Below are 57,017 nucleotides of genomic sequence, written 5' to 3' on the forward strand. Positions count from 1 at the left end.
TCTGCCGCCTCACGGCGGCCGAGGCGGCCGCCGTCCGGGTCGAGACCGACGAGGCCCGGTACGGCCACCACTGGTGGAGCATCGAGGAGTTGGCGGCCACCGAGCAGACCGTCCGCCCTCGCCGCCTGGCCGGGCACCTCACCGAGCTGCTCCGCTCCGGTCCTGGCCGAGTGCCGCTCCACCTGGGCGACTTCGACGAGGACGAGAACGACTGACCGCGCGCTCACAGCGCCGGGCGGACCTCGGCGAGCATCGGGCCGTCAGCCCGCCGACGCCACCGGCCGGGCGCCGGGCCGCCGGTCGGCGACCGCGCAGACCAGGACGGCCGTCGTCAGGAAGGCGACCATCGCGCGGAGCAGCCCGCTCTCGGGGTAGGTGTCGGCGACCGCGTGCAGGGCGAGGTACGCGGCGCCGAGACCGGCCGTCGCAGCGAGCGCGAGCGGTGCCCCCGCCTGCCGCACCTGCCGGTGGCAGAGGGCGGCGACGGCCACCAACAGGCCCCCGCCCGCAGCGACTTGCGGGTCGGCGAAGCCCAGGCCGTAGCGGATCGCCAGCGCCGGCACCAGGAACAGCACCAGGCCCCGGCGCAGCACGACGCCGAGCGCCGCCGTGGCCGGGCCGACCGTCGCCGGGCCGACCGTCGCCGGGTCGGCCGGCTGCCACCGCGCGGTGACCGCGAGGACGGCCGAACACAGCAGCAGCTCGGGCCAACGGGTGTGCAGGTGGGCCGAGTTGTAGAGCAGCGCGGTGTCGTACACCACCATCACCAGCCCGCCGAGCGCCCACAGCGCGACGGCGAAGTGCAGCAACCCGCCTGTCCCGGGCCGGAGTTCGGTCCCCCGGTCGCGGCGGGCGAGGGCCCGCAGCAGCGGCGCGGCGACGGCGGCGGAGGCGGCGCGGATCGCCAGGTCCTGGACGGTCCACGGGTTGCGCAGCGCCCACTCCACCACGCCGAACACCACCGTGTACGAGGCCGCGGCCGCCCACACCAGCGGCCGGGACCCGAGCGCCGCCCGGTACAGCGCCGGGCTGATCCTGCGCAGCGCCGTCCCGTACGCGAACAGCACGAACGGCAGTTCCAGGAACGCCTGTACGCGCAGCACGCTCGGCCCGAACGCCTCCGGCGCGGGCAGCCACTCCGCCAGCGCCCGCACCATCGGGCTCCCCACGGGCTGCGCGAACCACCCGGGCGGCAGGTACCGCGCGACGAACGACGCGTCCCCGCCGTGCACCCTCACCACGTAGGCGGCGCACAGCAGTTGGTTGACGTACACGGCCGCCACCACGACCGCCATCCCCACCTCGGGCCGCACCGTCCGCCCGCCCCGACCCGGCTCGGCCCCGCCGCCACCCAGTGCCCGGCCGCCGCACCACAGCCCGGCGGCGGCCGACAGGAGGACGGCGAGATCGATCAGCGGCGCGGTGGCGGTCATCCGCGAGATCCTACGTGCCGCCCCGGCCCGGCCCGCGGGACGGCGTCGACGCCCTCATCCCGCCTGCCGGTGGGCGGACTTGAGGACGTCCCAACGTGCGGCCCGGTCCGGGGTGAGCGTGCCGCGGAGTTCGGCGAGTTTCAGGAGCTGCGCCTCGGCCGCCGCGCCGAGGGCCTGTGCCTCGGCGCGGTAGTGGTCGGTGATCAGCGCGTCGAGTTCGGCGTCGTCCATGACGGGCGCGACCCGTTGGGCGATCTTGTTCATGTTCCGGTAGGAGCCCTGGAGGAGGAACGGCGGCTCGGTGCGGGTGTGGTCGGCCTGGGCGGCGGAGGCGATGTAGGCGCGGTTGACGTCCAGGACGGTGCGCCGGGCGCGCAGGAGTCTGCCGAGGACGGCGAGGATCCGGTCGAGTTCGTCCGCCGGGTACGGGTGCGCCAGGGGCGCGGCGTCGGGACCGTTCTCGGCGCGCCGCAGCAGGGCTTCCAGGTCGGTGCGGATCCGGGCGGCGAGCGGGGCGAGGTGGGGGTTGGCGGTGAGGGCGTTCTCCAGGAAGCTGAGCGCGAAGAGGTCGTCGCGGCCGGCCAGGACGTCGCCGAGGTTCCACACGTCGGCGCGGTTGGCGAGCATGTCGGGGATGCGGAACTGCCGGCCGGACTCGGTGTACGGGTTGGCGGCCATGACGACGGCGAAGCGTTTGCCGCGCAGGTCCCATTCGCGCGCCCGGCCGTCCCACACGCCGTCGATGCGGCGTTGGGCGTCGCACAGCGGGATGAACCGCTGGAGGAGTTCGGGCGAGGTGTGCTGGACGTCGTCGAGGTACAGCAGGACGTTGGAGCCGGCGTGCAGGGCGAAGTTGATCTTCTCGATCTCCTGGCGGGCGGTGGCGTTGGGGGCTTCGGCGGGATCGAGCGAGGTGACCCGGTGGCCGAGCGCGGGTCCGCTGACCTTGACGAGGAGCAGGCCGAGCCGGTCGGCCAGGTACTCGACGAGGGTGGTCTTGCCGTAGCCGGGCGGGGAGAGGAGCAGCAGCAGGCCGCTGCGGTCGGGGCCGGCGTCGGAGTCCGCGGTGCCGAGCTGCTTGGCCAGGTTGTCGCCGAGCAGGGGGAGGTAGACCTCGTCGATGAGCCGGTTGCGGACGAAGCCGTTGAGCGGGGCCGGACGGTACTGGTCCAGGCGCAGCCGGGTCCGCTCGGCGTCGAGGAGCTCGGTGCGCAGCTGCTGGTGGGCGCGGAAGGCGGGCACCTCGTGCGTGGCGAACTCGGTTGTGCGGGTGAGGAGTTCGGCGAGGCGGACGGTGAGGGCGCCGGAGTTCAGCAGGGGGTGGTCGCCGCGCAGGCCGGTGACGGTGGTCTCGACGGCGCCGGTCGCGGCGTAGCGGGGAAGGGCGGGGGCGCACAGCAGGGCGGCGGCCTCGGCGAGGTCGTCCGGTCCGGCGCCGTGGCCGCTCGCCGCGGTGAAGGCGGCCAGCCAGGCGGAGGCGAGCTGGTGCCGGGCGCGGAGCGCGGCGGGCTCGTCGGGGAGGGTGTGCAGGGCCTCGGTGAGGCCGTCGGCGTCGGGCCCGGCGTGGAACTTGTCGAGCAGGGCGACGGTGGCGGGGCGGGTGGCGAACCCGACCGGGCGGCGGGCGAGTTCGTCGACGAGGTAGCGGCCGGCCGCGCCCTCGGGCGGGCCGGGGAGCGCCGTCGTCCGGGTGAACTCGCCGATGGCCCGGTCGAGTTCGTGGGCGAGGTCGTCGAGTGCCGGCACCGGGCCGTAGGCGTCGCGGGCGAGCGCGAGTGAGCGGGCGCGGGCCGCCCAGACGGCTCGGGAGGTGTCGTCGGTCCCGTGTGCCCAGAAGAGCCGGGCGGCGCTGCGGGCGGCGGCGGGGTGGCGCAGTGCTCCGGCGTCGGCGTGCAGGCGCAGCAGTGCGGAGAGGACGGCGGTGGCGTCGTGGTCGTGGACGCCGCGCTGGTAGCCCTCGTCTGGCCGGGACTCGATGGCGCGGCGGACCAGGTCGAGCAGCCGGCCGGCGCCGTCCGCCTCGTGGAGGGCGTCGAGGCCGGCCGGTTCGGCGGCGAGCAGGACGCCGGCGGCGAGGTACTCGGCGCGGTAGATCCGGGGGGTCTCGGAGGCCAGCTGCCGGCCCCAGTGGTGGCGGGCGGCCCGGAAGGCGGGGTCGGTGACGGGGGACCGGTAGTCGGTGCCGGTGAGGACGAAGGCCGGGGCGTCCGACCCGGCGAGGAGGGTGAGTTCGGGGCGCCGGGTGGTGACGGTGAACAGGTGTCGGCCCAGCCGGAGGGCGCTGCCGTCGCCGGTGTACAGGTCGGCGCGGTCGCGCAGCGCGCGCTGGGCCTGTTCCCGGGCCGCGCCGAGTCGGCCGGCCAGTTCGCCGGCGCGCACCGGATCGCCGAGTCCGCGCAGTTGGTCGGCGAGTTGGCGGACCTTGGCGGCGGTCGGGCCGGCGGCGAGGGCCGCGTCGATGTCGCCCGCCGTGGTGAGCGCGGTCAGCTCGCGGTGCAGGGCGTCGAGGACGCGGTCGGCGGATCGGGCGAGGCGGTCGGCGCGGGCGGCGCGTTCGTCGAGGAGGGCCTGGCGGCGGGTGGTGAGGGTGTCGTGGATCTCGGTGCGGCGGGTGGTGAGCCGGTCGGTGAGGGCGGGGTCGGCGTCGGCGAAGCGGGTTTCGAGCTGTTCGACGCGCAGCAGCAGCCGGCCGAGTTGTTCGTCGCACGCCTCGGGGGTGTCGGCGGTGGCGAGGACGGCGGTGGTGGCCTGGGTGAGCAGGGAGGATTCGGCGGCGAACTCGGCGGCGGCTTCCCGGGTGCGCAGTTCGCGGCGGCGCCGGGTGAGGGCGGCGCGGGCCCGGTTGGTCTCGGCGAGGACGTCGGCGAGCCGGTCGAGGATGCCGGTGCGGACCGTGAGGTCGGCCAGGTCGAGTTCGGCGACCAGCTCGCCGACGACCTGGACGGTCTCGGCCTGGGCGGCGATCTGCTCGGCGAGCGGTTCGCCGTCGGCGCCGGCGGTGAGGGACTCGGCGGCCTCGGTGAGGGCGGCGGCCTGCTGGAGCTGGTCGGTGAAGGCGTCGGGCCGGGCGAGGAAGGCGACGGCGCGGCCGGCGGCTTCGGTCAGGCCCTCGGAGAGGTGGGCGGCGAGCCGGTCGATGTGCGCGGTGTCGGCGCGGCGCAGCTCGCGCAGCGCCTCCACCCGGCCCTGGGCGCGGCGGAGTTCGGTGAGCCGGCCGACCCAGCCGGTGGCGGTGTCCGGGCTCTCGCCGCGGGTGAGGCGCAGCAGGGTCTCCACCTGCTGCGCGGCCCGGTCGACGGCCGCTGCGGCCGCTTCGGTGAGGCGGGCGACTGTCTCGTACTCGGCGAGGGCCTGCCGGGCGGTGTCGCGGATCGCGTGGAGCGGCTCGTGCAGGTCGCCGAGGCCGGTCTCGCCGAGCCAGTGGTGGCGGTCGGCGGTGCGGGTGCAGGCGGCGAGGACGGCGGTGTGGCCGGCGGCGGTGTCGGTGCGGGCCGCGGCCAGCCGGGCCACGGCGAGGCAGTCGGCGAGGCCGCGGACGAGGTCCGGGTTGCCGATCCGTGCCAGCGGGCCCTGGCCGGGCGGCTGCGCCGCCCGGTACCGCTCGCTGGTGAACGGCGTCCGCCACACCTGGACCGGGTGGAACAGCGCCGGCCCGTCGTCGCCGCCCCGCAGGGCGATCAGGGTGCCGTCGTCGAGCAGTGCGTGACCCTGGCAGGCGAGCGGGGCGGCGGCTTCCTGCCGGACGGTGTTGTACGGCAGCAGCAGGGTGCGGCCGTCGACCGGGTCGCGGAAGACGAACAGGACGTCCTCGCCGTTGGGCGAGCGCACCGTCCGTTCGTGGCCGAGGCCCGCCGTGGGGTGGTCGAAGGCGCGGACGCTGCCGTCGGTGAGGTGGTAGCCGCCGGGGAAGGCCAGCCCCTGGTCGCCCGGGAGGAGCAGGCAGGCCTGGCCGAGCGCGTCGATCCTGCTGACCCGGCCGGTCGGCAGGTGGCACACCAGGTGACGGGCCGTCTGCTCCTGGTAGGGGCGGATGCGGACCAGCAGCAGGGTGTCCAGGCGGGCGTGGGCGATGTCGGCGTCGGCGAGGGTCTGCAGCGGCTCGGCCAGTGGCTCCTGGTGCAGGACGGCGCCTGCGGGGGTGCTCAGGGCGAGGGTGCCGCCGGCGGTGGCGAGCCGCAGTTCGCCGCCGAGGTCGGCCTGCGGCTGCGGGCCGGTGAGGTGGTCGTCCCGGGTGACGGTCCGCCACTCCACCTCCTGCCCGCCGCCGGGCGGGTTGCCGCGTTCGCCGCGTGCGTCCAGGTAGGAGACGCTGCCGTCGGCGCCCAGTTGCCAGCGCAGCACCCGGAGGTCGCCGGCGGCCGGGCCGGTGCGGAAGACGGCCAGCAGCCGGCTGTCGACCAGCCGCAGCTGTTCCAGGCGCGCGTCGCGGAAGTACCGGTACAGCTCGGCGAGGTCCTGGCGGAACCGGGGGTCGTCGAGCAGGCCCGGCAGTTCCTCCGGGGCGGCGTCGGTCAGGTCCGGGCGGTGGAGCGAGAGGACGTCGCCGCCGCCCCGGTCCGCGTCGGCGGCGGGGTTGCGGCCGACCAGCAGCAGGCCGCCGAGGCCCACCGCGTCCCGCAGTGTGCAGGCGCCGGCCGTGGCCAGCCGGCCGGTGCCGGTCAGCTGGAGCTCCCCGGCGCCGAACTCCGCCACCCGGCGGGCGTTCAGGGCGGTGGCCCGCCCGGTCAGCTCGGCCGCGGCGGCGGCCAGCCGCGCGCGCAGCACCTCGTACGTGCCCGTGTCGACGTCGACGTCCTCGGCCACCGTGGTTGCTCCTTCTCCTACTCGGCGCGGTTTTCTGCGCCGTCTGCTTCTTCGGGCCGGCTACTTCTTCGCGCCGTTGAGGGCCGCGAGCGGCGTCTCGGCGATGCCCATCTGCTGGGCGGAAGCGAGCAGTTGGGTGAGCGGGCCGGTCTGGTCGCCGCCTGCGCCGATGAGCTTCATCAGCAGGGCGGAGACGGTGAGGTTCTGCACGTCGGCGGTGGAGACGGAGGACAGCACCCGGGTGAGGTCCTCGGTGAAGTTCGCGCTGCCGTCGAGCCAGGGGCCGGCCAGGGTGCGGGCGGTGTCGGAGTGGGCGACGAAGGCGTCCACGGCCTTGCCCGCGGTCACGGACTGCACCAGGCGGTCGAAGAAGACTCCGTCACCGCCGACGATGTCGATGTTGGCCTTCTCCAACCCGGCCGCGACCAGGCTGGCCTGGGCCTCGGCGATCTGCCGCTGCGTGTCCAGGCCCGCCAGGCGGATGTCCTTCTCGGCGGCCAGGCGCAGCCGGTACTCCTCGTGACCGCGGCTCGCCTCGTCGAGGGCGGCCATCGCGGCGGCCTTCTCGGTCAGGCCCTCGGCCTCGGCCTTGAGCTTCGCGCCGATCTCCAGCGCGGCGGCCTGCGCCTTCTCGGTGAGGACGACGGCCTCCGCCCGGCCCACCTTCTCGATCGCCGCCGCTTCCTGCTCGCGTACCTGCACCTGTGCCAGGCCCTCGGCGGCGGCCGCCGCCTGGACGCCCTCGGCGAGGCGGATCTTCGCGGCCGAGTCCAGGTCTGCGGCCTGGCGGCGCGCCTCGGCGAGCACCAGGGACTCGCGGGCCTTGTGCTGGGAGGCCTGCTCGGCGGCCTCGGCGGCCTTGATGTCCTTCACCAGCTGTTCCTGCGCCTCGGCCTCGGCCTGGATGACCATCGACTTGCGCAGCCGCTCCGCCTCCTCGACGGCGCGCAGGGTCTTGATGGACTCCTCCTGCTCGGCGACGGTGCGGTCGACCGCGATCCGCTCGCGGATCACGTCGGCGATCTCCCGCTTCTGCGTCTCGACCTCCTTGTCCTTGGCGATCCGGGCGAGCTCCGTCTCCCGGTCGCGGCCGATCACCTCCAGCAGGCGGTCCTTCTCGATCCGCTCCGTCTCCACGGCGATGACCCGCTCGCGGTTCTTCTGTGCGACGGCCACCTCACGGGCCTGGTTCTCGCGCTGGATGCCGAGCTGCTCCTCGGTCTTCAGGAACGCGCCCTGGGCGCTGAGCCGCTCCTCCTCCTGGACGCGGGCGATCGCCGCCTCCTCCTTGGCGCGCAGCGTCTCGATCTCGCGGCGCTGGCGGATCTCCGCGTCCGCCTGACGGCGTTCCAGTTCGAGGACGGCCTCGCGGGCGTCCACGTTCTGCCGGGTGATCTCCTTCTCCTCGGTGCGCTGGTACTCGTTGGTGCGCACGTGCTCGATCGCCGTCAGTTCGGTGATCTTGCGGATGCCCTGGGCGTCGAGGATGTTGTCGGCGTCGAGCGAGGTGATCGGGGTCTGCTCCAGGTGGTCGATCGCCGCGTCCTCCAGGCTGTAGCCGTTGAGGTCGGTGCCGATGACCGCGATGATCTGGTCGCGGAACTCGTGCCGGTGCGTGTAGAGGTCGGTGAAGTCCAGCTGCTTGCCCACGGTCTTCAGCGCCTCGGAGAACTTCGCGGAGAAGAAGTCCTGCACCGCCGCCTGGTCGCTGGCCCGGGCGGTGCCGATCGCCTGGGCGACCTTGATGACGTCCTCGACGGTCTTGTTCACCCGCACGAAGAACGAGATCCGGATGTCGGCGCGGATGTTGTCCCGGCAGATCAGGCCGTCCCGACCGGTCCGGGAGATCTCGATGGTCTTCACCGAGATGTCCATCAGTTCGGCCTTGTGCAGCACCGGCAGGACGACCGCGCCGGTGAAGGTGACGTCGACCTTCTTCGTCTTGGAGATGATCAGCGCCTTGCCCTGCTCCACCTTCCGGTACAGGCGGCTGGTGAACAGCAGCAGCGCGAGCACGATGAGGAGAGCAACGGCGACGAGCACGCCGAAGCCCACAGCGATGGTGTTCATCACGGTCCTTCGGTTGAAGAGAAGTCGGAGCTGGGCGGGCGGCGCGGTCAGCTGCCGAGCGTCCCGGGATCGAACGGGGCGACCAGGAAGTGCTCGCCCACGGGGTCGTAGTCGAAGATCAGGGCGGTGCGGCCGGCGGCCAACCCCGCCTCGTCGGTGAGGGAGCGGACCTGCACGACGGCGGTCGACCCGTCCTCGGCGGCGACCTCGGCCTGACCGAAGTCGCCGGTCACCCGGCCGGTGCGCACCACGCAGACCCGGCCCACGAAGTCGTGGCGGCGGGCGGCGCGCTCCTGCGGCAGCAGCTTCGCCAGCGGGCGCAGCAGCGCCTTCGTCCCCACCCAGGCCGAGACCACCGCGGCGGCCAGGACGGCGGCGCGGGCCGGCAGGCCGGTGGTCAGCGCCGACCCCGCAAGGCTCACGAACCAGGCAATGGCGATCAGCAGCGAGACCGCCACCGTCACCGGCACCCCGCCCGGTCGGAGACCCGCGAGGACGCCCCCGTTGGCGTCGACGTCGGCGCCGTGCCCCCCGTCCACGGCGTCGACGTGGTGGTGTCCCCCGTGCAGGCCGTCGAACCCCAGACCGCCCAGCAGCACCAGCATCCAGTACCCGACGACCACCACCAGCGCGAAGCTGAACAGGGCCGTGGGGAAGCCCAGCGCGGCTTCGAAGAACCCGTCCATCCGCCGCGCCCCCTTGCCTCACCCCGATCGCGCCCGCAGTCGAACGCAGGTCGATCATGGCAGCCGGGGCACTGCTCCCACATTGCCAGGATCCGGCAATCTTTACGCTTCATTTACGCGTGAAAGTGCGGGACGGCGTCGACCCGGACGAGCAGGGTCACACGCTCCCTACATAGGTACGCAGGCCGGTGGGCCCGGTCGGCAGCTGCCACCGACGCAGCGCATCGCGTGCGCCGGCAAGGCGGGCAGCGTCATCCCGGTCGACCGCGAACCGCACAAGATGCCGCTGCACCTCACTCAAGTCCCCCAAGGACTGCGGGGTTCGGCGGGCTCGCCCGGGAAGTGCAGCGTGAACAGGTCGCGCGCCAGGTCGTGACCTCTCGGCTTCCGTGCGGTCGACCGGTGCGACGAGCACGGCGTCGACCGCCCGGAGCGTCGTGGCCTCGGGCGTCTCGGCCGGGGGCATGACGGCGAGCCTGCGGTGGGAAGCGCTCAGGAAGGACATCGTCGCGGCCTTCGCCGGTGGCCGGGCGCCGGCCTGGATCACCACGTTCACGACGGGCCGGGTCGGCGCGAACGCGGAGGCCCGGCGCAGCTCGGCGACCGGCTGTCCAGGCAGCTCTCGGCGAAGGGGACGGCCGCCGAGTCGCCCAGTAACCCGAGGGCGACCACACCCGTCGCCGCGACGCCGGGCAGTGCTTCGTCGACGACGAACGCCATCAGCAGCGGGATCGACGTCGCCGCGCACTCGGGAAACCACCCGAGCAGGTTCGCCGTCCCGGCGCGCAGCCCAGGACTGTTCGAGGTCCGCAGGGCGGCCGGCGCGCGAAGCGCCTCCCGAACGGCGTCGTAGCAAAACACGGCCGCCTCGGCGTCGATGAGCAGTTGCCCGCAGATCTCCGCGCGGCCTCGGCGATCCACTGGTCCCACTCGCCCGCTTGGCCTCGTACGGTTTCCAGGTGCTCGCGGTCCTCCCCCGGGTCGTAGCCGTTCGGCAGAGGGTTGTGGTCCAGCCCGATCGCGATGGCCGCCGGCAGGGCGACGAACCGGCGCCTGTGGGCCGCTCCCGGATCGAGCGCCATCCGGACGAGGAACGGGACGGTCTGCACGGCGGACTGGGATCGGGTGCCCCAGGGCCTTTCCGCGAGCAGCGCACTGGGCGGGTACCGGCCTTCGGAGTCTCCCGCCCCCATCGCGCGGAGGTACCCGGGGACGTCGTCGGCGGTGCCGTAGGAGTGGCCGAGTCGGGCCCAGGGCGCGTCGTCGAGGCCGGAGAGGGGATCGTCGAGGTCTTCTGTCACAGCGGCGGATGCTGGCGACCCCGGACTGTCAGCGACCCTACGCGCGGGTGCCAATTCCCGCACCGCGGCGGCGGATACGCCGTGGGCCTCCGCCCGGCTCCCGGCAGTGCCGACCATTTCCGCCCGCCCGAACCTTCGTACGATCACGCTCCGTTGTCGCCGGGCGGCCGGCGCGGGCGGGAGGACGCCGCCGAGCGGCGCGTGAATTGGCGGCCCCCGGGGCGGCGAAGGGTAATCGCTTTCCATTCCGGGCCCGATCCGGACGGCCCTCGGAGGGGTGGGGTTCGTTCGGAGGCAAAGAGGGCCGATTCGGTAACGGGGACTGCCGATTCGGACGCATTAATGGACACCCCTCCATGCCTCCGCCCGGCCGTCCACGGGCTCTCCGACAGTGGACTGGACCAGCATGCGAGGGCGCCCGACGGGGGGCGGGAGGGCGGCCGACTCCAGCTAGAGACCTTGATCACGGAACGTGATCAAGATCCGGGCGCGGGGGTTCACACTTCGATCACAGGCCGCCTGGGAAATCGACTCAACAACCATTGTGGGCCCGCATGGTGGGGGGTAGAGTCCCGGTTCGCCGAAGCACGGGCGAGCACCTCTGGGCATTTATCTTGGAGCGGGCATGTCAAAGAACGGTGGCGACAACAGACCGGGTTCGGTCCTGTTGGGCGCGTTCGAGGAAACCGTTCTCCGGTGGCCCGAGCGAGCCGCGATCCAGTCGCCCGAGAGCACTCTCAGCTACCATCAACTCGCGTTATCCGCACGGCGGTTGGCCGCCCGACTGGGCGACCGGCCGGGGCCGGTCGCCGTACCGGCCACGCACCACCCGGACACCGTGGTGGCGCTGCTGGGCATCCTGATGGCCGGCGGCGTCTACGTTCCGCTCGACCCGGGCTTCCCGGTGGAGCGGCAGCGACGCATGGTCGAGGCCGCCGACTGCCGACTGCTGGTCGGCCGTGGGGCCCTCCCCCAGGCCGAGCAACTCTCTTTGCCCTACCTGGAGTTGGACGAAGGGGCGACCGCGCCCGACCGGGCCTCCGCCGTCGCACCCGCCGCACCGACCGCACCCGACGACCCCGCCTACACGCTGTTCACCTCGGGCTCCACCGGTCTGCCGAAGCCGGTGCTGACCCCGCACCGGGCGATCTCGGCGGTGGTCGCGTCCCTGCGTGAGCTGTTCGAACTCCGGCCGGAGGACCGGGTGTTGCAGTTCGCCTCGCTGAACTGGGACACCTGTTTCGAGGAGATCCTGCCGACCCTGACAGCCGGCGGCCGGCTGGTCTTCGACCCGGAGGCGTACTCGGCGTCCTTCCCCCGGCTGCTGCGGATGGTCGAGCGGCGCGGCATCACCGTCCTCGACCTGCCCACCGCGTTCTGGCACGAGCTCGTCCTGCACCTCACCGAGGACGGCGCGTCGGCCGAACTGCCGGACTGCGTAAGGCTGGTGGTGATCGGCGGCGAGGCCGCGAACCCGGCCCGGCTCGCGGACTGGAGCCGGTTGCCGGGCAGCGCACGCATCCGCCTGCTCAACACCTACGGCTGCACCGAGACCACGCTGATCACCCACGCCGTGGACCTGCTCGGCCCCAGGACCCCGAAGCCGGGCCGCCACTGGGATCCCACCGAGCGCGCGCCGATCGGACGGGCCCTCCCCCATGTCGACGAACTGCTCGACGACAACGGCGAGTTGCTGATCGGCGGGCCGGCCCTCGCGACCGGCTACCCGGGGCTGCCCGAGGTCACCGCCGAACGGTTCGTGACGAGCGACGACGGGCAGCGCCGGTTCCGCACCGGCGACCGGGCGGCCCGGAGCGCGGACGGGGTGCTGACCCCGCTGGGGCGACTGGACCACGAGGTGAAGATCCGCGGCATCCGGGTCGACCCGGCCGAGGTGGAGGCCGGAATCGGCGCCCACCCCGGCGTGGGCGCGGCCGCCGTCACCGCCACCACGCTGGCCGGACGGGCCGCGCTGGTCGCCTACGTCGTCCCGCGCAGCGGCGGAGCCGATCCCGCGCTCGCCGGAGACCTCCTGCGCTACCTGCACGAACGGCTGCCCGGGCATCTCGTCCCGAGCCGGATCACCGTGGTGCCGGACCTGGTCCGCACCGCCAGCGGCAAGGTCGACCGCGCCGCCTCGCACCGCCTGCACAGCACCGCCCCGCGCTGATCCCCGGCGGCCCCCTCCGCCACCACCAGCCCGTCACCACCACCTCGCCATCACCACCCCGTCATCACACCGTCGTGCACCCGCACGGGCGGAGCACCGCCCGCACATCTGACGGTCCGTCAGTTCACGCAACCGACACCGCCACCTGCCGCGCCACCGCGCGACCGTCCGCCGCAGCACCGCACCACAGCACGTCACGCAGCACCGCACCACGCACCGCACCACGTCACGCAGCACCGCACACCGAGCACCGCTGACCCCGCTGGCACCCCGCCGGACCACGCGTACCCCGCACCGGTCGAAGGAGACCCCCCGATGAGCCTCGACATGCCTGTCACCACCACACCCGCCGCGCCCGCCACCGTGGCTGCGCTGGCGGCGGTGTTCTGCCGGATCCTGGAACTGGACGACGTCCCGGCCGACGGCAACTTCTTCCTGCTGGGCGGCGATTCGCTGATCGCCACCCGGGTGCTGAGCGCCGTCGCCCGGGACCACGGCGTGGAGCTGACCTTCGAGGACTTCCTCACCGACCCCACCCCGGCCGGCCTGGCCGCCCGCATCGCCGCGCACACCGCCACGCACACCGCCACGCACACCGCCGCGGCCGCCCGGTGAGCGCCGCAGCCGGAGCCGACACCGCCCGCCGGGCGCCGAGTTCGGTGATCGTCGTCGGCGCGGGCCTGGCCGGCCTGACGGCGGCCGTCGAACTGGCCCGCCAGGGCGTGCGGGTGACGGTGCTGGAGGCCCGCGACCGGGTCGGCGGCCGGACCCGGGGGATCGAGGTGGCGCCCGGCCGGTGGATCGACGCGGGCGCGGCCTACCTGGGCGACCGGCACACCGAGCTCCACGCCCTGCTCGCCGCCTGCGACTTGAAGACCGCCCCGACCGCCATGCAGGGCGCCAGCCGCTTCGCCCTCACCCCGGCCGGAACGGACGACCGCGCCGCCGGGAACGCCGACACCCGCGACGGCCGTTTCCCGCCGCTGAGCGCGGTCGCCCTGGGCGACCTGTTCGAGCAGTTGGAGGAGCTGACGGCCGCCGTCCGCCCGGACGCGCCGTGGCTCTCGCCGGACGCCGAGCGCCTGGACGCGCTGACGGTGGCCGACTGGGCGGAGCAGCAACTGTCGCACCCGGACGCCACGTTGTTCTTCCCGCTGTTCCTGGGCGAGATGATGGCGGCCGATCCGACAAAGATCTCGGTGCTGCACATGGCGTTCTACCTCCGCTCGGGCGGCGGGCTGCGCTATCTCAACGCCTTCGAGGGCGGCGCGCAGCAGGACCGGGTGGCGGGCGGCGCGCACCGCCTGTGCGAGCGGCTGACCCGGCAGCTGTTGGACCTCGGCGGTGTGCTGCACACCGACGAGCCGGCGCTGTCCGTCGAGCAGACCGGGCAGGAGGCCGTCGTCCGGACGCCCGAGGGGAGTTACCGGGCGGAGGCGGTGGTGGTGGCGGTGCCGCCGCTGCTCGCGGACGCCATCGAGTTCCGTCCGGCGCTGCCGGCCCCGCGGGCGGCGTCGCGGACGGAGCGCGGCTGCGCGGTGAAGCTGAACCTGGTGTTCCCGGAGCCGGTGTGGCGGGCGCACGGCCTGTCCGGCTGGTCGGTGAACGCGGCCGGTCCGCTGCTGTCCACGGTGGACGACACTCCGCCGGAGGGTTCGCCGGGCGTGCTGACCGGGTTCGTGACGGGCGCGGAGGCGCACCGGTTCGCCGCTCTGCCGCCCGAGGAGCAGCGTGCGGCGGCGGTCGCGCAGGCGTCCCGGCTGTTCCCGATGCTGCCGGAGCCGATCGGCTTCCATGTCACCGACTGGGTCAACGAGCCGTGGAGCAGGGGCTGTTACGCGGCCCTGTTCGGGCCCGGCGACTGGTCGGTGCTCGGGCCGACGCTGACCGCGCCGCACGGCCGGGTGCACTTCGCGGGCACCGAGACCAGCACCGAGTTCTTCGGCCTGCTGGAGGGCGCGATCCGCTCCGCCCGCCGCGTCGTCACCGAACTCCTCGGCGAGTAAGCAGATCTGACGCTCCGTCAGTTCATCCCGTTGGACCTTTTCCCCCGGCCCGGTGCGCGCTTCACGAGGGCGTGCCCGGGCGTCGAGTCCTGCTTCGGACGTCCGAAGAGACCGGAGACCGCCATGAGCGATCAGACCCCCATCGCGCCGCTCGCCGTCAGGGAGCGCTTCATGTCCGACCCGACGCTGGGTGCGGGCAACTTCCTCGACCGGGCGGTCGAGGCGAATCCGCACCGTGCGGTGCCGTTCGCGTTCAGCCACCGGCTGGACCACCGCGGGCAGGTGGCGCTGCGCGGGCACAGCCTGCTGGACCTGGTGGCGCTGCGCGACCGGTACGCGGCCTGGTACCACGCGAACGGGGTGCGGCCGGGCGAGCCGGTGGGCGTGGTGATCGCCGAGGGCCTGGAGCCGCTGCTGCACTTCTTCGCGCTGACCGCGCTGGGCGCGATTCCGGCGCTGGTGAACGACGCGATGCGGCACGACGTGATGGTGCGCTACCTGAGCCACGTGGGCGTGGTCGGCGTGGTCGCGGACGACACCACCCGGCTGGCTTCGGCGTACCGGAAGGAGCCCCAACTGCGGCCGCGTTTCCTGTCGTTGACGGCCGAGGTGCAGGCGTTCGACGCGGCGTCGGCGCCGCTGCCCGACGGGTACCCGTACCAGCATGCGGCCGAGGACGTGGTGGCGCTGATCCACTCCTCGGGGACGACGGGCACGCCGAAGTCGACGACGCTGGCGCACCGGCAGTTCTGGGAGGGCAAGCAGCCGCGGATGGTGCGTTTTCCGGCGGAGCCGACCGACCGGCTGATGTCGCTGATGCCGCACACCCACGCGGGGGGCCTGAGCTACTTCCTGACGGCGACGCTGCTGGGCCTGCCGACGGTGGTGATGTCGGACTGGCGGCGGGTGACGGTGGAGCCGGTGATGGAGGCGTTCCTGCCGACCATGGTGGCCTCGTTCCCGCGCACCTTCGTGGAGTTGGCGACCGGCGAGCTCCCGACGGCGGGTGCGGCGAAGGTGCACTCCTGGTTCAACACGGGCGACAGCGCGCACTACGGGCACATCCGCCGGCTCGTTCGGCTCGGTGAGCGCCCGGCGGGGTTGATCCGGCCGTGGCTGCTGCCGCAGGAGCGGGCCGGGCAGGCGGCGCTGCCGGGTTCGCAGTTCGTCGACGGCCTGGGCTCGTCCGAGATGGGCATGGCGCTGTTCGGGCAGGTCATCTCGCCGGAGACGGAGCGCAACGACCGCTGTGTCGGCAGGCCGTCGGAGGTGGTGGCGCGGGCGACGGTGCTGGACGAGGACGGCGTGGAGCTGCCGGACGGCACGGTCGGGCTGCTGGCGGTGGACGCGCCGTCGATCACGCCGGGGTACTGGAACAACGACCGGCTGACGCAGTCGTTCCGGCAGGGCGGGTACTGGCTGACCGGCGATGTGGCGTACCGGGACGCCGAGGGGCGGTTCTACCACCTGGACCGGACGGTGGACGTGATCGACACCCTCGACGGGCCGGTGTACAGCCTGCCGTTGGAGGAGGTGCTGCTCGCCGACTGCGCCGACCGGGTGCAGGACTGCTCGGTGGTGGGCGTGCCGCACCCGGACGGCGGGCAGCGGCCGATCGCGGTGGTGCGCCTGCAGGACGGGGCATCCGCCGACGGGCTGCTGGAGGCGGCCAACGCGGAGCTGGCGAAGGCCGGCCTGGCGGAGCTCGCCGCCCTCGAAGTGGCCGAGGGCGAGGGCGGGTTCCCGCTCGGCCCGACCGGCAAGGTGCTCAAGCGCGAGCTGCGCACCCGGCACGCGGGCCTGCTGCTTCCGGCGCGTTCCAGATGAACCGCCAGGCGCATCAGCCGTACCAGTACGTGCGGCGGGAGCTGGTCGAGCCGGACTGGCGGCGGCTGCCGGGCTGGCGGGAGGTGTCGGCCGAGCAGTGGCGGGACGCGCAGTGGCAGCGGGCGCACTGCGTGCAGAACGAGCGGCAGCTGCGGGAGCTCTTCGGTCCGCTGCTGACCGATCGGTTCTACCGTGAACTGGCCGCCGACCAGGCGCAGTTCGCGACGATGGCGATCCTGCTGCCGCCGCACATGCTGAACACCATGGCGTCCGACGCCCCGCTGTACCCGGAGGCGTTCACCGAGGCGTTCCTCGCCGACCCGGTGCGCCGGTACATGCTGCCGGTGCGCTCGGACCGGCACCCGGAGTGGCCCAGCCACCCGCTGGCGGCCCGGGACTCGCTGCACGAGAGCGAGATGTGGGCGGTGGAGGGCCTGACCCACCGCTACCCGACCAAGGTGCTGGCCGAGCTGCTGTCGACCTGCCCGCAGTACTGCGGGCACTGCACCCGGATGGACCTGGTCGGCCGCTCCACCCCGCAGGTGGTCAAGGCGCGGCTGGTGCTGCGGCCGGCGGACCGCGAGGAGCAGATGCTCGACTACCTGAAGCGCACCCCGTCGGTGCGGGACGTGGTGGTGTCGGGCGGCGACCTGGCGAACGTGCCGTGGCCGCGTCTGGAGTCGTTCCTGATGCGGCTGTTGGAGCTCGGCTCGGTCCGCGACATCCGGCTGGCCAGCAAGTCCGTGGTCGGTCTGCCGCAGCACTGGCTCCAGCCGAAGGTGCTGGCGGGCGTCGGGCGGGTGGCCCGGCTGGCCGCCCGCCGGTCGGTCAACCTGGCGGTGCACACCCACGCCAACCACGCGGCGTCGGTGACCCCGCTGGTCGCCGAGGCGGCCCGCGGGCTGCTGGACGCGGGCGTGCGGGACGTCCGCAACCAGGGCGTGCTGCTGCGCGGGGTGAACGCCACCCCGGCGGCGCTGCTCGACCTGTGCTTCGCCCTCCAGGGCGAGGCGAACATCCTGCCGTACTACTTCTACCTGTGCGACGTGATCCCGAACGCCGAGCACTGGCGGCTGCCGCTGTCCGAGGCGCAGCGCCTCCAGGAGGCGATCCTCGGCTACCTGCCGGGCTACGCGACGCCGCGGATGGTCGCGGACGTGCCGCACGTCGGCAAGCGCTGGGTGCACCAGGCGGTCGACTACGACCGGGAGCGCGGCATCTCGTACTGGACGAAGAACTACCGCACCGCCCTTGAGCTGGACGCCCCCGAAGTGGGCTCCGAGGAGCAGCAGTTGAGCCGCCGCTTCCCGTACGTGGATCCGGTGGACACGCTGCCGGCGGCGGGCCGCGCCTGGTGGGCGGAGCAGCTGTCGCGCGGCGACGGCGCACGACTTCCGCAGCAGTTCGATCTTTTGGGCCCCGAGGAGGGCAAGTGAGCGAGGCGCTGGCGCCGTTGCGCCGGATGGTCTGGATCTTCCCGGACCGGGAGTCGACCCGGTCGGGGGCGATGTGGAAGCACTATTTCTGGGACATGTTCGCGGAGGTCGCCGCCGGGATGGGCATGGAGTGGTCCCGGCACGCCCCGGAGGCGGTGACGGTGGACGGCACCGATCCGGGCCGGCCGCGGGTGTACGTGGACGACCTGCTGGTCACGCCCGAGGACACCCTGTTCATCACGGCGCTGTACTCGCTGCCGTACCAGTCGATGGACGTGTTCAACCAGTTGGCGCTGTGCACGGTGCTGGAGCAGGCGGGGTTCTACCTGCCGTTCCCGGCGCAGGTGTCGCTGCTGGGCAACGACAAGCTGGCGTCGATGCTGTTCCTGGCGGACTCGCCGGTGCCGCCGATCCCGTCGGTGCGGATCGGCTCCGGCCGGGACGTCTCCAAGCACCAGTACGAGGTGGCGCTCGACGCCTTGACGTTCCCGGCGATCGTGAAGCCGTCCGGCTGGTGCGGCGGCGGCGGGATCTGCCTGGCGCGTTCGCCGGAGGACGTGCGCGGCCTGGCGAGCCTGGCGCAGGGCGGTGACACCACGCTGGTGGCGCAGCCGTACCTGGGCGACGGCACGGTCGACTACCGGGTGTACGTGATCGACGGGAAGCCGTACGCGGTGCTGCGGCGCACCCCGGAGGAGGGGTCGCCGGTGGCGAACGCGAGCCGCGGCGGTTCGATGGAGTTCTGCGAGCTCCCGGCCGAACTGGCCGACGCCACCGCGTACTTCGCGAAGAAGCTGCCGATTCCGTTCTTCTGCGTGGACTTCCTGCACGACGGGGAGCGGTTCTGGTTCTCCGAGCTGGAGCCGGACGGGGTGATCGCCCCGGACTTCGACGACCCGGACCGCTCGGTCCAACGGGACGTCACCCGGGCCCGGTTCGCGGCCTACCGGGACGCCCACGCGGCGTTCCTCACCGGCGGAGGCGACCGGTGACGAGCTTCTCGCTGACCGACGAGCAGGCCGCCGACGGCCTGGACGTCGCCCGCCGCACCCTCGAACTGCTGCGCACCGTCCCCGAGTTCGGCGACCGGTACGCGGACGCGAAGGCGCCCACGACGCTCGCCGAGCTGGCGGCGCTGCCGCCGCTGGCCAAGGACGACCTGAACACGGCGCTGGCCCACCTGGAGCCGGCCGCCGAGCAGGGCGCGACCTGGCTGTTCCAGAGCGGCGGTTCGACGGGCGCGCCGAAGGTCGGGTACGCGCCGACCGGGTTCTACATGGCGAAGGTGTACGAGCACTGGCAGCCGCTGGACCGCGACGACGTCTTCGTCAACGCCTGGGGTGCGGGCCGGATGTGGGGCGCGCACTTCCTCGCGGCGGGCCTGGCGGACCTGTCGGGCTGCCGGGTGATCGCGCTGGGGTCGGTGACCCGCGAGGAGTACCCGGAGTGGCTGGGCTTCCTCGCCGACCGGAAGGTCACCGCGATCGGCGGCACCCCGAGCGTGCTGCGGCTTTGGTTCGCGCACGCCCGCGCCGCCGGCATTCGACTCCCTTCGCTGCGCAAGGTGCTGTGGCTGGGCGAGGCCTGGCAGCCGCAGTTGGAGGAGGACCTGGCGGTGGTCGCACCGCACGCGCGGCGGCACGGCATGTTCGGCTCCACCGAGACCTGGGTGGTGGGCTCCAACACCCCGGACTGCCCGGCCGACACCTTCCACACCTTCCCGCACCAGCTGGTGCACGTCGGCGACGGCGGGCTGCTGGACTTCACCTCGCTCGACCCGGCGATGCTCAACCCGGTGCTGCGCTACCGCACCGGCGACGCGGGCGAGTTGACCGCCTGCCCGTGCGGGCGTCCGGGCCCGGCGATGCGGGTGCTGGGCCGCCGCGACAACGTGGTGCAGGTGCGCGGCCTCGGCCTGCACGTCGACGAGCTGCTGGCCCGGGTGGAACGCGAGCCGGGCGTCGTCCGCGCCCAGGTGGTGATCACCGAGCAGGGCGGCCGCGCCCAACGGGTCGACGTCCTGGTGCTCGGCACGCTGTCGGACCCGAACGCGCTGCGACGTGAACTGCTGTCCGCCACCTTCACGTTGAGCACCGCCTTCGTGCACGACCCGGAGCACGTCGAGATCCGCGTGGTCGATGCGCTGATCGGCAACGAGCGCACCGGGAAGACCGCCGGCTTCGTCGTCCGGGAGGCGTCGTGAAACTGCGCGCACCCGAGCGGCTCGGCCGGGGCTTCAACCTGTTCTGGGTCGGCAAGTCGGTCTCCAACGTCGGCGACCGGGTGACGGTGTTCGTCGTCCCCACCCTGATGATCTTCGTGCTGCACGCCTCCGCGTTCCAGGTCGGCATCGTCGCGATGGCCCAGTACCTGGGAATTCCGCTGCTCGGCCCGATCGCGGGCGTGCTGGTGGACCGCTGGGACAAGCGCCTCACCCTACTGGTCTGCGACCTGGTGCGACTGGTGGCCGTCGCCGTCATCCCGGTCGCCTACTGGCTGGACTTCCTCTCCACGCCGCTGCTGTTCTGCTGCGTGGCGGCGGTCTCCGGCGCGACCATCTTCTTCAACGTCGGCTACCTGGTGGCGGTCCCGGCCGTGGTCGAGAAGGAGCACCTGGTGCGCGCCTACTCGCGGCTGGAGGGCAGCGGCTCGGTCGCCGAGGTCGCCGGCCCGTCCATCGCGGCCGCCCTGTACAGCGCGCTCGGCGCGGCCTCGCTGCTCGTCGACGCGGCCAGCTACCTGCTCTCCGCGGCCTGCTTCCGCTGGATGCGGCCGTGGGGCGAACGCACCGTCGCACAGGGCTCGGTGTGGCAGCGCCTCACCCTGGGCTTCCGGCTGAACTGGCAGGACCCGGTGCTGCGCCGAGTGGTGCTGGCCGCCGTCGTCCTCAACTCGGGCGGGCCGGTGTTCGTCACCGTGCTGCCGGTCTTCGCCTACCGGGGCCTCGGCATCACCGTCGGCGTGTTCGGCGCCGCGATGTCCGCGGGCGCGGTCGGCGCGCTGCTCGGCGCACTGGTCGCCCCGAAGATCAGTGGACGGCTCGGCATCGGCCGGACGATGGCCTGGTCGCTGCTGCTGCACTGCCTGGTCGGCCTGGGCGTGCTGGCCGCGCCCGCGCTGCCCGCCGGGCCGGTCATCGCCGTCACCATGGGCTGCTACGGCTTCTTCATGTCCTGCATCAACGTGTGCTCCGCGCCCGCCCGGCAGTCCCGGATGTCCGCGCAGCACCAGGGCGTCATGCACGCCGCGTTCCGCACCGCCACCTGGGGCGTCATCCCGCTCGCCGCGCTGGCCGGCGGCCTCGCCGTCTCGCTGCTCACCGGCCCGCTCGGCATCCTCGACGCCGCCCGCTGGACGATGGTCGGCGGCACCCTGCTCGCCGCCTGCTCCTTCCTGCCCGCCCTCGGCGTCCAGGCCCGGATGGACGCCGACCTGCCGAAGGCCGCCGACAGCGTCACCGAACTCGCGGAGGCCTCCTCATGACGGAACGTCGGACTGTGCTGGTCACCGGCTGCTCGTCCGGCATCGGGCTGGCCACCGCGGCCGCCGCGAGCCGGGCCGGCTGGGCGGTGATCGCCACCGTCCGCTCGCCGGAGCGCGCCGACGCGCTGCGAACTGCCGCACCCGAAACGGACGTTCGCCGACTCGACGTCACCGACGAGGAGTCCGTCGCCGCCTGCTTCGCCGGGATCGACCGGCTGGACGCGGTGGTCAACAACGCCGGGATCTCCAACTTCGACCCGACGCTGGAGATGTCCACCTCGGCGGCGCTGCGCACCAACCTGGAGGTCAACTTCTTCGGCACGGTGGCGGTTTCGCGCGCCGCGATGCCGCTGCTGCGTGCCTCCGGCGGCCGGCTGCTGACCATCGGCAGCGTGCACGGCGTCGTCGGCCAGCCCTTCAACGAGGCGTACTGCGCGGCCAAGTTCGCCGTCGAGGGCTTCATGGAGGCGCTCGCCCCGGTGGCCGCCGCGCACGGCGTGCGCGTCTCGATGGTGGTGCCCGGCTACGTCCCCGACACCCGGTTCGGGCACTTCCCCGACGTCAACCGCAAGACCGTGCAGGCCGCTTCGGGCCCGTACGCGGACACCTTCGCCGCGTACGTCGACCGGCTCGGGCAGGGCTGGGCGAGTGCCGGGCAGCCCGCCGCCGAGGTCGCCGACGCGGTGGTGCGGGCGCTGGCCGAGGACGCGCCGCCGTTCCGCATCCCCACCAACGCGTGGGTGGCGGACTACCTCGACGCCAAACTCGCCGACCGCGACGGCCGGGCCGTGCAGCGCCTCGCCCAGGACTGGATCGGCCTCACCCCCACCCCGTGACTTTGGAGCAACCACCATGCCCGCCAGGCCACTTCAGGCGCTCGTCGACTTCGCCCGCGCCAACTCGCCGTTCTACGCGGAGCTGTACCGCGACCTGCCCGACGTCGTCACCTCGCTCACCGAGCTGCCCGTCATCGACCAGGTCGCGTTCTGGGCCGCCAACTCCTGGCCCGACAACCACCTGTTGACCGGCCCGCTCACCGACGCCTGCGTCTACAAGTCCGGCGGCACCACCGGCTCGCCGAAGTTCTCCCCGTGGACCCGCGAGGAACACGTCGACTCCGTCAGTGCGTTCGGCGCCGGGCTGGTCAACGCCGGCCTCAAGCCCGGGCAGAAGGTCGCCAACCTGTTCCGTGCGGGCGAGTTCTACAGCGGCTTCCTGTTCATCGAGTACGCCCTGCAACACGCGCCGATCGACAACGTCCGGCTGCCGATCGCCACCGCGCCCGACGAGTACGTCGCCGACGTGATCCACGGCTTCGGCGCGGACGTGCTGGCGGGCGAGCCGATGAAGCTGTCCGCCGTCGCCGAGACGCTGCTCAAGCAGGGGCGGCCCGCGCCGCAGGTCGAACTGATCCTGTTCGGCGGCGACATCCTCTTCAACGACCTTCGCCCGCTGCTGCGTTCGGCCTTCCCCAACGCCGCGCTGTCCTCCATCGGCTACGCCTCGGTGGACGCCGGTCTGGTCGCCGGGCCGGTGCCCGCCGGGGACGACCTGCGGGTGCACGAGGCGTTCCCGAACCGGACGGTGGTCGAGCTGATCGACGACTCCACCGGCGAGCCGATCACCGAACCCGGCGTCCCCGGCCGCGTCGTCGTCACCAACCTGTTCCGCACCCTCGTCCCGATCCTCCGCTACCCGGCGGGCGACCTCGCCGAATGGGTCGACGCCGACTGCCGCCGCTTCCGCCTGCTCGGCCGCTCCACCGAGGGCGCCCGGGTCGGCATCGTCTCCATGCCCACCGAGCAGGTCCGCGACGTCCTGCTCGCCCACGACCCCGAGCACCACATCACCGGCATGCAGCTCGTCCAACGCCGTTGGGAGAACCGCGACGGCCTGATCATCCGCCTCGGCCACACCGCCCCGCCCCCGCCCGCCCTCACCGACACCCTCCTGCGCGCCGTCCTCGACGCCCGCCCCACCTACGCCGACGAGACCGCCATCGGCGCCATCCACCCCCTCCGGATCGAATGGGTCCCCCGCGCCGACCTGGTCACCAACCCCCGCACCGGCAAGCTCCGCCAGGTCATCGACGAACGCCCCGCGCACTGACCCGACAGAACGCCGGTGCCCGGACCGACCTGGTCCGGGCACCGGCGTCCCGTCAGGAGGTGGTGCTGAAGCCCGCCGTCGGCGATCGCCGGCTGCCGTCAGCGGGAGGCGGCGCTCACCAGCCCGGCCTCGTAGGCGAGGATCACCAGGTGGACGCGGTCGCGGGCGTCCAGCTTGGAGAGCAGCCGGGTGACGTACGTCTTGACGGTGGTGACGCTGAGGTAGAGGTGTTCGGCGATCTCGGTGTTGGAGAGGCCGCGGGCGATCAGCGTCAGGACTTCCTGTTCGCGTTCGGTGATGCCGGTCAGGGTGCGCGCCGGGGGCGTCGAACTGCCGGGTCCGGAGCGGGAGGTGAGGTCGGCGATCAGGCGGCGGGTGACGCGGGGGGCGATCAGGGCGTCGCCGCTGGCGACCACCCGGACGGCGGCGAGGATCTCCTCCAGGCCCATGTCCTTGACCAGGAAGCCGGACGCGCCGGCCCGCAGCGCGCCGTACACGTACTCGTCGTCGTCGAAGGTGGTCAGCACCAGGACGTGGGCGGTGGCGCCGGAGGCGGTGATCCGGCGGGTGGCCTCGATGCCGTCCATGCCGGGCATCCGGATGTCCATCACGACCACGTCCGGCGTCAACTCGGCTGCCAGGAGCACCGCTTCGTCGCCGGTGCCGGCCTCGCCGACGATCTCCAGGTCGGCGGCGTCCTTCACCACCATGGAGAGGGCGGCGCGGACGAGGGGCTGGTCGTCGACGAGCAGGAGGCGGACGGGCGCGGCGGGCTGCTGGGGGATCGTCATCGGGCGCCTGCCGGGACGGGGAGGGTGGCAGCGACCCGGAAGCCGCCGGCGGGACGGGGGCCGGCGGTGAAGGAGCCGTGCAGCAGCGCGACGCGTTCGCGCATGCCGAGCAGTCCGAAGCCCGCGCCGCCGGGCTGGGTGGCGCGCAGGCCGCCGCCGTCGAGCACCTCGATGGACACTTCGTCCTCCCCGCAGTCGACGGTCACCCGGCAGGAGCGCGCGCCGGCGTGGCGGACCACGTTGGCCAGGGCCTCCTGGACGACCCGGTAGGCCGCGAGGTCCACCTCGGGCGGCAGGGGCCCGGCCTCGCCGTTGCGGCGGAGGTCGACGGTGACGCCGGCGGCGGTGGTGGACCGGGCGAGGCGGTCCAGGTCGGCGAGGCCGGGCGCGGGGGCGAGCGGGGGCTGCCCGTCGGCGTCGTCCTCGGCGGCGCGCAGCGCGACCAGCATGCGGCGCAGCCCGGAGAGGGTCTCGCGGCCGGCGGTCTCGATCCGGCCGAGCGCGTCCCGGGCGGCCTCCGGCTGGGTGGTGAGCACCAGGCGGGCGGCGCCGGCCTGGAGCGCGACGATGCCGATGCTGTGCGCGACCATGTCGTGCAACTCCCGGGCGATGCGCAGCCGTTCGCCCGCGACGGCGCGCGCGGCGGCACTCTCGCCGAGTTCCGCGGCGTGCCGGCGGGACTCCCCCGCCGAGTGGCCGAGCAGCACGGCGACGGCGGCGGTCAGCAGGACGGCCAGCGCGGTGGAGGTGCCGATGACGAAGCCCATCAGGACCCGTCCGATCGGGTAGCCGAGCAACACCAGCGCGGCCAGCGTCGAGGCGATCACCGTCTCGCGGCGCGGCCGGGTCGCCGCGATGTGCCAGAGCGCGACGTCGATGCCGAGCACCAGCGGGATGTCGAGGACGCTGGAGTGCAGCGCGAACGCGCCGAAGACGGCGCCCGCCAGCAGCAGCCCGAGGGCGGTCAGCGGGCGGCGGCGCAGCAGCGCGCAGCCGGCCAGCGAGAGCACCACGCAGACGGCGAGGGTCCGTTGGTTGGGGTCGGACAGCCACAGGCCCCGGTAGAAGTTGTTCGGCGACTCGCCGGGGAGCCGGACCAGCACCACGAAGGAGTAGGCGAGGCCGGCCGTCCAGGCGGTGGCCGCCCAGCCGCCGGGCGGCACGCGTCTGAGCAGGGTGGGCGGGTTCGCAGGCATGGGGTGATCGTAGCCAGCCCGGCGGCGGGCGGGCGTCGGACCGGGGACGTACAACCGGGGTAGACACCGGCAGTTGGCAGTGTCCCCGCCCGGCCGACGCGGGACGACGGGCCGGCACGGAAGCGTGGAGCCCGTGATCGAAGTCAACGAACTCACCAAGCGCTACGGCCGCACGACCGCCGTCGACGGTCTGACCTTCACCGTCCGCCCCGGCCGGGTGACCGGTTTCCTCGGCCCGAACGGGGCCGGGAAGAGCACCACGCTCCGCATGATCATCGGGCTGAACGAGCCGACCGACGGCAGCGTCACCGTCCAGGGCCGCCGCTTCCGCGACCTTCCGCGCGGCCTGCGTCACGTCGGCGCGCTGCTGGACGCCTCCGACGTGCACGGCGGCCGCAGTGCCGCGGCGCACCTGGGGGTGCTGGCCCGCTCCAACGCGATCCCGCTGCGCCGGGTGGACGAGGTGCTGGAGGAGGTCGGGCTGGCCGGGGCGGCCCGGCGCCGGATCGGCGGCTACTCGCTCGGCATGAAGCAGCGCCTGGGCATCGCGGCGGCGCTGCTCGGCGACCCGCCGGTGCTGCTGTTCGACGAGCCGCTGAACGGGCTCGACCCGGAGGGTGTGCGCTGGGTGCGCGGACTGTTCCGAAAGTTGGCCGCCGAGGGTCGCACGGTGTTCGTCTCCAGCCACTTGATGAGCGAAATGGAGCACACCGCCGATCATTTGGTGGTCATCGGCCGCGGTCGGCTGATCGCCGACGAGCCGCTCGCCGCGTTCGCCGCCCGCGGCCGGGGCAGCAGCGTCACCGTCCGCACCCCGGACGCGGAGGCGCTGGCCGCCGCCCTGACCGCCGCCGGCGGGCAGGTCCGCCCCGACGGCGCGGAGCGGCTGGTGGTGACCGGCCTGGACGCCGACACCATCGGCGACCTGGCCCACCGGCACGGCCTGCGGCTGCGCGAACTCGCCACCAACGCCGCCTCGTTGGAGACCGCCTTCATGGAACTCACCGCCGACAGCGTCGAATACCTCGCAGGAGAGACCCGATGACCGCGCTCACCGCCGTCCCCTTCCTGGCGGACGAATCGCGGGCCCGCTTCCGCGACCTGCTGCTCGGCGAGTGGTTCAAACTGCTCTCGCTCCGGTCGATCCGCTGGGGGCTGCTCCTCGGCCTGCTCGGGCTGGTCTTCCTGAACGCCAACGCGGCGATCGCCGACGTCAACGACTGGGACCACTTCGCCCCCGCGCAACGGGAGTTCTTCGTCCCCTACAGCTCCCTGGCCGCCTCGTTCACCAACAACGCCTGCATCGCGACGCTGCTGATCACCGGCAGCCTGGGCGCGGTCTCACTGGTCAGCGAGTACGCGACCGGTCAGATCCGCACCACCTTCGCGGCGGTGCCGGCCCGGCGGGCGCTGCTGTCCGCGAAGATCCTCGTCCTGACGGCCGTGATGACCGCCTTCGGCGTGCTCGCGACCGGCGTGTCCTTCTTCCTCACCCAGGCGATCCTGTCCGGCAAGCACGCCGGCATCTCGCTCGCCGAACCGGGCATCTGGCGGGCCCTGTTGGCCTCCGCCCTGCTGCCCCCGGTGTGCGCCCTCACCGGCCTCGGCCTGGCCGCGCTGGTCCGGCACAGCGCGGCCACCATCGTCACCACCACCACCGTCCTGCTGCTGATCCCCAACTTCCTGAGCCGGAACCACCATTGGTCGGCCTGCCTCTACCACGCGACGCCGTTCCGGGCCTGGCAGACCCTCCACGACCTGGTCGGCACCCCGCCCAACCCGCACATCCCCTTCGCCGCGGACCCCGCCGGCGAATGGTTCGTCTACCTCGCCTGGGCGGTCGGCGGCGTCCTCGCCACCCTCGTCCTCGGCAGTCGCCGCGACGTGTGAGGACCGCGGGTTCCGGGTCAGGCGCTGTGCGGCACTCCGGCGATCAGGACGGCCTGGCCGCGGAACTCGGCGACCACGGTGCCGGCGACGGTCCGGACGGTGACGTCGTAGACGCCCTGGCGGCCGGAGCGGGTGCGTTCGGTCGCCTCGGCGATCAGCTCGTCGCCGAGCTGCGCCGGGGCGAGGAAGGTGACCTGCGCGCCCTGGGCGAGGGCGACCGGGCCGTAGCTGTTGCACGCGTACGAGAACGCGGCGTCGGCGAGCAGGAACACGTACCCGCCGTGGCCGATCCCGTGCGCGTTCGCCATCTCCTCGGTGACCTTCATCCGGGCCACGGCCCGCCCCCCGGCCACCTCGTCGAGCACGATGCCCGCACCCCGACAGGCCCGGTCGCGTTCGAACAGTGCGTCAATTCTGCTGTTCCCCACCATTGCTCCCTGAAGTGAGCCGCCCGTTCCTGAGCGTGAGCATTACACCGGGGACCTGATCGACTGTCAATGACGGTGGTGCATCATCGGATCGTCGGATGATGCACCACCGCAGGTCAGGCCTTCCAGGCCTCCTTCGCGGCGATCAGGTCCTCCCGCGTGACCGGCCCCGGGGCCGCCTCGATCCAGCCGACCACCTGGCGGACCCGGTCCGCGTTCAACGGCTCGGCGCCCGGTGCGTCGAGGAGTTCGCCGAGCAGCGCGGCCGTGCCGTCCGAGGTGCCGCCGCCCAGGGCGACCAGGCGGTGGGTGGCTCGGACGTGCGCGGCGCCGGCCTCGGTGCTCGCGGTGAACTCGCCCTGGTAGAGCGCCCGTCCGAGCCGGACGGTGCCCATCAACTGGCCATGCTCCACGGTCGCGTCGGGCGCGACCAGCCGCCGGACCTCGTCCAGCCGCCAGGCCCCGTCGGTGACCCGGAGCTCCCCGTCCCGCCGGTCCCCGGTGAAGGCGAGGTAGTGGTCGCCCGCGACGTCCCGGCCGGTGGTCTCGGACAGCGGGATGTCCACGGTGAAGGGGACGACTCCCTTCTCCTTGACGGGCTTCCGGTCCCCGTCGAAGAGCGTCACCTCGACCTCGGCATGCCCGGCGTAGCGCGCCATCGGGGCGGCGAACTTGCCGTTGGAGATCACCTGCCCGGAGTCGGCGTGCCCGCCGCCCTCGCGCCACAGGCGCTGCGCCCCGCCGACGACCGCCGGGCTGTTGGTGACGTCCCCGGTGATCTTCGCGCCCAACTGTGCCTGGACACCGGCGTTCTTCGCCGAGAGGTCGGACCGTGCGGTGCCGGAGGCCACGGCGTTGGCGGGACTGAGCTCGACCTTGTCGTCGACCGCCCGGTGTTCGAGCGAGACGACCTTCACGCCGACCTCGACGCCCTTGCCGCCGCCCAGCGTCACCCGGTTGGACGGGAGCGTCGCCGACACCCCCATGCCCTGGCTCGCGGTGCCGAACATCGCCGAGAGGTGGCTGTGCGAGGTGACGGCCCCGACGACGGGTTCCATCTCCTTCCAGGTGGAACGCCCGAAGTACTCGGGGCCGCGCAGCCGCACCAGGTCCTGGACGCCGCCGACGTCGCCGAGCCAGCGCAGCACGTCGGTGTCGCGCAGGCCGCCCTCCCAGACCCGCTCCGGCGGCACCTGGACGGTGACCGGCTCGGGCGGGCGGACGGTGACCGTGCCGTCGGAGGCCGCGGAGACCGGCACGGTCTCGCCGGTCTCGACCAGCGCCTCGAAACCGACGGTCGCCGTGCGCCGCTGGTACACGTTCTCGCCGAACCACGGCCGCCGGCTGATCGTGAACCGCAGCTCCGCCTCGCCCGCGTAGGCGCTGCCGGGCACCTTGGCCTTGGTGGCGGACCCGGCCGCGGTGCTGCCGGTCCGGGTGTCCGTCCGGTCGTGGCCCGCGCCGCCGGTGCCGGTCACGCCGGCCGTCACCGACACGTTCGGCGCGGCCGGCACGGGGACGGCGGTCGCCAGCCCGACCGTGCCCTGGTGGGCGGTGCCGGTGCCGCCGGTGTGGGCGAAGCTGCGCTGCACATCGGTGCCGGCGTTGAACTCGGTGGTGCCCGAGTCGCCCAAGTGCACCATCCCGTCGCGGAGTTGGGCACCGACCCGGACGGTGGTCCGCCCGTGCCGGACGACGATCTCGTCCCCGGCCGTCATCGCCTTCAGCCGGGACTGCAACCGGTCCGGGGTGAGCTCGGCGTCCAGCTTGCGGCGCAGCTCCGGCCAGTCGCTGCCGAACGGGTTGCGTTCCAGCTCCGGCTGCCCGGCCTCCTTCCGGCGCAGCGCCCGCAGCCCGCCGGGCTTCCAGCCCGCCTCCACCTGGGACACGATCGACTCGCCGAGCGTCCGCCGCGGGCCGCCGCCGGTCGTCCCGGGCAGGGCGTGCACGTCGGTGACGATCGCCGAGGAGTCCAGGCGTCGTCCGTCCGCGAAGCCCTTCGGCAGCTTCTCCGTGACGCGTGCGACCGGCTCGGCCGGCGGGGTCGTCGGCACGGCGTCGCGCTGCGGGACGGCCACCCGGGCGACCGTCTCCGCGTGGCCGGTGACGACCCCGTCGGGCACGCCCAGCCGCTTGAAGGCGACGGTGACCTCGTACGGCGCGCGGACGTCGAAGAACACCGCCGGCTCGACGTGCTTGCCGCGGTTGGAGGCCGAGCCGACGGTCTCGGTGGCCTGCCCGTAGCTGCGGTCCGTCCGGTACGTGTAGCCGCCGGTGACGTCCACCACCTCGGTCTTGACCTTGACCTGGCCGCCGCCGTTCAGCCGGTCACGGCCGTCGCGCAGGTTGCCCTGGCCGCTGGAGCTGCGGGTGCCGGACTCGAACTCGTACTTCTCGGCCCGGGAGTGGTACTCGGCCTCCCCCAGCCGGGCCGTGACGGTGACCTCGGCCGACCAGGTCGCGCCGTGCACCGTCTCGGTGATCCGCCCGCCACGGGTGAGCTGCGACAGCTGGGCCTTGAGCGCGACCCGGTCGAAGCTCGCGCCGATCCGCTGCCTGACCTCCTCCGAGGGCTCGCCGTGCTTGGTCCGCACCGCGTCCTCCACCAGCGCGCGCACCTGGTCCGCGCCGCTCAGGGTGTGCACCACGTAGGAGGCGTTCAGCTCGTGCCGGTCCGCCATCCGCGGCGGGGCCGCGTGCGGGGCCGCGGCCTTCGCGGTCGGCGCGGCCGGCGGGTTGGACGCCGCCGCACCGCTCTCGGGCCGCTGGAAGGCGACGGCACCGCCCCCGGTGTGCGGCACCTGGACCTTGACGGTCTCCCGGACGTCCATGCCCACCTCGGCGCGGACCGGCACCGACACCGGCACCGACACGTCCGGACGGCCGCTGCCGCCCGCCGCGCCCGTGCCCGCGCCCGCGCCCGCGCCGGGACGACCGACGTGCACGTCCACCGTCAGCTCGGCGCCGTAGATCACCTGCGGCGCACTGTACTTGCCGCTGGCGTACACCCGGTCGGCCTGCCGGCCCTGGCCGCCGACCCGCCGCCGCTGCTGGCCGGATCCGGCGGCGCCCAGCTCCACGCCGGGCGTGCCCTTGGTGACGGTGCCGCCGGCCTGGCCCTGCTCGATGGTGGTGCGCGCGCCGAGCCGGCGGTTCACGCTGAACGCGCTGGTCTCGTTGACGGTGTTGAGTTCGGCCTTGCCGTCCTCCCGCCGGTAGGTCATCCCCTCGACCCGGGCGACGGCCCTGACGACCAGCCCCTCCTTGCCGGGGATCTTCACCTCCAGCGCCTCGCCGCGCGTCATCCCGGTCAGCCGGGCGGCCAGGTTCGGCTGGCTGAAGCCCTGCATCACCTGGTCGCGGACGGCGTCCCAGTCCGCGCCGAACCGCGCCCGGCCCTGGGTGTCCACGGCCTCACGCAGCGCCCGCGTGCTCTCCAGGTCGCGGACGACCACGGTCTCGCCCAGGCCGCCCCGGTCGTCCCCGCCGCGCCACACACTGTCCGGCGGGCCCGCCACCTCGCGCGCCGTCGGGACGCTCTCCGTCGTCGCGGGCTCGGTCGTCGCGGGCTCCGGGGTGGTGTCGGCGCGGTCGACCAGCAGTCGAACGTCCGCCGAACTCGCCCCCGGTGCAACAGACTTGCCGTTGAACGACAGGTCGAAGTGGACGGTGCCGTCGTACATCACGCCGGGCACCTTCGACTTGCTGGTCAGCTGCGAGGTCCGGGCCTCGCCGCTGATCTCCACCCGGTCGGTGCCGAGCCGCCCGGCCACGCCGCCGCCGATCAGGCCCTTGCCCGGCTTCACGGCGGCCGAGAATCCGAGCTGGCCCGCGTTGCCCCGGGTCGAGGAGCTGCTGCGCACCTGCTGCACGGTGGTGCCGATGTTGAACTCGGTCTCCTTGGTGGTGCCGGACTGCTTCAACTCCCCTACCCGCGCCGTGATTTCGACCGTGCCGAGGGACTTGCCGCGCCGGTCGGTGAGCGTGACGGAGACCGGCTCGCCGGCCGTCATGCTCTTCAGGTCCCGCTGGAGCCGGCCGAAGTCGACCTCGGCGAGGACCTTTTCGCGCAACGCGGGCCAGTCACCGCCGAACTCCCGTCGGCCCGCCGCGTCCGCGTGGTCGAGCAGCGCCTCCACCGGCGGACGGTTCCCGGCCGTGGCGTGCGGCGCGAGGTCGAGGACGATCTCCTGCCCGCCGACCCGGCCGTCCAGCAGCCGTTGCGGGGGCACCCGCGGCTCGCCGGGCGAGGCGGCGTCGGCGCGTTCCGGGACGGCGACGGTCAGATCGAGGTCCACCGTGTCGGTGCGTTCGCCGGACGCGGCGCGCACCGGCTCGCCGTGGTGGCGCAGGTCGCCGAAGTCGAGCTCCAGCCGCATCGTCGAGCTGAAGACCTCGGCGGGTCCGCTGGTCTTCGACCGGGCCACCATGCCGCCCAGGTCGAGGTTGACCTCGCCGTGGCCGCGCGCGTGGTAGTACGCGACCAGCTCCGACGGCTCGCCGATCCCGCGCCCCTGCCGGGCCTGGACACCGGCGTTGAACTCCCACTGCGCGTCACGGTTGGTGCCGGTCGCGACCGTCCGGTCGGCGCCGTTCTCGAACTCGATCTTCTCGGTGCGCAGGTGCGTCGACCCGGTGACCTTTCCACTCAGCTTGACGCTGCCGCTCCAGCCGTTGCCGTCGAACGGCGCCGTCCACACCTCGCCCCGCGACAGTGCGCCCAGCACCGGGCGCAGCGTCGCCGGCCCGAAGTGCGCGTCCGCGAACGCCCTGGCCGCCGCCCGGTCGCCCGGGACGGCCTGCGCGATGGCGTCGATCACCTTGTCGCGGACGGCCTTCTCGTTCCCGGTCAGCCCGACCACCAGGTCGGTGCCGGCGATCGGCTTCGGAACCACGGCCTCCGGCGTCGGGGCGGGCGCCGGCTCCGGGGTCGGGGCGGGCGCGGGCGTCTCGTCCGCGTGCGGGGTGACCGGGGTGTGGTCGGCCGCCGGTGCGAGCTCGACCTCGGGGGCGTGCTCGACGCTCGGGACATGCTCGACGCTCGGGACATGCTCGGTCACCGGTGTCTGCGGCGGCAGTTCGCTGCCGTCGTAGTGGTCCCGGGCGCGGTAGACCGTCACCGGACGCCCGTCCGCAGGACCGAAGACGGCCTGGGTGACGCCGTCGTGGTCGACCACCCGCATCCGGAGGCCGAGCGCGTGGGCGGTCGCCGCCGGGAGCATCTCTCCCCCGCTCGACTGCCAGTTGGTGTTCCACTCCTGGACGGTCCGGAGCAGGACGCGCCGTTCCTGGGCCGACGGCGGCGGCGGATTGTCGTTGAGGTGCCGACCGATGGTGTCGCGCAGCTCGTCGATGGGCAGCCCCCGGAACGCCGATTGGTCCTCGGCGGGCAGGTAGGCCAGCAGGTCGCCCGGCGGCAGGTCCTCGCGAAGGAGCTGGTTGTTGCGGTAGTTGGCCACCACCTCGGTCGGCCAGTGCTCCAGGCCGAGTTGCTCGAAGTGCCTGCCGACCTCGGCCTGCAACCGCTCCGGACCACCCAGTCCGGGCACGCCGACCTCGACCGCCCGCAGCAGGCAGTAGCCGTCCCCGGCCACGGGCACTCGCGCCCCGGGCGGCGGGAACTCCGCCACCTGCGCCCGCTCGGACTTCGGCGCAGCCGCCTCGGCGCCGGGGGTGCGCGGCGCGTGCTCCGTGACGGTACGCGGCCCCTGCTCGGTGACGGTCGACGAGCGGACCGGCGCGTCCGTCGTACGCGGCTCCAACTCGGCCGGGGCGGACGCCGATCGGGGTCGGGTCGGTCCCGTCACCGGGTGGGTGGCGGGTCCGGCCGGCGCGGGCGCGGCGGTGGCGCCGCTCGCGGGCAGCGGGGTCGGGCTCACCGGCTGCGGCGTGTCCTCCTTCGGCGCGTCGCCCTTCGGCACGTCCTCCTTCGGCGCGTCGCCCCGCCGGCCGTCCTGCACCTCGGCCACCTCGGCCACCTCGGTCCGCGCGGGCGGCCCGTCGGGGTGGCCGCCGAAGCCGTTGTCGATGTCCATCGGCTCGGCGGTGTCGTGCGGCTGCTCGGCGTTCCTGAACGTGCTGTAGCGCTCCATGAATTGCGGGTCGGCTGCGCCGGAGAGGTTGTTCTCGTGCGGTCCGGCGACGGACGCCCACACCTTCCAGTCGGGCTTGAAGCTGAACGGCGTCCCGCCGTTCGCGGCGACCACGACGCGCGAGGTCAGGTCGGCCCAGCGCAGGGTGCCGTCCATGTCGTGGACCAGCGCGACGGCGTGCCCCGCGCCGGTCGGCCCGGCGCCCAGCACGGTGGCGAAGCTGCCCTTGCCGCCGGCCGCCACCTGCTGCTCCAACTTCGCGATGGCGTCCGCCCCTTCGCCGAACAGGGCGGGTCCGTCGTGCCGCTTCCACAGCACGTCGCCGGGAATCGGCTCGACCGTCCCGTGCAGGGTCTGCCCGGAGACCCGGGGTCGTCCGAAGTGCGTGTCGCGGTAGGCCTCGACGTTCTCCAGGCAGGCGTTCAGGTCGCGGCCGGGCAGGAAGCCCTCGGGCGGCCGCACCGGGCTGTGGTGCGGATTGACGTGCGCCAGAAGGCCGTTGCTCATCGGCGGGTGCAACCTCGCACCGCCGCCGAGGTAGTTGACCAGCTGACCGGTCAACTCGTGCTGCGGGCCGACCGCTTGGTAGCCGCGGTCGTGCATCACGGCGGAGGTGTTCTCGTACGCGGGCGTGCGCTGCCGCTTGGCCTCCGGCCCCTCCGGCGCGTCCTCCCGGCGCAGCGTCACCTCCTCGTCCTCGTCCCGGCGGCGCTTGCGCTCGCCGCGGGGCGGCTCGGCCGGCGGGGACTCGATGTCCATCGGCTCGACGTCCCGATCGGTGGCGTGCTCGCGCAGGCTCAGGTCCGCGAACTGCGCCCGCAGTGCGTCGACGTCGACCGGCTTCGGGTCCCCCAGGGTGCGGCGGTGGTCGGTGGGCTCGGTGATCATGTCGATCGCCTTGTCCGGCAGCAGCCGGTCCGAGATGAACCGGGCAGCCGACCGCTCGGCAACCTGCTCGGCCGACGCGGCGGCGGGCGGCGCGGGCGGCGGCGTCTCGTGGTGGGCGGCGCCCGCCGCACCGTCGTGCACGCCCGTGGACGGCGGCGGCGGGGGCGGCGGCGCGTACGGGCTGCCGAAGCCGCGGGTGCCGTTGGTGGCCGTGCCGTCGTGCCCGCCGGTCGCGGGCGGCGGCGGGGGCGGCGGGGGCGGGGTCGACCCGCCCAGCGCGAGGCCGTCCAACCGGCGGCGGGTGGCCTCGCGGTCGGAGTCACTGTCGGAGTCGCGGTCGGAGTCCTCGTCCCGTCGACGCTTCCGGTTCGGCGGCGCGGTGTCGGCGGTGTCGGCGGTCCCGTCGGCCATCGGCACGTCCCCGTCCGGGGTGTGGGCCGTCGGCCGCTGCGCGTCGTGCTGACTGGCGTCGGTCATCACGACGTCCTGGTCGGCGACGGGCGGGCGGACCCGGTCGGGCTGGTAGAGGGCCTCCGGGTGGAGCCCCTTCAGCTGGTCGGCCGTCAGCGCGGTGGTGTCCGCGCGGGCCAGGAAGTCGCCGGACGAGGACACCGGCAGGCTGCCGGTGTGCGCGGTCGGCACGCCGAGGTCGTCGGCGATGATCCTGGAACTCGGGCTGGCGTCCTTGCGGTTCACCACCTGCGCCAGGTCTTCCTGGGTCTTCGGGGCCATGATGTCGCGCAGCTCGGGCGGCACCAGCCCCTTCGCCTCCAGGCCGCGCACCGCCTGCAGCAGGTCGGCGGTGTGCGGGGCGTACAGCGCCTCGGGCGTCAACTGGCCGTGGGCGACCGCGGTCAGCACATCGGGGTCACGGACGACGTGCGGGTCCAGGAAGTTCTGGATCCACTGGTTGGCCAGCTCGTCGCCGAAGCGCAGGTTGGAGGAGCTGTTGGACAGCCGGTCGGTGATCTCCTTGATCATCCCCGGCACGTCCTCGACGTTCGCGGTCAGCGCCCGGTCGAAGATCGCGGCCGGGTGGTTCCCGCCCTCCCCGGCGCGCGCGTACACGCCACCGTACTGGCGGTCGACCTGCTCCACGTCGCCGGCCACCCAGGCCCGTCGCTGCGCGGCCTTCTTCTCCGCGGCCTTCGCCGAGGGCGGCAGTTCGTCGCGGTACACCTGCTCCACCCGCTCGCGCACCGCCTTGGCGCCGGCCTCCTTCTTCTCGGCGGCGGTCGCCTCCGCGTGCGCCTTCCGCCAGTCCGCCCGCTTGCCGTCCGCCTCCGCCTTGGCCTTCTTCTCGGCCGCGGCGTCGTCGCTCGCCGTCTTGTCCGCCGCCGCCTTCGTGGCCGGGTCGGTCGCTGCCGCGGCGGCCTTCGCCGAGTCCTCGGCCTTCGTCTTGGCCGTGGCGTGGGCGGTGTCGGCGTCCGCGGAGGCCTTCGCGGCCGCGGTGGCCTCCGTCCGGGCCTTCAGGCTGTCGGCCGCCGCCTTCACCTCGGCGTTCTGCACCGCCTTCGTCCGGGAGACCGCCTGCGACTTGGCTCCGGACGGGTCGCCCAGTTCGGACAGCCGCTGCTGGACCTCCTGCTCCCGCACCGCGCCACGGTCGGTCCCCAACTGGTCGGCCACCTTGCCGTACTGGTCCGGCTCCACCGACTTCGGGGCACCGGACGGGTGGTCCGCGCCGTCCCGCAGGTTCACCCCGACGGCGCGCAGGTCGCCCGCCAGGCCGCGCAGCCCGTCCGGGTCCCTGCCGGCCCGCCCGACGTGGCCCGCCAGGTCGTCCAACCGGTCGGCCAGCCACAGGTGTTCGTCGGCGGTGCGCGGTCCGCCGGTCCGGTCGGCGGCGGCGCGCAGCACGCCCGCCACGTCGTCGATCTTCTGCGGCCCGGTGATGCCGTTGACCAGCGCCAGGTCGTCGACCGCACGGTCCCTGACCCGCTGCTCCAGCCCGCGCACCGCGTCGCGCACGGCGGTGAGCTGCTCGCCGGTCGGCAGGTCCGGGTGCACCTTGGCCACCGCGGCGCCCAACTCTTCGAGCTGCGGGCGGGCGACCTCGGCCAGGCCCGACCGCGAGAGCTCGTGCCGCAGCTGCTCGGCGGCCGATTCGGCGCTCTTGCGGTCGCCGATCGGACTCGGGTCGAGCGCGTCCACGAGCCGGTCGTTGCCGTACGTCGTCCGCAGGTCGACGGTGGCGGGTGTCGCGGCCAGGTCGCGGTGCACCAGCACCGCTTCCCCGGCGCTGCCGCCCTCCAGCCTCGACGCGGCGTTCTTCCCGAGCACGTCCAGCACCCGGTGCCGGTCCGGGGACATCGCGCCGACGAAGTCGCCGAAGGCGTCGGAGGCCGACCGGTGGCCGCCCTCGTCCATCGAGCGGGCCTTGAACACCGCCGCCGTCACGTACTTGTGCACCATGTAGTCGGCGATGACGTGATTGCGGTTGAGGTTCACCTCTTCGAGGTTGGCCCCCTTCTCGCCCTTCGCCTCCAGCACGGCCTTCTCGGCGTGCGGCTGCCCGTCGATCTGCTGGCTGCCGGAGTGCTCGAACGCCGCGCGGTAGCTGTCCTCCAGCTTCTTCCACTGCTCGGGCGTGGTCGGCGTCGGCACCCCGCCCGTGCGAGGTGCGCCTGCCGACTGCGGGGCGTCCTTCAGCACGGCGGCCTGCGCGTCCGCGAGGGCCTGCCGACGCGTGTCGAGGTCGTCCGTCAGCCGCTTCTGCTGATTCTTCAGGTCCTTGATCCGGCTGTCGTACACCTCGTGGGGGTCGGTGCCGGTCGCCGCCTTGGCCGCCTCGGCCTTCGCCAGCAGGTCCGCGGCATGGGCCTGCGCGGCCTCGATCCGCTCGACGGTCTTCGGCAGGACCCGGGTCTCCGCCTCCTGCCGGGCCCGAAGCCGGGCGTCGGCGCCGTTCGCCTCGTCCTTCCGGAACTCGTGCTCGAAGATCGCCAGCCGGTCGTGCTGCGCCTGGGCGCTGTCCCGCAGGTTCTCGTACCTGGCGCGCTCGTTCTTGATCTCTTCGACCCGCGCCGGCCCGGGGTTGCCGGTGCGCTCCTCCGTACGCAGGTCCGCCAGCTGCTGCTCCGCCCGGGCGACCGACTCGGACAGCCGGTCCGCGTTGCGCGACAGCACGTCGGCGTGCAGGCGCTTCTCGTTCCTGGCCTGGCTCAGCAGCGCCTCGGTGTCGGCCGGCTTCAGATCGTCCCGCTTGTAGCGTTCCAGGTCGCGGCGGACCTGCTGGAACTCCGGCGAGCTCCCGAGGAACTTGTCGATCGTGTCGAAGGTCCGGCCGCCGTCGATCTTGTGGCTGTAGTCGCCGTCCGGCGCGGCCTGCGTCTGCCGTGCACCGCCGCTCCCGCTTCCGCTTCCGGCGGGCGCACTCGGCGGCGGGGGCGGGAGCTGGTCGGTCGGCGTCCGGTGCTCGGACGCCTGCGGCTGGTGCTCGGCGGCCGGCGGCTGGTGCTCAGTGGCGGGTGGCTGGTGCTCGGTGGTCGGCGGCTGATGCTCGGTGGCGGGTGGCTGATGGTCGGTCACCGGCGGGACGTGCTCGCCGGTGGGGGTGCTGCCGTCCACGTGCTCCATGAACTCGCGGAAGCCGTCGTACGCGGCGTTCTGCGAGGTCGTCTCGTGCACCGGGTTCGCGGGGCGGTCGTGGACGGCGGACGGGTCCGGGCCGTAGAGCTTCTCCAGCAGCGGGTACAGGGCGGGCTCGTTGTTCTTCACCCACTCCTTGCCGTTGTTGCGGGGCTCGCCGGTGTTCGGGTCGTGGCCGTGGTTCGTGCCCAGGTAGGCGTTGGTGGCCTGGGCGAAGTACTCCCGCTCGTCCTGCGACGAGTAGTTCCCGGACTTCTTTCCGTCCGGCCACTGCACGTTCTTCGCGGGGTCCTTGGAGTCCTGCGTCTTCTGCTGGAAGACGTCCGTGATCAGCTTCTTGTCGTCGCCGGTCAGGCCGTGCTCGTGCAGGGTGTGGCTGAACTCGTGCGTGGTGGTGGAGTATCCGTCCGCGTAGTGCCCGCCGGCACCGATCGGGGTGTGCTCGCCGAGCAGGTTCTCCTCGGTGACGGCGGAGTGCTTGCCGCCCGAGCCGCGCATGTCGTCGTAGCCGCGACCGCCACCCGCCTCGGTGTCGTTCGTCCGGCCGCGCAGCTCGTGCAGCTCGGGGACGTCGGGCATCCGGACGTCCTTCGGGACGACCACCACGTCCGCGCCGCTCTTCATCAACTGAGCGGCCGCGTCCGGGTTCTGGAGCATCCGGGCGACCTGCTCCTGGGCCTCCAGGCGGGCCGACGCGGCCTGTTCGGCGCGCGGGTCCACGTGCACGATCAGCTCGGAGGCGACCTTGGCGAAGTCCTTCGGCGGCAGCGACGACTTCAGCGCGTCCACGAACTCCGGGTCGCGCGCCAGCCAACGCCGGTTCTCCGGCTTCAGGTTGGCGAGCTCCTGGGTCCGCTGCTCCGGCGTCATGCCCCGCATGTCCTGCCGCAGCCGGTCCGCGTCGGCCGGACGGACCCGCTGGACGTTCCGCCGGCTGCCGCCGAGCTGATCGACGGCGTCCCGGACGTTCGTCGCCCGGCCGAGGCGGTCGAGCTCGGTCTGACGTTCCTGCCGCTGACGGTCCAGCAGCTGGTCGTGGGCCTGCTCCGGGACCGGACGCGTCGTCGACTCGGCGGGACGGCCCGCACCCGGGCGGATCGTCCCACCGGCCGGGGCGGCCGTGTGCGGGGCGGCGACGGAGTTGGCCCCGCCCTGACGCGGAACGGTCGTGGACGGCGTGGCGTGGGACGAAGCCCCGGCCCCACCGTGCCCACCGGCCCCGCCGACCGGGCCGGGCGTGAACCCGCCCGCCATCGGCGCACCGGCCACCGGGCCCTGCGTGGTGTTCGCGGCCGGCGGGACATCACCCAGTCCGTCCGGAACGACCTGCCCGGGCACCTGCTCCGCCCCGACCGTCCGCGCCGGAGCGGGCCCGGCCGAGAGCCGCGTCCCCCCGTCGAGGTTGGTCCCACCGGCCAGATGCCCGGCACCGCCGAGCACACCCGAGAGATTGGGCACCGCGGACGACGCGCCTACCGGTGCCGAAGTGTCGTGCGCAGCAACCGGGTTGACGGACTCCTGACGCGGCACCGCCTCGTGTGCCTGCGGCGTGACGGGCGCGGTCACCGTCTCGCGCGAGGGCGCGACGCTCTCCTGGCGCGGGACCGACTCGTGCGGCTGCGCCTGCACGGGCTCGTGCGACACCGGGACGGACTCGTGCGGCTGCGCCTGCACCGGGCCCTGCGACACCGGAATGGACTCGTGCACCTGCGACGTAACGGGAGAGGTCACCGTCTCGTGCGACGGCGGCGGCGCGGGCGGCAGTTGCTCCGAACGCGGCGTCACCTGCTCGTGCACGGGCGCGACCGTCTCCTGACGCGGCACCGACTCGTGCACCTGCGGCGCGACAGGCGCAGCCACCCTCTCCTGCGTCGGCGCGACGGACTCGCTGCGCGGCGACACCTGCTCATGCACAGGCGCGGCGACCGTCTCCTGACGCGGGACGGACTCGTGCACCTGCGGCGCAGCGTGCGAAACCACCGTCTCGTGCGTCGGCGCGACGGACTCACTGCGCGGCGACACCTGCTCGTGCACGGGCGCGACCGTCTCCTGACGCGGGACGGACTCGTGCACCTGCGACGCGACGGGCGCAGCCACCCTCTCCTGCGTCGGCGCGACGGACTCACTGCGCGGCGACACCTGCTCGCGCACAGGTGCCACGGTCTCCTGACGCGGCACCGACTCACTGCGCGGCGCAGCCGTCTCCTGGCGCGGCACCGACTCGTGCGCAGGCGTGGGCGCCGGCGCGGCAGCGCGCGTCTCGGTGCGGCCGGCCGTCGTGTCCTGGACGTGCGCCGCCGCCTGCTCGTGCGGTGCCGGCGCGGGGGTGGGCTGGTGGCTCGACGCCGGCGCGGCACTGTGACCGGCGGACGGCGCGTCGCTGCTGCGTCCCGCGCCGAACGGGCTCAGCCCGCCGACCTTCGACTCACCCGCGCCCGCACCGGACTCCACGCTGCGCGACGCGCCCGAACCCGACGGTCCCGCAGCATCCGTCGCATGCGACGTACCGGACGAGCCGGACGAGCCGGAGGAACCGGAGGTCCCGGAGCTCCCCGACGGCCCGTGGTACGCGCTGCCGCTCCCCGCCGCCGCGCTGTCCGGCTTGTTGAACGTCGGTGTGCCGCCCGCGCCGCCGTGCTCACCCGCGCCCGGCAGCTTCGGCGCCTCCGCGGCCTTCGGCGCAGCGAGGTGGCCCTTGACCTTGGACGCGCCGGCGTGCAGGCCCGCGCCCGCGCCGCCGGAGAGACCGGAGCCGAGCAGGGAGTTGCCGTCGACCTTGCCGGTGGTGATCAGCTGGGTGGAGACGTCCGCGCCGACGCCGACCGCCGCGCCGGTGGCCATCTTGCCGCCGGTGGTCTTGAGCGCGGCCTCGACGCCGAGCTTCTCGCCGGCCTTGCCGATGCCCTTGCCGATCAGGTGTCCGGACGCGCCACCGACCGCACCGCCGAGCGCGTTCTGCCCGACTTCCTTCATGTCGATGCTCTTGCGGTGGCCCTCGGCGAGCTCGATGCCCTGGGCCAGCAGGTTGATCGCGCCCATCTGGGCGGCCTGCTTGGCCGCCATGATGAGCATTTCCTTCAGCAGCAGCTTCAGGGTGGCGGAGATGGTGGCGCGGCTCGCCGCAATGAACGCGGGCACTTCGAGCATCGACGCGCCGGCGGTGAACGGCGCTTCGGCCTCGGCGGTCGCGATCTCGAAGGCCAGGATGCCCAGTTGGGCGATGATCTGGATCTTCGCCGTCTCGGCGGAGTTGGCGACCTGCTCCAGCATGTCGCCCATGCCGTTGAGCGCGTTGATCGCGCCGGGCAGGTAGCCGGGGTCCTGTTCGGTGCCCTTGCCGACCGAGTACTTCTCCCAGTACTTGCCCAACGCCTCGGCGGCGACGCCCTGTTGGCCTTCGAGGGCGCGCTTGATGGTGGCGTCGCCGGCCTGCGCGGCGTCCTTCAGGGCGTCGGCGGCCTTGCGGCAGTGGTCGGCCATGTCGCGGAGCTGGTCCTCGTCGGCTTCCGGCCAGCGGCAGCCCGCGAGCAGCAGGAGCACCCACTGGAGGGGCTCCGGGAGTTCGACAGCCATCTGGTCAGTGCCTTCCGCTCTGGGTGGTGCGCGGAATGATCCGCATGGGGGCCGTGGCCGTCAGCTGCGGCGAGGCGGGCATCGGCGCGGAGCCGGGGTCGAGGCCGTTGAGCTCGGAGATGACGCCCTCGTCGGCGTTCTGGTAGCCCTCCGCCATCGCCTTCAGGCCGTCGGCGATGCCCTTGAGCGCGGCGGGCAGGCCCTTGATGACGTCCAGGGTGTCCTTGCTGTACTTCAGGTAGCCCTTCTCGCCCTCGGCGAACTGCTTGCCCGACTCGTCGTTGCCCCACGGGTTCTGGGACTCCAGCGACGGCAGGTACGAGCTGAGCGAGCTGTACAGCGAGCCGAGCTGTTCGGAGACGCCGAGCATCGACGACACCGCCGACCGGTACTGCGCGGGGTCGACCTGGAAGCCGCTGCCGGCCTTCCCGGACGCGTCCCGGTTGATGGTGGCGGGCCGGGCGCTGATCCGGTTGCCGGGCACGGCGTCGGCCCGGTGCCGGGCCGTCGGCGCGGTGGCCTGCTCGTCCAGCGGCACTGCGTCGGCCCGATGCCGAGCCGTCGGCGCCGTCGCCTGCTCGTCCGACGGCACGGCCTTCATCCGCTCCGACGGCTGTGCGGCGACGGCCGATTCGGGCCTGCTGAGCCCCCGGGCGGTCACCCGCGGGGACGGCTCCGTCCCTTCGAAGGGCTCCACCGGCGTGGCCCGCTCCGCCCGCTCGAACGGCCGCAACGGGGCATCAGCCTCCACCGCCCGCTCGAACGGCCGCAGCGGAGCGGTCGCCTCCGTCCCGCGCTCGAACGGCCGCAACGGGGCATCAGCCTCCACCGCCCGCTCGAACGGCTGCACCGGCGTGGCCGCTTCCGCCCGCTCGAACGGCCGCAAGGGGCTTGCCGGTTCGGCCCGATCGAACGCGTCCGGGGCGATCCGCACCTGCTCCGCCCGCTCGAAGGGCTGCAGCGGGGTCGCCGCCACCTCCCGCTCGAACGGGCTGACCGGCGTTGCCGGTTCGGCCCGATCGAACGTCTCGGGGGCGATCCGCGCCGTCTCCCCGACCGGGGTGCCCCGGTGCTGCGGCTCCAGCGGCACGCTCTCGGTGACCGCCGTGCCCACCCGGAAGCGGACGGGGGCCTCGGCTTCGGCTGCGGTGTACCAGGCCTGCTCGTCGTTGCTCATGGTGTTCCTTCGTCAGTCGGGTCGACGGCGGTCCGGAGCTCAGTCCGCGGCGGGAGCGGTCGCCGCGCCGGGCGCGGTGGCCAGTCGGGACAGCGCGGCGCGCAGGAACGGGCTGGGCACCTGGAAGCCGCCTTCCTCCCGCAGCGGAGCACGCTGCGGCTTGTCCCCCGCACCCGCCGCACCCGCCGAACCGGCAGCCGCGGTGCCCGACGCAGCAGCCGCAGGTGTCGCCGCGGGCGCGGACGCAGCCGTCTCCGAAGCCTCGCCGTGGCCCCGGCGCGACGCCGCACTGCGCGCCCGCTCCAGGTACGTGTCGTCCGCGCCGTTGCTCGCGGTCTCCGGCGTCGCGCCGCCACCGGCCTCCCGACGTGCGGTCAGGTCCGCCGCCGGAGCGGGCGTTTCCGCGCCGTCCCCGGCAGCACCGGCGTCCGCCGCCCCGCCCGTGCCGAGCAGGATGCCGGCCAGCCGGCTCATGGCTTCCTGCTCGCTGGCGGGGCTGGCAGGGACGGGCGGGGCGGGGGCGTGCTCGGGGGTGGCGAAGGTGCCGTCGGAGCGGGCGTCATCGAGCCAACGGCGGTGTGCGCGCTGCGACTTGCGGTCACGGTCGACCTCGCCGGCCTGGCCGAGGATGCCGCGGTCGTGCAGCAGTTCCTCGTCCTCCTCGCCGTCCATGCCGAAGCGGGTCGGGCTGAGGAAGCGGTTGGCGCCCTTCTGCTCGCCCTTGCCGCCGCCCCGGCCGGCCCCGCCCATGCCGGGTCCGTGTCCGCCCATGGCGCCGCCGCCCGTCGCGGTTCCGCGTCCGGCCGCACCGGCCGCGCCGCCCGCGCCGAGTCCGCTGCCGGCCCGCCCGGCCGCGCCGGAGACCCCGGACGCCCCGGACGCGCCGGACATGCCTCGGGCGGACGCCCCGCCGGCCGCGCCGAGTCCGACGCCGCTCCCGGACCGGGGCACCCGCGCGCCGCCGCCGATGCCGCTGCCGCCCGCGCTGCCCGTCCCGCCGCGGGTCGCGGAGCCGGCCCCACCAGTCCCGCCGCGCGCGGACGAGCCGCCGCTTCCGCCGCGTGCGGACGAGCCACCGGAGCTGCCGAACGGGTTGCTGCCGCCGCCGCTGCGGAACGGGGTCGGGCCGACGCTGCGCGGGGTGCCGCCCGAACTCCCGGGGTAGCCACCGATGGTGCCGATGGTGCCGAACGGGCTGCCGCCGGGGCTGCCGCCGCTCAGGCCGGGGCCGGGGCTGCCGCCGAGCGGCGAGTAGTGGCTGGTGGAACCGGCCGCCGGCGGGGTGCCGAGGTCGCCGAGTCCGGCGATGTTCAGCGGGCCCGCGCCGGTGCTGCCGACCGGGTTGAACATCGGCCCGCCGCCGCCCGAACCGCTGTCTCCGCCACCGAAGTTGGGCGAGTTCGGCGTCGGCAGCTTGAACGGCGCCAGCGCCGGTCCGCCACCCGAACCGCCGGCCCCGGCCGCCGATCCACCCCCGCCCGAACCCGAACCGACGCCACCGACGCCGGGCATGCCGCCGACCCCGGGCACGCCGCCGTGCGACCCCGCCCCGCCGCCGCCCGAACCGCCGGGCAGGCCGCCGCCCGCGCCGGGGGCGTCCGGAAGCGAGAACGGGCTCGCACCGGACGCACCGCCGAGCGGCCCGCCGGGGATGTCGCCGGCGCCGCCGGGGCCGCGCAGCCCGGCCGTCATCAGGGAGGGGTCGCGGGCCGTCATGTCGAATGCGCCGCCGCCACCGGCCCCGCCGCCCGCACCGCCCGAACCCCCAACCCCGCCCGAACCCCCGGCCCCGCCCGAGCCGTTGAGGGCGCAGGTCTTGGCGATGCCGGTCATGTCGGCGATGTGGCCGGCGCTCTTGCGCAGCTTGCCGTCCACGTCGCCGACGACCTGCCCCACGTACTGGTGGTAGACGGCGGCGGCCTGCTTGATGCCCTCGGAGTTGGCGATGTCGTCGTGCTTGCCGGCCGGGTTCTGCTCCATGTACGTCTTGGCGTACTGGAGTTCACGCACCATCTCGTTCTTGGTGTCGATCACCGCACCGGACGCGCCGTGCAGCGAGGTGGCGATCGCCGCCCCGGACTGCAGGGTGGTCGCGACGTGCGAGTCCGCGCCGCCGGCGAACTTCTGCAGGTACTGCTGGAAGCTGTCGGCGGCGGGGCCGGACATGCTGGCCATGGCCCGCTGCGCGGCCTCGGTGATCGCCCGGACGTGGGTGTCGGCGACCTGGTTCCACTTGTCCCAGGCGGCCGCGAGCTCGGCGAGGAGTTCCTCGTTGGCGTCGGGGAAGGCGATGTCCTTCCCGTTCTCGTTCTTCTGAACGGTCTTCAGTACTTCGGCCAGGTCGGCAGGCAGCTGGATCATGGCGGGAGGACTCTCCGGGAGGACGATCAGGGGAGGAGCGGGGGCGGGTGAGCGCCCCTGGTGACGACGCCGTCGGGGACGGGTCAGCGTCCCCGACGGTGATGAACATCCGATGTACACGGCGCCGGGCGGCAACGACTCGCCCGGTGGAGTTCCGTCAGATGACCTGTCGCGAGCCGGGCCCGCCGCCGCCGCGGAGGACGTCGGCACGCTCCTTGGCGTGGTTGTATTCGAGCGTCGGCGCGTCGGGCTTGTGGTACCCCTCCGTCGCCTCGGTGTTGCCGATCGGCGTGATCGGGGCGGGCGGCGGGGGCGGGGTCGGCTCGCGGTCGGCGGCCACCACCGTCTCCACGGGCGCCCCGATCACGCGGTCCGAGGCCGACACCGACTCGACGGAGCCTGAGCTGCCGCCGGGCACGCGCGGGGCGGCCGGCATGTCCCCGTTGGTGGTGATCCGGCCGATCTGGGTGCTGTATTCCTCGTCGTTGATCCGGTGCCGGGCCGCCATGGACTGCAGGTTCTGCCCCACGGCGGTGGCGTTCTTCATCAACTCCCGGATGCCGGTGAGCACTTGCTCCTGGTGCTTGCCCAGTCCGCCGACCGAGGAGCCGCCGCCCTTGAAGGCCTTCCCCAGCAGGTCGGTGCCGTACACCGACTCCTCGACCTGCTTGATCTTGGCCTCCAACTGGTTGGCCGGGCCTTCCAGTTCGTTCAGCAGATCCATGATCTTCTTGGCTGCCGACTCGACCTCGTCGATGTCGATCCACACCGTTTCGTCTGCCACTTGTCCACCCTCCAGGTCACCGCCCCCGGGCAGCCGGACTCCGGACCGGGCCCGCCCCCGGGTGCGGCCACGCCGCAGCGCTCGCACCGGTGTCAGGGCAGGCCGAAGCACTCGCGGCTGCCGCACCCGCTCAATTGTCAGGCAACTTTACTTGGTGTCCGGAGCCGTTCGGCCAAGCACGTCCGCCGAGGTGACGGAACGTCACCTCGGTAGGAGCTTCGCAGAGCGATGGGGCGGCTGGCAGGCCCCGCAGGTATGCAGTTGGTAAATTCCCGGCGCGGCGCGGCGGCTCTGTGGCAGAGCGGGGCGGGGCGTTCGGAGGAGGTCGTGAATGTCCGGTGTGGATCAGGTCTGCGCGGGTGAACAATGGTGGCGGCCGGGCCCGTTGGTACCCGGACCCGGCCGCCGTGGACGGTGACGTCCACCCCCACCGGCGGTCACCGTCCGGCGCGACGCTCCTGGTAGACGGCGATCACCGCGTCGATCGGGATCGACGGCCAGGTGCTGATCTCTCCGGTCTCGCGGTCCACCACCCCGGTGGCGTCGCCGAGGTTCGCCGGCGGCCGGACCTCGCCCGTCACCGGGTCGACCTCCAGCGGCGCGGGCGCGGCCCACACCACCCAACCGAGGTCGAACTCGCGGAACTTGACCTCACGCGCGGTTCCCTCCGGGGCGCCTTCGTTCAGCCATGCCTGCGCCTTCGCGACGGCCTGCTCCTGGGTGATCATGCGGTTCCTCCTGTGGTGCGGTGTTCCGCGCCGAGCGCGGACAGGGCTGCGACGGTCGCGCTGACGTCGACCTGATCGGACGGTTGCTGCCCGGCGGGGCCGCGGTGCCGGAGCGTCAACCGCCGGCTGCGGTCGGCCCGGGCGACGACCAGGACGTCCCAGTCGCGGTCGGCTGCGGCGGGCGGGGCGGCCAGCCGGACCGTGACCCGGACCGGTCGCGTCCCGGGCCGCAGGAACGTCCGGTCCACGATGTCGGCGATCCGCCCCTCCGGGTCCGCCGGGTCGAGGTCGAACTCCCGGTAGAGGATGGGCAGTTCCGCGCCTTCACCCTCGACGGTCAGAGTCAGGTGCCCGAGTACCGGCACCCCGTGGCGGCGCAGCGGGCGGGTGGCCTCGGCGGCCAACGCCATCCCCGCGGCCAGTAGTTCGCTGGCCGGGCCGTTGTCGACCCATCCGTCCTGGTGGACGGTGCGCGGCAGCGGGTCGGGCTCCGACCAGCGGCCGTCGGCCTCGACCCGGGCCGGGGCGTATCCCTCGACCAGCCGGGCGAGTCCTTCCTCGGGCGTGGCGCCGAGGTACCACCAGTCGCTCCGGCCCTGCCGGAACAGCCGGCCCTGCGCGTCGACGGCGAGCACGCCGTCGCCGGTCCGTCCGACCGGGAACACCGAGGTGCCCAGCCGCCGGGCGAGCGCGGCGGCCACCGTACGGCTGCCGCGCGCCGCCTCCGGGTCGATCACCGCGCCGTGCGCGGCGACCTCCACCCCCGGGCCGACCGGGGGCACCGTCAGGTCGCCGTACTGCTCCAGGAATCGCTGCACCGCCTCGGACGGCTCGACGAGTCCGTCCTCGTCGACGACCGAGAGGACCGCCGTCAGCAGTCGCTGTTCCGCATCGGCATCGGGTCGGCGGCCCTCGGTCCAGCCGGCCTCGACCAGGGCCTCGTGCAGCGCCGTGGTGAAACGGACGTCCGTCATCGCTGCCCCACCTCGACCACCTCGACGCCGAGTTCCGCCAGCAGTGCCGCGCAGGACCGGCAGGGCGCGACGGGCTTGCCGTGCGCCTGCTCGTCGTCCGGTCGGACCGCGATGCTGCTGATCCAGCTCTCCGCGAAGTGCGGACGGGCCTCGTCCAGCGTGATCTCCCCGCCGTCGCCGCGCTGCTCGTCCAGCCGGTGCAGCACGTCGGAGATCAGACCGGTCTCCGCGCAGCGGGCGGCGAACGGCTCGCGCTGGTAGGGCGGCAGCCCGTCCAGGAACTCCCGCACTGCCGGGTGGAGTTCCGGGTCCTCCTCGCCGAGCGCGTTGGACCGGGTGTAGACCGTCCGGTCGACGAGCAGCGTGGACACCGTGTGCGGCACCTCGGCCTCGGCCTCACCGACCGGCCGGAACCGGTCCAGCACCTCGTACGGGTTGACGCCGAGGAACTCGACCCCGTCCGCGTCCAGGTGGAAGAAGCTGCCGCCGGCCGAGACCACCAGCCGCCCCGGTCCGTCCACCTCGGCCCCGACCGGCACGACCTCCTCGCCCAACCCCGCAGCCAGCTCCGCCAGTTGCGCAGCCTGCTCCGGGCCGGCCGGAAGAGCCGGCACCGTCCGCAGCGCACCACCGGACGCCGTCGGCAGCGTCAGGTCGCCGAACCGCCCGAGGAAGGACAGCGCCGCCCGCACGGCCGCCGACTCCTCCCCCGCCGCACCGCTCATCCAGTCGGCGAGCAACTCGCGGGCGTGCTCGCCGATGTCACGCGAGGGCGACCAGCCGCAGCCGGCCAGCCACGACATCGTCCCGTCAGGGTCGCGGGGTTGAGGCATGAGCGTTCTGCACTCTCTTTTCGGACGGCCGCTGGGCCGCAGTCTCGACAATCGGTCCTGCCCGGCATTCGACGCATCATCAGGAAAGCCGGAGGTTGATTCGCATGGTCAATTCAGGAGCTGGACCGATTTCATCCCGAAGTATTCCACCACCGGGGCACAGTTGTCGCAGGGCGCCTTGTATTCGCCGTAGCCCCGAACCCGACCGCCCGTACCGTCCTTCAGGGCCCCGGTCTCCAGCGGACGGACGAATGCCTTTCCGAGGATTCCCCTGGCCCGTTCCATGGCCTGGCGCACGGCAGCGGGGTCGTTCATGTCGACTCCCGTGAAGTGTCCGTCGACCTGTTCGAGCATCTCCGTCATCACGGACGGCTCGGCGCACTTGCACCGGGTACCCGGATCGCCCTTCGGGTAGCTGTTCCAGCCCAGCTCCTTCTTGATGCGGTCGTACGCCGGGTCCCCTTCCGAGCCATAGGCGAATTTGACCAGCGGGTGGACGTGCTCCGGCGCGCCCTCACCGGCCAGGCCCTTCGTGCTGCTCGCGGTGACGACGACCACCCGCCTGCTGCCGCCCTCTCCGTCGATGAGCACCGCGGAGGCCACACAGCCGGGACGGAACTTGTCGCTCGCGATATGGTCCGCCATCTCGAATCCGGAATCGGTCATCACCCGGAAGCCTTCCTCGATGCTGACGTTCCCCAGCTCCTTCGGACCGGTCGTGTAGTACCGGCCCTTCTTCTTGTTGTCGACGAGCCTGGGCCTGTTCGCCGTCGGGGCGGGATCGCGTTCGACGGCGTCCCCGTCGCCGTTCTCAAGGGCGCGTCGCGCCTCCTCGTTGAGGCGCTGCTCGTCGGCCAGCCGCTCCTGTTCCCAGGCCAGCTGCTCGGGGTCCCCGTCGTTGTGCTTCTGACGGTCCTCCAGGAGTTGTTGCTTCTCCGCCAGCCGGACCTGCTCGTCGAGCAGACGCTCCTGCTCCCTCAGCTTCTCCGACTGCTCCTTGGTCTTCGACTCCGGGCCGCTCAGCTGCTTCAGCGCGTCGAGCTCCTCCTTCAGCCTGGCCCGCTGCTCGGGGGAGTGCCACTTCTCCTCGGGCTTCTGCAGTTCCTCCAACCACTTCTGCTTCTCCTGCCGCCACTTCACCTCGCTCGGCGGCCCGAAGTAGTGGCTGGGCGAATCGTCGCTCTTGGCTGCCTTGGCCGACTTGGCCGACTTGGCGGCCTTCTCCTCCGCCTTCGCTTCCAGGTCGTGCTGCTCGGCGTGCCACTTGTTCAGGAGCTCCCGGCGGTCGGCCAGTGCCTTCACCCGGTCCGCCGGCCAGTTGTCCCGCTTGGCCGCCGCCTCCTGCTCCGTCAGCCGCCCGTGCTGCTCGACGAGCCACTCGCTCTTGTCGATCCACTTCTGGCGGTGGTCCAGGCCCTTGCGGGCCTTGGTGAGGGCCTGCTGGTCGGCTTCGAGCTGCTTCTCCTTGGCTTCGAGGCTCTTCTGCTCGCGGGCGGCCCGGACGGGGTCGTACTGGCCGCCCTCCACCTTCGCCCGGAGCCCGTCCAGCTCCTCGTGGCGGGCGTCCAGCTGGTGCTGTTCGTGGTCGAGCTTGCTCTGCCGGCCGTCCAGGTCCCGCTGGTCCGCGATCAGCTTCTCGCGTCGGACGTCGAGTCCGCTCTTGTCCGTTGCCTGGCCCTGCTGCTTCGCGGCGGCCCGCTCCCCCTGGTCGGCCAGGGCCTCGTGCCGGGACATCCGCTCGTACTGCGCGGCCAGGCGGTCCTGCTGTCCGGCCAGGCGCTCCTGCTGCTGCCCCCACCGCTCCTGACGGGCGGCCGCGTGCGTCTGGCGGGGCTCCAGGCGCTTGTCGTTCGAGGTGAGCCGCTCCTCGGCCAGCCGCCACTGCTTGTCGGACAGCTGGTTCTGCCGCTTGGTCAGGTCCGCCTGCCGATCGGCGAGTTCGTCCTGCCGCACGGCCAACCGTTCCTGATCGGCCAGCCGTGCCGTCGTCCGCTGCGACGGGTTCGGCCGCGCCTGTTCCTTCTGGTGCAGCTCGTCCCGCTTGGCCTTTGCGTCGGCGTGTTCCGACAGTGCCGTCCGATCCGCTTCGGCCTTCTTGGCCTGCGCGACGGCGTCCGCGATCGAGTTCCCGACCCGGTTGCCCGGCTTCGTCTCCCCGCCGGTGCCGGCGGGGTCGCCGAGGCCGGCCGGGTCGGACGGGGGGCGGGGCGACGAGACGCCCGCCGGGTCGGTGATCCCGTCGCGCTTCTTGATCTGGGCGTCGACGTCCGCGGCCATGTGGTCGACCCAGTCCGGCTTTCCGGGCTCCCTGGAGAAGCCGAACTCGGAGAGCACGGTTTCGCCCGTCCGGTTGGGGTAGTCCTTCTCCGTCACGTCCAGAGCCAGCCGCTCGATTTCGGCCCGGTTCTCGTCCAGGAACCTCTGGCGCGAACCCTTGAGCTGGTTCAACTCGTTCGACAGGCCGCGCAGCTCGTCCAGCGTCGCGTCCGGCCGGTTGTAGCCCTTCACCAGCTTGTTCTGCGTTTCGAGCATGCTGTTCATGTCGGCGAGGTGCTTCCGCAGCGACGCGACATCGCGGTCCTTCAGGTTCAGCCCCGCAGTGAGGTCGTGCGCCGCCAACTGGAAGCGGTCGAGTCGTTCCTGCGCGATGACGTGGTACGGGTCCAGCGTCATCTTGACGACGGTCCCGGGGGTCTGCGTCGTCACGTCGAACGGGATCTGCTTCCGCTCGTACCTCGTCGGCGGAAGCTGCTTCATCACCTCCGACGTGCCGGTGTACGTGTGCGAGTCCTGGCTGATCATCTCCCAGCCGTTGGGGCCGTGCTTCAGCATGTTGGTCGCCGCCGGCTTGAAGCCCGGGGTCAACGAGTGCGCGTAGTCGCCGTGGCCCATCCACGCCGTGACGGTGTGCTGCTTCCGGAACTTGTAGGCGGCCTCCAGGTACCCCGGGGACGAGTACGACTGGAAGTGCCAGGCCGTGAAGGTGTCCTTGCCCGGCTCCACGGTGGTCACCAGGGCGCAGCCGTTCATCGCGTCGGTGAACACCAGCCCCTTGCGCGGCTGGTCCGGGTGCGGGTTGAACGGTACCTCGGTGTGGCCGATGGTCTTCGGGTCGCTCGGGTCGGGGCGCTTGTCGGCCTCGTAGGGCACGTACGCGCCCTTCACGTACTCGTGGTCCTCCTTGACCGGCGGCAGGGCGGATTCGGGCCGCAGGAAATTCGGGTCGTGAGCGACGTACTTCTCCCACGCCGGCACCAGGTGGTAGCCCGACGGCTTGCCGTTCACCATCTTCGGCTGCAGCACGAACCAGTGGTCGTCGCGTCCCTTGATGGCCTTCAGGAACGCGTCGACCTCCTCCGACGTCGCCTTCGGCATCCGCTCCTTGACGCCGGCGACGAAGTCCGTCCCGACCTGATTGTGCTGCAGGAACTCGGCCGGATTCTCCATGATCCCGCGCTCCGGCGTACCCACCGGCGGCAGCGGCTCGGGCGTCACCGGCGGGTGCTCGACGTCGCCGTGCTGCTCGATGGTGTCCTGCTGGTCCGTCTGGTGCGTGCCGTCCGTGTGCTGCGACGACTCGGCATGGTCCGTGGCACCCGGCGACGCGCCCGGGCGCTGCTCCTCGCCCGGCTTGCGCACCGGGGCACCCGACTGCCCGTCGGGACGCGGGCCGGCCTGGCGGTTGCTGTCGCCGGTGGGCGGGCCGGAGGGGTGCAGGGGCGCCCGGTCCGGGGTGAGCGGGACGGCGAACAGGCCGCCCTCGCCCGGGTACAGCGGCTTGTCGCTGGTACGGCCCATCTGCCCGTCGACGTACACGACCTTGCCGTCGTGGTTCATCGCGTTCCAGGCGTGCAGGCGTCCGTCGCCGTCACGGCTGATGATCACCGCCTGCGAGCCGGGGCCGCTGTCGATCAGGGTCTGCGCGAGCTTCTCGTGCCCGGCCGGCCCCTTGCCCAGGCTCTCGAACTTCCCGCCGAGGGACTGCTCGATCCGGTCCCGGCTGCCCTTCTCGCCGACGGAGTTGTCCTCGACGCGCGGGGCGGCCACCGTCGGGCGGCCGTCGTAGGTGTCGACCACCGAGAGCGCCGCGTCCGCGCAGTTGTTGGCCCGGCCCGGCTTTCCCGGACCGTCGCCGTTCAGCTTCTTGACCCAGTCGCCCGCCATCGGGTCCGGGTGCCGCTGCGGGGAGCCGTCCGCGTTGTGCGGCACGGCGTCCTGAAGCTGCTTCAGGTCGTGCTCGGACGGCCGCTTCAGCCCGCCCTCCACATCGAACGGCCGCCCGTCCGTGGCCGGGTGACGCGGACCGTCGCCCTCGTGCTCCGTCAACGAGCGTTCGTGGGACGGCTGTTCGTGGCTCGACTGCTCGTGGGACGGCTGCTCGTGGGACGGCTGCTCGTGGCTCGGCTGCTCGTGGCTCGGCTGCTCGTGCGAGGTGGTGCCGAGACCGGCCGGGTTCGCGGGGGCGATGTCCTGGGCGTGCTCGTTCACCTGCTGGTGGTGCGGGGCGTTCTCGTGCCCCGCTCCGGGCGGCGGGTTGCCGCCCGGGTGCTGGGCCGGCGCGTGCGGCGCCGGGGCTGCGGGCTGGGGGGCCGGCAGGTTTCCGAGCCGGAGGTCGTGCACGGCCGTGCCACCGACCGCGTTCGCCCCGTTCGGGGTGGTCAGGCGCACCGACGGCGCTCCCAGCATCTCGGCCGTGCCGGGAATCCGGGAGCCGCCACCGGCGGTGGTGGGGTGCTCGTGCACATGGGCCTCGCCGGTGACCAGGATGTACTTCCCCGGCTGCCCGACCCGGTCGGAGGTGATCGCGTCGTGCATGTACGAGTTCAGCATCCGGGCCCGCTGCTCCAGCGGGGCGTTGCCGAAGCCGTCCGGCTTGCGCGCCGGGTAGCCGTCCACGGCCCGGACCCGCACGCCTTCTTCCTGCGCCTTCACCACCGTCTCGTAGAGACCGGCGTGCTCCGGGGAGTTGAGGTTCTTGTCGTAGGACCGGAGCATCCGCTCCAGGTTCGGCGGCATGGTGCCGCCGTGCTCCAGATAGGTGTCCAGGTCGCGCTGAAGGGAGTCGTCGCGAAGCGACTCGATGTAGATGGTGTCGACGCCGGCCTCCTTCAGACCGGCCATGTTCTCCTTGAGGAACTTCCAGCTGGGCGAGTTGCCGTGCGCCTCGCCGAGCACGATCCCGGGGTGCGCCGGGTTGGCACCGTCCCCGTGGAACAGTCGCTGGACGCCGTCCAGGGCCGACGCCTGCCCGTCCAGCCGCTGCTGCACCTGCGCCCCGTCGACCGGGTGCCAGGTGGTCTCCGAGTCCTGCCGGGCCAGCCGTTCCAGCACGTTGTGACGTTCACGCTGGGCCTGGAAGTTCGGATCGGTCCGGTAGTCGAGCTTGCCGCCGTGCTCCAGCAGCTTGTTGCCCGGATAGACGTAGGCCTCGGTCTCGCCGGTCGCCACCAGCTTGGCGCGCAGCCCGTCGTTCAGCGCGGACGCCGCGTCGGAGTGCAGTGCCTTCAGCGTCAACGGGTCGAGGTGCGACTTGAAGCTCTGCGAGTACGGGCTGACCTTGACGTCGGGCGTCCCGCCTTCCGTGAAGGAACCCGAGTGGTGTCGGCCCAGATTGCTCTGCGGCAACGAGTTCGCGGACAGCGCCAGATCACCGCTCAGGGTGAACTTGAACCTGTTGTCCTTCGCGTGCTGCGCGAGTGCCGACGGGTCGGCGGAGGGCGGGTAGATCAGCGCGGGGCCGGACGGGTCCTGGTGGAGCTTCGCCTTCTCGTCGATGGTCGGACGTTGGTCGAGCGGAGGAAGCTCGGGCTCGGGACGGACCGTCATACCCGGTGCGGAGTCCGGCCGTTGGGCGTCCGGCTTCGGTCCTGCCTGGTGGCCGGGGGCGCCGGCGGGCGGGCCGGACGGGTGCAGGGGCGCGCGGTCCGGGGTGAGCGGAAGGGCGAACAGGCCGCCCTCGCCCGCGTACAGCGGCGTGTGACTGGTACGGCCCATCTGGCCGTCCATGTACACGACCTTGCCGTTGTGGTTCATCGCGTTCCAGGCGTGCGGACGCCCGTCGGCGTCCCGGCTGATGATCACCGCCTGCGAGCCGTGACCGTTCTCCAGCAGCGTCTTCGCCAGCTTGTCGTGCCCGGCCTGGTCCTTGCCCTGAGCCTCGAACTTCCCGCCGAGCGCGTGCTCGATCCGGTCCCGGCTGTCCTTCTCGCCGATCGAGTTGTCCTCGGTCCGCGGCGCGGCCACCGTGGGACGGCCGTCGTAGGTGTCGACCACCGAAAGCGCCGCGTCCGCACAGTTGTTGGCCCGACCCGGCGTGCCCAGGCCGTCGCCGTTCAGCTTCTTCACCCAGTCACCCTCGAACGGGTCCGGGTGCCGCTGCGGCGAACCGTCCGCGTTGTGCGGAACCGCGTCCCGAAGCTGCTGCGCCTCGTGCTCCTCCGGACGCTTCAGCCCACCCTCGACATCGTACGGCCGCCCGTCCGTGGCCGGGTGACGCGGACCGCCACCCTCGTGGGCGCCCAACGGCTGCTCGTGGGACGGCTGTTCATGGTTCGGCTGCTCGTGGTTCGGCTGCTCGTGCGTCGGCTGCTGCTCGTGGTTCGGCTGCTGCTCGTGCGGCCGGCCGGTGCCGTCGTGCTGCTGCTGGGACGCCGGGCTGTCGCCCAGGTGCTCGGAACTCCCGTGCGGCGCCTGCGCGTCGGGGTGCACCGGGCCGAGTCCGCCCGGTGTCGGCGGTGCCGCCGGGTGCTGCGCCGCCGGGTTGCCGGACGGCGAGTGGTTGTCGGGGACGGGCAGGTAGTGGAGCCGGACCTGATTCGGGTCCGTGGCGCTGGTCGCGGTCGGCGGCTTGACACCGGGCGCTCCGGAGCCGTCGGTGAGGCGCACCGACGGAATCCCCAGCAGGTCCGCCGTGCCGGGGACCCGTCCGTGGCCCAGGTCGGCCTTGGAGTGGGCGTGGTCCTCGCCGAGCACGACCAGGTACTTGCCGTTGCGGTTGGGGGCGTCCGCCGTGATCGCGTCGTGCGCGTACGAGTTCATCAGGCGGGCCCGCTCGTTGTGGCCGCCGTCCTCCGCGATGGTCCGCGCCGGATAGCCGTCCACCATCTGGACCCTGACGTTGTTCTGCTTCGCGGCTTCCAGCGTGTCGGTCAGCTTGGCGTTCCAGCGCCTGTCGTAGTCGGTGGCCATCTTCCGCAGGTCGGCGGACATCGGCTCGTTGCTGTTCGGATCCAGGTACTTGTCCAGATGGTGCTGGGCGGCGTCGTCGCGCAGGGCCTCCAGGTAGACGGTGTCGACCCCACTGGCCTTCAACTGCGCCATGTTGTCCTTGAGGAACGGCCAACTCGGGGACGATCCGTGGACCTCACCGAGCACCATTCCGTCGAATCCGGGGTGGCCCTGGTGCCCGTTGAGCAGGCGGTCCACTCCCTCCGTCGCGGAGGCCTGGTTGTTCCCGAGCTGTTGCTCCACCCGGTCCTCGCGGATCCAGGTGCCCTTCTCCGAGTTGAGGTCCGCGAGGTCCTTCAACAGCTGCCGGCGATCCGCCTGCTGCTGCTCGGTCTTCTGCGACCGGTAGTCCAGCCCCATGGCCTTTTCGTAGAGGTCGGCGCCCATGAGTGCCGAGTTCTTGTCGCCGGTGGCGGCCTCGCGCAGGTTGTCCATGAAGTCGCGGTTGACCCCGGTTTCGAGGTCGACCATGGACTTCGGGTCGAGATAGGCCTTGTAGGTGTGGTCCTTGATCTTGGCGTTCGGCTTCCCGCTCGCCGTCGAGCTCTCGGTCCGGTAGCTGCCGTCGCCCTGGTCCGTCAACCGCCCGCTGACGTTCTTCAGTTCCGGCGAGAGCTCGGACTTGAACTTGTTCGCCACGGCCTTTCCGGCGTGGGTCACCATGTTGCTGCTCGGCGGGTAGACCAGGGACGGCCCTTCCGGGGTCTTGTGGAGTCGGTCCCGGCCCTCGGGCGTGAGCCCCTCGGGCGTGATCAGGGGCTTCTTCGGACCAAACAGCCCGGCCGGTTCGGCATCCGGCCGCAGCACGCCCGCCGGCGCGCTGTCGGGACGCAGCGATCCGGCGTCCGACGGCGTCTCGTGCGGCGTCGGCGTGCCCGGCCGCGAGCCGGGCGGAGTGTCGAACGGCGTCTCGAACGGGTTGTGGGCCGGCGTATCGGTGTGCACCGGACCGCCGTTGCTCGGCGGCACATGCGCGGACGGCGTGGCGCCATGGTTCGGCGCAACGTGCGGGGGCGGCGGCGGAGGCGGCGGCACAGCACCCGCACTCGGCGGCACATGCGCAGGCGGCGTGGCGCCATGGTTCGGCGCAACGTGCGGGGGCGGCGGCGGAGGCGGCGGCACAGCACCCGCACTCGGCGGCACATGCGCAGGCGGCGTGG

Annotated in this window: 30 protein-coding genes (1 of these 30 cut by a window edge); 13 read left to right on the forward strand and 17 right to left on the reverse strand. The window is 73.2% G+C overall.

Annotated elements, in window-relative coordinates:
• Window positions 1–215: the final stretch of an NUDIX hydrolase gene (locus ACFV4P_RS09340; protein ID WP_380469024.1), read on the forward strand. Its footprint begins 286 nt before the window's first position; 215 of the gene's 501 nt are visible here — the last part of the coding sequence; the start codon falls outside the window, past its left edge; its stop codon occupies window positions 213–215.
• A 45-nt stretch (window positions 216–260) separates the two neighbouring features.
• On the opposite strand, the gene ACFV4P_RS09345 is transcribed toward ACFV4P_RS09340, so the two are convergent.
• The 6 genes from ACFV4P_RS09345 to ACFV4P_RS09370 form a co-directional block, all read right to left on the reverse strand.
• On the reverse strand, window positions 261–1,433 hold the full coding sequence (locus ACFV4P_RS09345) for a hypothetical protein (RefSeq protein WP_380469026.1): 1,173 nt from the start codon (window positions 1,431–1,433) through the stop codon (window positions 261–263).
• Window positions 1,434–1,487: 54 nt separating this feature from the next.
• Window positions 1,488–6,236, reverse strand: a complete 4,749-nt coding sequence (locus tag ACFV4P_RS09350) for a DNA repair ATPase (RefSeq protein WP_380469028.1) — start codon at window positions 6,234–6,236, stop codon at window positions 1,488–1,490.
• A 60-nt stretch (window positions 6,237–6,296) separates the two neighbouring features.
• Complete coding sequence (locus ACFV4P_RS09355) at window positions 6,297–8,306, reverse strand: flotillin family protein (RefSeq protein WP_380469030.1); 2,010 nt, start codon at window positions 8,304–8,306, stop codon at window positions 6,297–6,299.
• 47 nt (window positions 8,307–8,353) lie between these two features.
• Window positions 8,354–8,992 carry a hypothetical protein gene (locus ACFV4P_RS09360; RefSeq protein WP_380469032.1) on the reverse strand — a complete coding sequence of 213 codons (639 nt, stop codon included), beginning with the start codon at window positions 8,990–8,992 and terminating at the stop codon, window positions 8,354–8,356.
• 157 nt (window positions 8,993–9,149) lie between these two features.
• Entirely contained in the window at window positions 9,150–9,548 is a 399-nt protein-coding gene (locus ACFV4P_RS09365; RefSeq protein ID WP_380469034.1) for a hypothetical protein, read from the reverse strand.
• Entirely contained in the window at window positions 9,545–9,913 is a 369-nt protein-coding gene (locus tag ACFV4P_RS09370) for a HEAT repeat domain-containing protein (protein ID WP_380469036.1), read from the reverse strand. Before ACFV4P_RS09370 ends, ACFV4P_RS09365 begins: the two co-directional genes overlap by 4 nt.
• A gap of 1,005 nt (window positions 9,914–10,918) precedes the next feature.
• On the opposite strand from ACFV4P_RS09370, the gene ACFV4P_RS09375 reads away from it, so the two are divergent.
• From ACFV4P_RS09375 to ACFV4P_RS09420, 10 genes are all read left to right on the forward strand, one after another.
• On the forward strand, window positions 10,919–12,463 hold the full coding sequence (locus ACFV4P_RS09375) for an AMP-binding protein (RefSeq protein ID WP_380469039.1): 1,545 nt from the start codon (window positions 10,919–10,921) through the stop codon (window positions 12,461–12,463).
• Between the two features lie 315 nt (window positions 12,464–12,778).
• Window positions 12,779–13,078: a phosphopantetheine-binding protein gene (locus ACFV4P_RS09380; protein WP_380469041.1), complete on the forward strand. Its 300-nt coding sequence runs from the start codon at window positions 12,779–12,781 to the stop codon at window positions 13,076–13,078.
• Entirely contained in the window at window positions 13,075–14,469 is a 1,395-nt protein-coding gene (locus tag ACFV4P_RS09385) for a flavin monoamine oxidase family protein (protein ID WP_380469043.1), read from the forward strand. Before ACFV4P_RS09380 ends, ACFV4P_RS09385 begins: the two co-directional genes overlap by 4 nt.
• Window positions 14,470–14,592: 123 nt before the next feature.
• Window positions 14,593–16,296: a class I adenylate-forming enzyme family protein gene (locus tag ACFV4P_RS09390; RefSeq protein ID WP_380469046.1), complete on the forward strand. Its 1,704-nt coding sequence runs from the start codon at window positions 14,593–14,595 to the stop codon at window positions 16,294–16,296.
• On the forward strand, window positions 16,293–17,732 hold the full coding sequence (locus ACFV4P_RS09395; RefSeq protein WP_380469048.1) for a KamA family radical SAM protein: 1,440 nt from the start codon (window positions 16,293–16,295) through the stop codon (window positions 17,730–17,732). Before ACFV4P_RS09390 ends, ACFV4P_RS09395 begins: the two co-directional genes overlap by 4 nt.
• On the forward strand, window positions 17,729–18,724 hold the full coding sequence (locus ACFV4P_RS09400) for a RimK family alpha-L-glutamate ligase (RefSeq protein ID WP_380469050.1): 996 nt from the start codon (window positions 17,729–17,731) through the stop codon (window positions 18,722–18,724). The genes ACFV4P_RS09395 and ACFV4P_RS09400 overlap by 4 nt, the downstream gene beginning before the upstream one ends.
• The gene (locus ACFV4P_RS09405; protein WP_380469052.1) at window positions 18,721–19,935 is read left to right on the forward strand and encodes an AMP-binding protein; all 1,215 of its coding nucleotides are present in this window, start codon (window positions 18,721–18,723) and stop codon (window positions 19,933–19,935) included. Before ACFV4P_RS09400 ends, ACFV4P_RS09405 begins: the two co-directional genes overlap by 4 nt.
• Window positions 19,932–21,215 carry an MFS transporter gene (locus tag ACFV4P_RS09410; RefSeq protein WP_380469054.1) on the forward strand — a complete coding sequence of 428 codons (1,284 nt, stop codon included), beginning with the start codon at window positions 19,932–19,934 and terminating at the stop codon, window positions 21,213–21,215. Before ACFV4P_RS09405 ends, ACFV4P_RS09410 begins: the two co-directional genes overlap by 4 nt.
• The gene (locus ACFV4P_RS09415) at window positions 21,212–22,051 is read left to right on the forward strand and encodes an SDR family NAD(P)-dependent oxidoreductase (protein ID WP_380469056.1); all 840 of its coding nucleotides are present in this window, start codon (window positions 21,212–21,214) and stop codon (window positions 22,049–22,051) included. The genes ACFV4P_RS09410 and ACFV4P_RS09415 overlap by 4 nt, the downstream gene beginning before the upstream one ends.
• Window positions 22,052–22,067: 16 nt before the next feature.
• Complete coding sequence (locus ACFV4P_RS09420; RefSeq protein WP_380469058.1) at window positions 22,068–23,324, forward strand: phenylacetate--CoA ligase family protein; 1,257 nt, start codon at window positions 22,068–22,070, stop codon at window positions 23,322–23,324.
• Window positions 23,325–23,422: 98 nt separating this feature from the next.
• Here ACFV4P_RS09420 and ACFV4P_RS09425 read toward each other — a convergent pair whose 3' ends face one another.
• Both ACFV4P_RS09425 and ACFV4P_RS09430 read right to left on the reverse strand, forming a co-directional pair.
• Window positions 23,423–24,115 (reverse strand): response regulator, encoded by a 693-nt coding sequence (locus ACFV4P_RS09425; RefSeq protein ID WP_380469060.1) that lies wholly within the window; start codon window positions 24,113–24,115, stop codon window positions 23,423–23,425.
• Entirely contained in the window at window positions 24,112–25,311 is a 1,200-nt protein-coding gene (locus ACFV4P_RS09430; protein WP_380469062.1) for a sensor histidine kinase, read from the reverse strand. The genes ACFV4P_RS09425 and ACFV4P_RS09430 overlap by 4 nt, the downstream gene beginning before the upstream one ends.
• A gap of 133 nt (window positions 25,312–25,444) precedes the next feature.
• Here ACFV4P_RS09430 and ACFV4P_RS09435 point away from each other — a divergent pair, with 133 nt between their 5' ends.
• Window positions 25,445–26,356 (forward strand): ABC transporter ATP-binding protein, encoded by a 912-nt coding sequence (locus tag ACFV4P_RS09435; protein WP_380469065.1) that lies wholly within the window; start codon window positions 25,445–25,447, stop codon window positions 26,354–26,356.
• Window positions 26,353–27,201: an ABC transporter permease gene (locus ACFV4P_RS09440; RefSeq protein ID WP_380469068.1), complete on the forward strand. Its 849-nt coding sequence runs from the start codon at window positions 26,353–26,355 to the stop codon at window positions 27,199–27,201. Before ACFV4P_RS09435 ends, ACFV4P_RS09440 begins: the two co-directional genes overlap by 4 nt.
• A 17-nt stretch (window positions 27,202–27,218) precedes the next feature.
• Here the strand turns inward: ACFV4P_RS09440 and paaI are convergent, their stop codons facing one another.
• From paaI to ACFV4P_RS09485, 9 genes are all read right to left on the reverse strand, one after another.
• Window positions 27,219–27,632, reverse strand: coding sequence for a hydroxyphenylacetyl-CoA thioesterase PaaI (gene paaI / locus ACFV4P_RS09445; protein WP_380469071.1), 414 nt, complete (start codon window positions 27,630–27,632; stop codon window positions 27,219–27,221).
• Between the two features lie 113 nt (window positions 27,633–27,745).
• Complete coding sequence (locus ACFV4P_RS09450) at window positions 27,746–41,773, reverse strand: hypothetical protein (RefSeq protein WP_380469074.1); 14,028 nt, start codon at window positions 41,771–41,773, stop codon at window positions 27,746–27,748.
• A gap of 4 nt (window positions 41,774–41,777) precedes the next feature.
• The gene (locus ACFV4P_RS09455) at window positions 41,778–42,950 is read right to left on the reverse strand and encodes a hypothetical protein (RefSeq protein WP_380469076.1); all 1,173 of its coding nucleotides are present in this window, start codon (window positions 42,948–42,950) and stop codon (window positions 41,778–41,780) included.
• A 39-nt stretch (window positions 42,951–42,989) separates the two neighbouring features.
• On the reverse strand, window positions 42,990–45,311 hold the full coding sequence (locus ACFV4P_RS09460; RefSeq protein WP_380469078.1) for a hypothetical protein: 2,322 nt from the start codon (window positions 45,309–45,311) through the stop codon (window positions 42,990–42,992).
• Window positions 45,312–45,468: 157 nt separating this feature from the next.
• Complete coding sequence (locus ACFV4P_RS09465) at window positions 45,469–46,095, reverse strand: hypothetical protein (RefSeq protein ID WP_380469080.1); 627 nt, start codon at window positions 46,093–46,095, stop codon at window positions 45,469–45,471.
• A 437-nt stretch (window positions 46,096–46,532) separates the two neighbouring features.
• Window positions 46,533–46,823, reverse strand: coding sequence for a hypothetical protein (locus ACFV4P_RS09470; protein WP_380469081.1), 291 nt, complete (start codon window positions 46,821–46,823; stop codon window positions 46,533–46,535).
• Window positions 46,820–47,797 carry an SUKH-3 domain-containing protein gene (locus ACFV4P_RS09475; RefSeq protein ID WP_380469083.1) on the reverse strand — a complete coding sequence of 326 codons (978 nt, stop codon included), beginning with the start codon at window positions 47,795–47,797 and terminating at the stop codon, window positions 46,820–46,822. Before ACFV4P_RS09475 ends, ACFV4P_RS09470 begins: the two co-directional genes overlap by 4 nt.
• A complete protein-coding gene (locus ACFV4P_RS09480; RefSeq protein WP_380469085.1) occupies window positions 47,794–48,600 on the reverse strand; it encodes an SUKH-3 domain-containing protein in 807 nt (268 codons plus the stop codon). The genes ACFV4P_RS09475 and ACFV4P_RS09480 overlap by 4 nt, the downstream gene beginning before the upstream one ends.
• A gap of 138 nt (window positions 48,601–48,738) precedes the next feature.
• Window positions 48,739–56,802, reverse strand: a complete 8,064-nt coding sequence (locus ACFV4P_RS09485; RefSeq protein ID WP_380469087.1) for a toxin glutamine deamidase domain-containing protein — start codon at window positions 56,800–56,802, stop codon at window positions 48,739–48,741.
• Window positions 56,803–57,017: the final 215 nt, after the last annotated feature.

The organism is Kitasatospora sp. NPDC059795 (genome assembly GCF_042732175.1).
Lineage (GTDB): Bacteria > Actinomycetota > Actinomycetes > Streptomycetales > Streptomycetaceae > Kitasatospora.

Bases quoted from the DNA above. Each gene is read 5' to 3' on its own strand.
- ACFV4P_RS09425 (WP_380469060.1), bottom strand. From the start codon at position 24,115: ATGACGATCCCCCAGCAGCCCGCCGCGCCCGTCCGCCTCCTGCTCGTC.
- ACFV4P_RS09390 (WP_380469046.1), top strand. From the start codon at position 14,593: ATGAGCGATCAGACCCCCATCGCGCCGCTCGCCGTCAGGGAGCGCTTC.
- ACFV4P_RS09380 (WP_380469041.1), top strand. From the start codon at position 12,779: ATGAGCCTCGACATGCCTGTCACCACCACACCCGCCGCGCCCGCCACC.
- ACFV4P_RS09470 (WP_380469081.1), bottom strand. From the start codon at position 46,823: ATGATCACCCAGGAGCAGGCCGTCGCGAAGGCGCAGGCATGGCTGAAC.
- ACFV4P_RS09450 (WP_380469074.1), bottom strand. From the start codon at position 41,773: ATGGCTGTCGAACTCCCGGAGCCCCTCCAGTGGGTGCTCCTGCTGCTC.
- ACFV4P_RS09460 (WP_380469078.1), bottom strand. From the start codon at position 45,311: ATGATCCAGCTGCCTGCCGACCTGGCCGAAGTACTGAAGACCGTTCAG.
- paaI (WP_380469071.1), bottom strand. From the start codon at position 27,632: ATGGTGGGGAACAGCAGAATTGACGCACTGTTCGAACGCGACCGGGCC.
- ACFV4P_RS09355 (WP_380469030.1), bottom strand. From the start codon at position 8,306: ATGAACACCATCGCTGTGGGCTTCGGCGTGCTCGTCGCCGTTGCTCTC.
- ACFV4P_RS09455 (WP_380469076.1), bottom strand. From the start codon at position 42,950: ATGAGCAACGACGAGCAGGCCTGGTACACCGCAGCCGAAGCCGAGGCC.
- ACFV4P_RS09415 (WP_380469056.1), top strand. From the start codon at position 21,212: ATGACGGAACGTCGGACTGTGCTGGTCACCGGCTGCTCGTCCGGCATC.
- ACFV4P_RS09430 (WP_380469062.1), bottom strand. From the start codon at position 25,311: ATGCCTGCGAACCCGCCCACCCTGCTCAGACGCGTGCCGCCCGGCGGC.
- ACFV4P_RS09480 (WP_380469085.1), bottom strand. From the start codon at position 48,600: ATGTCGTGGCTGGCCGGCTGCGGCTGGTCGCCCTCGCGTGACATCGGC.
- ACFV4P_RS09345 (WP_380469026.1), bottom strand. From the start codon at position 1,433: ATGACCGCCACCGCGCCGCTGATCGATCTCGCCGTCCTCCTGTCGGCC.
- ACFV4P_RS09375 (WP_380469039.1), top strand. From the start codon at position 10,919: ATGTCAAAGAACGGTGGCGACAACAGACCGGGTTCGGTCCTGTTGGGC.
- ACFV4P_RS09440 (WP_380469068.1), top strand. From the start codon at position 26,353: ATGACCGCGCTCACCGCCGTCCCCTTCCTGGCGGACGAATCGCGGGCC.
- ACFV4P_RS09395 (WP_380469048.1), top strand. From the start codon at position 16,293: ATGAACCGCCAGGCGCATCAGCCGTACCAGTACGTGCGGCGGGAGCTG.
- ACFV4P_RS09475 (WP_380469083.1), bottom strand. From the start codon at position 47,797: ATGACGGACGTCCGTTTCACCACGGCGCTGCACGAGGCCCTGGTCGAG.
- ACFV4P_RS09360 (WP_380469032.1), bottom strand. From the start codon at position 8,992: ATGGACGGGTTCTTCGAAGCCGCGCTGGGCTTCCCCACGGCCCTGTTC.
- ACFV4P_RS09420 (WP_380469058.1), top strand. From the start codon at position 22,068: ATGCCCGCCAGGCCACTTCAGGCGCTCGTCGACTTCGCCCGCGCCAAC.